Origin of the sequence: Methylobacterium sp. E-065, from assembly GCF_022829605.1 — a bacterium.
GTDB lineage: Bacteria > Pseudomonadota > Alphaproteobacteria > Rhizobiales > Beijerinckiaceae > Methylobacterium.
The window spans coordinates 1-52,372 of the sequence record NZ_JAKSYD010000118.1; the positions used below are offsets into that span (position 1 = coordinate 1).

General features: G+C 69.1%; 46 protein-coding genes and 1 pseudogene. 31 read left to right on the forward strand and 16 right to left on the reverse strand.

Annotation, left to right across the window (positions count from 1 at the left end):
- The 3 genes and pseudogenes from MKK84_RS35950 to MKK84_RS16290 all read right to left on the reverse strand — a co-directional run.
- Positions 1–137: autotransporter-associated beta strand repeat-containing protein (locus MKK84_RS35950; RefSeq protein WP_409566515.1), on the reverse strand; the 137-nt coding region annotated here is incomplete at its 3' end.
- Between the two features lie 64 nt (positions 138–201).
- A pseudogene (locus tag MKK84_RS16285) lies at positions 202–1,878 on the reverse strand (S8 family serine peptidase); the annotation flags it as partial.
- A 487-nt stretch (positions 1,879–2,365) separates the two neighbouring features.
- On the reverse strand, positions 2,366–2,536 hold the full coding sequence (locus MKK84_RS16290) for a hypothetical protein (protein WP_243921442.1): 171 nt from the start codon (positions 2,534–2,536) through the stop codon (positions 2,366–2,368).
- On the opposite strand from MKK84_RS16290, the gene MKK84_RS35710 reads away from it, so the two are divergent.
- The 6 genes from MKK84_RS35710 (at position 2,522) to MKK84_RS16320 (ending at position 9,058) form a co-directional block, all read left to right on the forward strand.
- Complete coding sequence (locus MKK84_RS35710; RefSeq protein ID WP_409566513.1) at positions 2,522–3,382, forward strand: helix-turn-helix domain-containing protein; 861 nt, start codon at positions 2,522–2,524, stop codon at positions 3,380–3,382. The genes MKK84_RS16290 and MKK84_RS35710 overlap by 15 nt on opposite strands.
- Before the next feature lie 326 nt (positions 3,383–3,708).
- Positions 3,709–4,950 (forward strand): metallophosphoesterase family protein, encoded by a 1,242-nt coding sequence (locus MKK84_RS16300; RefSeq protein WP_243921444.1) that lies wholly within the window; start codon positions 3,709–3,711, stop codon positions 4,948–4,950.
- Positions 4,951–5,017: 67 nt separating this feature from the next.
- The gene (locus MKK84_RS16305) at positions 5,018–6,286 is read left to right on the forward strand and encodes an arsenic transporter (protein WP_243921445.1); all 1,269 of its coding nucleotides are present in this window, start codon (positions 5,018–5,020) and stop codon (positions 6,284–6,286) included.
- A gap of 31 nt (positions 6,287–6,317) precedes the next feature.
- Positions 6,318–7,238, forward strand: a complete 921-nt coding sequence (locus MKK84_RS16310) for a DMT family transporter (RefSeq protein ID WP_243921447.1) — start codon at positions 6,318–6,320, stop codon at positions 7,236–7,238.
- Between the two features lie 9 nt (positions 7,239–7,247).
- The gene (locus MKK84_RS16315) at positions 7,248–8,645 is read left to right on the forward strand and encodes a TAXI family TRAP transporter solute-binding subunit (RefSeq protein ID WP_243921449.1); all 1,398 of its coding nucleotides are present in this window, start codon (positions 7,248–7,250) and stop codon (positions 8,643–8,645) included.
- 176 nt (positions 8,646–8,821) lie between these two features.
- Positions 8,822–9,058 (forward strand): hypothetical protein, encoded by a 237-nt coding sequence (locus tag MKK84_RS16320; RefSeq protein ID WP_243921451.1) that lies wholly within the window; start codon positions 8,822–8,824, stop codon positions 9,056–9,058.
- 77 nt (positions 9,059–9,135) lie between these two features.
- On the opposite strand, the gene MKK84_RS16325 is transcribed toward MKK84_RS16320, so the two are convergent.
- Positions 9,136–9,633 carry a peptide deformylase gene (locus MKK84_RS16325; protein WP_243921453.1) on the reverse strand — a complete coding sequence of 166 codons (498 nt, stop codon included), beginning with the start codon at positions 9,631–9,633 and terminating at the stop codon, positions 9,136–9,138.
- A gap of 200 nt (positions 9,634–9,833) precedes the next feature.
- Here MKK84_RS16325 and MKK84_RS16330 point away from each other — a divergent pair, with 200 nt between their 5' ends.
- A complete protein-coding gene (locus tag MKK84_RS16330; RefSeq protein ID WP_243921455.1) occupies positions 9,834–11,870 on the forward strand; it encodes a molybdopterin-dependent oxidoreductase in 2,037 nt (678 codons plus the stop codon).
- Positions 11,871–12,005: 135 nt separating this feature from the next.
- Here the strand turns inward: MKK84_RS16330 and MKK84_RS16335 are convergent, their stop codons facing one another.
- Complete coding sequence (locus tag MKK84_RS16335) at positions 12,006–13,577, reverse strand: ABC transporter substrate-binding protein (RefSeq protein WP_243921457.1); 1,572 nt, start codon at positions 13,575–13,577, stop codon at positions 12,006–12,008.
- A gap of 351 nt (positions 13,578–13,928) precedes the next feature.
- On the opposite strand from MKK84_RS16335, the gene MKK84_RS16340 reads away from it, so the two are divergent.
- Together MKK84_RS16340 and MKK84_RS16345 are read left to right on the forward strand one after the other, a co-directional pair.
- Complete coding sequence (locus MKK84_RS16340; RefSeq protein WP_243921459.1) at positions 13,929–14,168, forward strand: hypothetical protein; 240 nt, start codon at positions 13,929–13,931, stop codon at positions 14,166–14,168.
- A 270-nt stretch (positions 14,169–14,438) separates the two neighbouring features.
- Entirely contained in the window at positions 14,439–14,981 is a 543-nt protein-coding gene (locus tag MKK84_RS16345; RefSeq protein WP_243921461.1) for a hypothetical protein, read from the forward strand.
- A 138-nt stretch (positions 14,982–15,119) separates the two neighbouring features.
- Here MKK84_RS16345 and MKK84_RS16350 read toward each other — a convergent pair whose 3' ends face one another.
- On the reverse strand, positions 15,120–15,725 hold the full coding sequence (locus MKK84_RS16350; RefSeq protein WP_243921463.1) for a CYTH domain-containing protein: 606 nt from the start codon (positions 15,723–15,725) through the stop codon (positions 15,120–15,122).
- 166 nt (positions 15,726–15,891) lie between these two features.
- Between MKK84_RS16350 and MKK84_RS16355 the strand changes: the two genes are divergently transcribed.
- From MKK84_RS16355 to MKK84_RS16385, 7 genes are all read left to right on the forward strand, one after another.
- Complete coding sequence (locus tag MKK84_RS16355) at positions 15,892–16,296, forward strand: NUDIX hydrolase (protein ID WP_313899342.1); 405 nt, start codon at positions 15,892–15,894, stop codon at positions 16,294–16,296.
- Positions 16,297–16,397: 101 nt separating this feature from the next.
- Positions 16,398–18,872 carry an EAL domain-containing protein gene (locus tag MKK84_RS16360; protein ID WP_243921465.1) on the forward strand — a complete coding sequence of 825 codons (2,475 nt, stop codon included), beginning with the start codon at positions 16,398–16,400 and terminating at the stop codon, positions 18,870–18,872.
- A 132-nt stretch (positions 18,873–19,004) separates the two neighbouring features.
- Positions 19,005–19,202, forward strand: coding sequence for a hypothetical protein (locus MKK84_RS16365; protein ID WP_243921467.1), 198 nt, complete (start codon positions 19,005–19,007; stop codon positions 19,200–19,202).
- Positions 19,203–19,453: 251 nt separating this feature from the next.
- Positions 19,454–20,014: an aldehyde dehydrogenase iron-sulfur subunit PaoA gene (gene paoA / locus MKK84_RS16370; RefSeq protein ID WP_243921469.1), complete on the forward strand. Its 561-nt coding sequence runs from the start codon at positions 19,454–19,456 to the stop codon at positions 20,012–20,014.
- Positions 20,011–20,961 (forward strand): FAD binding domain-containing protein, encoded by a 951-nt coding sequence (locus MKK84_RS16375; RefSeq protein WP_243921471.1) that lies wholly within the window; start codon positions 20,011–20,013, stop codon positions 20,959–20,961. The genes paoA and MKK84_RS16375 overlap by 4 nt, the downstream gene beginning before the upstream one ends.
- 3 nt (positions 20,962–20,964) lie before the next feature.
- Positions 20,965–23,184 (forward strand): aldehyde oxidoreductase molybdenum-binding subunit PaoC, encoded by a 2,220-nt coding sequence (gene paoC / locus MKK84_RS16380; protein WP_243921473.1) that lies wholly within the window; start codon positions 20,965–20,967, stop codon positions 23,182–23,184.
- Positions 23,185–23,285: 101 nt separating this feature from the next.
- Positions 23,286–23,732 carry a response regulator gene (locus MKK84_RS16385; RefSeq protein WP_243921475.1) on the forward strand — a complete coding sequence of 149 codons (447 nt, stop codon included), beginning with the start codon at positions 23,286–23,288 and terminating at the stop codon, positions 23,730–23,732.
- 43 nt (positions 23,733–23,775) lie between these two features.
- Here the strand turns inward: MKK84_RS16385 and MKK84_RS16390 are convergent, their stop codons facing one another.
- Positions 23,776–23,988 (reverse strand): hypothetical protein, encoded by a 213-nt coding sequence (locus tag MKK84_RS16390; RefSeq protein WP_243921477.1) that lies wholly within the window; start codon positions 23,986–23,988, stop codon positions 23,776–23,778.
- A gap of 255 nt (positions 23,989–24,243) precedes the next feature.
- A complete protein-coding gene (locus tag MKK84_RS16395) occupies positions 24,244–24,900 on the reverse strand; it encodes a peptidase inhibitor family I36 protein (RefSeq protein WP_243921478.1) in 657 nt (218 codons plus the stop codon).
- 189 nt (positions 24,901–25,089) lie between these two features.
- Here MKK84_RS16395 and MKK84_RS16400 point away from each other — a divergent pair, with 189 nt between their 5' ends.
- From MKK84_RS16400 to MKK84_RS16420, 5 genes are all read left to right on the forward strand, one after another.
- Positions 25,090–25,248, forward strand: coding sequence for a hypothetical protein (locus MKK84_RS16400; protein ID WP_243921480.1), 159 nt, complete (start codon positions 25,090–25,092; stop codon positions 25,246–25,248).
- 208 nt (positions 25,249–25,456) lie between these two features.
- The gene (locus MKK84_RS16405) at positions 25,457–26,908 is read left to right on the forward strand and encodes a chromosome partitioning protein ParA (protein WP_243921482.1); all 1,452 of its coding nucleotides are present in this window, start codon (positions 25,457–25,459) and stop codon (positions 26,906–26,908) included.
- A 32-nt stretch (positions 26,909–26,940) separates the two neighbouring features.
- The gene (locus MKK84_RS16410; protein ID WP_243921484.1) at positions 26,941–27,438 is read left to right on the forward strand and encodes a hypothetical protein; all 498 of its coding nucleotides are present in this window, start codon (positions 26,941–26,943) and stop codon (positions 27,436–27,438) included.
- A 19-nt stretch (positions 27,439–27,457) separates the two neighbouring features.
- Complete coding sequence (locus MKK84_RS16415) at positions 27,458–27,919, forward strand: hypothetical protein (RefSeq protein ID WP_243921486.1); 462 nt, start codon at positions 27,458–27,460, stop codon at positions 27,917–27,919.
- A 55-nt stretch (positions 27,920–27,974) separates the two neighbouring features.
- Entirely contained in the window at positions 27,975–28,385 is a 411-nt protein-coding gene (locus MKK84_RS16420) for a response regulator (protein WP_243921488.1), read from the forward strand.
- Positions 28,386–28,548: 163 nt separating this feature from the next.
- On the opposite strand, the gene MKK84_RS16425 is transcribed toward MKK84_RS16420, so the two are convergent.
- Positions 28,549–30,711, reverse strand: coding sequence for a molybdopterin-dependent oxidoreductase (locus tag MKK84_RS16425; protein ID WP_243921490.1), 2,163 nt, complete (start codon positions 30,709–30,711; stop codon positions 28,549–28,551).
- Between the two features lie 386 nt (positions 30,712–31,097).
- On the opposite strand from MKK84_RS16425, the gene MKK84_RS16430 reads away from it, so the two are divergent.
- Entirely contained in the window at positions 31,098–32,432 is a 1,335-nt protein-coding gene (locus tag MKK84_RS16430; protein ID WP_243921491.1) for an LLM class flavin-dependent oxidoreductase, read from the forward strand.
- A 312-nt stretch (positions 32,433–32,744) separates the two neighbouring features.
- On the opposite strand, the gene MKK84_RS16435 is transcribed toward MKK84_RS16430, so the two are convergent.
- On the reverse strand, positions 32,745–33,782 hold the full coding sequence (locus tag MKK84_RS16435; RefSeq protein WP_243921493.1) for a class I SAM-dependent methyltransferase: 1,038 nt from the start codon (positions 33,780–33,782) through the stop codon (positions 32,745–32,747).
- A gap of 619 nt (positions 33,783–34,401) precedes the next feature.
- A complete protein-coding gene (locus MKK84_RS16440; protein ID WP_243921495.1) occupies positions 34,402–36,288 on the reverse strand; it encodes an ABC transporter ATP-binding protein in 1,887 nt (628 codons plus the stop codon).
- Between the two features lie 466 nt (positions 36,289–36,754).
- Between MKK84_RS16440 and MKK84_RS16445 the strand changes: the two genes are divergently transcribed.
- The 9 genes from MKK84_RS16445 (at position 36,755) to MKK84_RS16485 (ending at position 46,616) form a co-directional block, all read left to right on the forward strand.
- The gene (locus MKK84_RS16445) at positions 36,755–38,341 is read left to right on the forward strand and encodes an ABC transporter substrate-binding protein (RefSeq protein ID WP_243921498.1); all 1,587 of its coding nucleotides are present in this window, start codon (positions 36,755–36,757) and stop codon (positions 38,339–38,341) included.
- A 374-nt stretch (positions 38,342–38,715) separates the two neighbouring features.
- Positions 38,716–39,657 (forward strand): ABC transporter permease, encoded by a 942-nt coding sequence (locus MKK84_RS16450; protein WP_243921500.1) that lies wholly within the window; start codon positions 38,716–38,718, stop codon positions 39,655–39,657.
- Positions 39,654–40,628 (forward strand): ABC transporter permease, encoded by a 975-nt coding sequence (locus MKK84_RS16455; RefSeq protein WP_409566514.1) that lies wholly within the window; start codon positions 39,654–39,656, stop codon positions 40,626–40,628. Before MKK84_RS16450 ends, MKK84_RS16455 begins: the two co-directional genes overlap by 4 nt.
- Entirely contained in the window at positions 40,628–41,626 is a 999-nt protein-coding gene (locus tag MKK84_RS16460; protein WP_243921502.1) for an ABC transporter ATP-binding protein, read from the forward strand. The genes MKK84_RS16455 and MKK84_RS16460 overlap by 1 nt, the downstream gene beginning before the upstream one ends.
- Positions 41,623–42,639, forward strand: a complete 1,017-nt coding sequence (locus MKK84_RS16465; protein WP_243921504.1) for an ABC transporter ATP-binding protein — start codon at positions 41,623–41,625, stop codon at positions 42,637–42,639. Before MKK84_RS16460 ends, MKK84_RS16465 begins: the two co-directional genes overlap by 4 nt.
- A gap of 13 nt (positions 42,640–42,652) precedes the next feature.
- Positions 42,653–43,792, forward strand: coding sequence for an amidohydrolase/deacetylase family metallohydrolase (locus MKK84_RS16470; protein WP_243921506.1), 1,140 nt, complete (start codon positions 42,653–42,655; stop codon positions 43,790–43,792).
- Between the two features lie 139 nt (positions 43,793–43,931).
- Positions 43,932–44,702: an ABC transporter ATP-binding protein gene (locus MKK84_RS16475; protein ID WP_243921508.1), complete on the forward strand. Its 771-nt coding sequence runs from the start codon at positions 43,932–43,934 to the stop codon at positions 44,700–44,702.
- On the forward strand, positions 44,695–45,618 hold the full coding sequence (locus tag MKK84_RS16480) for an ABC transporter permease (protein ID WP_243921510.1): 924 nt from the start codon (positions 44,695–44,697) through the stop codon (positions 45,616–45,618). The genes MKK84_RS16475 and MKK84_RS16480 overlap by 8 nt, the downstream gene beginning before the upstream one ends.
- Before the next feature lie 548 nt (positions 45,619–46,166).
- The gene (locus MKK84_RS16485; protein ID WP_243921529.1) at positions 46,167–46,616 is read left to right on the forward strand and encodes a MucR family transcriptional regulator; all 450 of its coding nucleotides are present in this window, start codon (positions 46,167–46,169) and stop codon (positions 46,614–46,616) included.
- Here MKK84_RS16485 and MKK84_RS16490 read toward each other — a convergent pair.
- From MKK84_RS16490 to MKK84_RS16510, 5 genes are all read right to left on the reverse strand, one after another.
- Positions 46,589–46,939, reverse strand: coding sequence for a hypothetical protein (locus MKK84_RS16490; protein WP_243921512.1), 351 nt, complete (start codon positions 46,937–46,939; stop codon positions 46,589–46,591). The two genes, MKK84_RS16485 and MKK84_RS16490, sit on opposite strands and share 28 nt — an antisense overlap.
- A gap of 191 nt (positions 46,940–47,130) precedes the next feature.
- Complete coding sequence (locus MKK84_RS16495; protein WP_243921514.1) at positions 47,131–48,735, reverse strand: ABC transporter ATP-binding protein; 1,605 nt, start codon at positions 48,733–48,735, stop codon at positions 47,131–47,133.
- 3 nt (positions 48,736–48,738) lie between these two features.
- Positions 48,739–50,160 (reverse strand): M20 family metallopeptidase, encoded by a 1,422-nt coding sequence (locus MKK84_RS16500; RefSeq protein WP_243921516.1) that lies wholly within the window; start codon positions 50,158–50,160, stop codon positions 48,739–48,741.
- Positions 50,161–50,221: 61 nt separating this feature from the next.
- Complete coding sequence (locus MKK84_RS16505) at positions 50,222–51,157, reverse strand: ABC transporter permease (protein ID WP_243921518.1); 936 nt, start codon at positions 51,155–51,157, stop codon at positions 50,222–50,224.
- A 14-nt stretch (positions 51,158–51,171) separates the two neighbouring features.
- Positions 51,172–52,089 carry an ABC transporter permease gene (locus MKK84_RS16510; RefSeq protein WP_243921520.1) on the reverse strand — a complete coding sequence of 306 codons (918 nt, stop codon included), beginning with the start codon at positions 52,087–52,089 and terminating at the stop codon, positions 51,172–51,174.
- Positions 52,090–52,372: the final 283 nt, after the last annotated feature.

Sequence of the window (52,372 nt, forward strand, 5' to 3'; positions counted from 1 at the left end):
ACGGGCGAGGCCCAGAACCCGTCGAGCGAGAGTGTGCCGGCCTGGATCGTGGTCGGGCCCGAGAAGCGTCCGGGGCCGGTGAGCTTGAGCGTGCCGGATCCGGCCTTGGTCAGGCTGGTGGGTGCGGTGCTCTCCAGGACGACCGTCCGGACCGATCGACACCGGGGATACGAGGCGGCCGGTGGCCGTCAGCGCCAGCGTGCCGGCCTCCACCGTGGTACCGCCCGTAAGGGTGTTGGCCGCCGTCAGGACCGCCGTGCCCGAGCCGTCCTTGAGGAGGAAGCCCGGCTCGAACCCGTCCGCGATCACACCCGCGAAGGTCGAGGAGCCGATATCGATGCGCAGGCCGCCGTGGCCGTCGAGGGTGACCGGATGCGCGGTGGAGAAGCCGTCTGCCAGCACCCGCAGTCGTCCGCCGCCGCCGAGGGTGAGGCCGGTGCCGTCCGCGCCGAGGTTGCGGTCGCGCGACACGGCCAGGGTTCCGCCATAGACCTTGTTGCCGCCCGCGTAGGTGTTGTCGCCGGCGAGTTCGAGGGTGCCGGCGCCGACCTTGGTCAGGCCGCCGATCCCGGAGATGTCGTTGGCGAAGGTGCCGTAATAGGCTTGGCCGCTATAGGTGGTGTCGACCGTCCAGTTGCGGGTGAACTGCCCCGGGCCGTCGATCGCCTTGCCGAGGTTGAGCAGGCCCCAGCCGTAGGTCTGCCGGTCGCCCAGCGACGTCGCGGTCGTCAAGATCGTCTGGCCGATCTGCGGCGCCGTCAGAAACGGGAACGCTTGGCGCAGCACCGCGGCCGCACCCGCCACATGGGGCGCCGCCATCGAGGTCCCGGTGTATTTCACAAATCCGCCGTTCGGGATCGTCGACAGTATGTCGGTGCCCGGAGCGGAGATGCACCAGTCGGCCGCAGCGCCGCAATGGTTGCTGCTGTCCGCTACTGTGTTGTTTTTATCAACTTTGACGACGGCGATGACATAGCCCGTTACAGCCGAGAAATCCGCCTCGTCGTGCTCAAATCCAATTTTATCCTGCAGAAAATAGACGTTTTTTGCAGCGTGATCTGATCTTATATAGAGAATTAGGGATGAGCTGGATGCATTGCGCCATTTATAAAGATTTCACGGTACATGTTTATTGCCGGACGCGAAGACCTGAAGCGCATCCTGATCGGCGGCTGCCTTCATGGCATTATAGGCATCGACCATTGCTTCGTAACTGTAAGCCTGAAAGACATGGGGGTCCTTGAAGGAGTAGCCATAGCTTCCGTTCAGGACGCGGGCCCCATGGTTGGCCGCGTATCGGACCGCTCCTTCGACGTCTGTCCCGGTTGGCCGGCGTCCGTAGCGTTGATTGATGATTTCCGCGTCGGACGGTTCGTCTGGGATGAAGGGATTGCGCTCCGTCGTCATGATCGCGTTCAGCGACGAGATCTGGCTACCGACCGGCGATGCCCCGATCGTGCCCGACACGTGCGTGCCGTGGCTGTTGACATCGACCAGGATATGACTGTCCAGCAATCCGACCGGGGTCCAAAAATTCCGCGAGTCACTCAGGATGCGACCGGCGAATTTCGGGTGATTCGGATCGATGCCGCTGTCGACGACGGCCACTGGAACGTTGAGCCCGGTGAAGCCGCGCGCATAGGCGTCGGCGGCGTTGATGGCCCGGAGCCTCCAGTCGCCCGTGTAGGCCTCCCCCGCTTCGAAATCCGCTGCCGTCAGCGGACGGCCCGCGGAATCCAAGGTCGAGGGCGAGCGTTGCGGCCGCAGCCCGTCATCCTCCGCGGCGACCGGCCCCAGCGCCACCATCAGCGCCGTCAGCAAGCATCCGAACAGTAATCCCGCGCGCGACGGCCCACGACGCAGCGGTCCGGATGACATCAGTCCAAGATGATTGCACGCATCGCGGCCACGCTCCGCCTAGATCTGCCCAAAACCCATGCCTCTGCCCCCGAAACGTACACACAACGCACGTCCAGATGCCTAGCAGGGGCAAATTTCACACGCTGTCACTTGCTTGCGACAGGATTTGGCCGCGCATCGATTTGGGATTGCTATACCCGATTCTGAGACGGAATGCCCCATCCTGCCCGCAGATGGATCGTCGAGGACCGATCGGTGGGCGCGTGATCCGGCGATGCGCGAGCAAAATCACACGTCGCAGCACGCGCCGGCGTCGTACGACACACGGGCCGTTAGATTAATTCCAATGATAAAACCCGAATCAACAATGAAACAGATCAAAAATTCTACGTTGCGTCTCGTCTGATAATCCAGTTTGCGACAAATCATCGTTGTTTGAAACGAGAGATCCGTCAGGCTTAACAGAATGTCTTTCGTCGATACAGATCCGGGCCTTGCCGCAACCTCATCCGGTGGCGGTGTCCACGGCAGCGAAGTCGCCTGCCTGCGTTTCGAGCCGCCCTAGGATCCCGAGGCCCTCGGCCGGGCGTGGCAGGATCACCTCGCGCCGATCTTCGCCGTCAGCTTCCGGCCCGAGACCGACCTGACCGCCCCGATCGCGATGCGCAGCTATCACCTCGGCGACCTCCTGATCGGCGACGTGATCGCGCCGGCCCACACCCTCGTGCGGTCGTCAGAGATGATCAGCCAGCAGGGGCTGGACCATATCCTGCTGCAGTTCTACCGCCGGGGGCGCAGCCGCGTGGAGACCGCGTACGGCACCTGGCCCGTCTCCGAGATCCAGGCCATCGTGTTCGACCTCGCGCAGCCCGTGCGCATCGTCGCGGATGCGGTCGATGCCACCAACGTCCTGATCCCACGTCTTCTGCTGGAGCAGCAGAGCTGCCAGCCGGACGCCCTGCACGGCCGCCCCCTGGACCATGACGGCGACCCGTTCGGGCGCCTCGTTCACACCTTCGTGGCGAACGTCGCCGCCTGCGGCGACCTCTTCGATCGGCGCGAGGCCCAGTCGGCCTCGGCGGCGATCATCCAGCTCTGCGCGAGCTGGCTGCGGGGGCGGGGGGAGGGCCGCACGTCCCGGAACCCGGACGTCCGGATCCGGGTCCGCCGCCTCGTGGAGGCGGAACTCGGCAACCCGGAACTCACGCCGGGGCTGATCGCGACGCGGCTGGGCCTGTCGCGCTCGACGCTGTACCGGCTCTTCGCCCCGGACAGTGTCGTCGCGTATATCCGTGACCGGCGCCTGATGACCGCGATGCGGATGCTCGCGCGCGAGGACGGGTCGAGGCCCGTCCGGATCGGGCAGGTCGCCTACGCGGTCGGCTTCACCGACGAGCGGACGTTCCGGCGGGCGTTCAAGCGCCGGTTCGGCTTCGTGCCCAGCTCCGCACAGCGCCCCGCCGAGACCGGACCGCACGCGACCCCCGGGGCGGTGCTGCGCCACTGGATCGAGAGCCTCTGAGACGCTCCGCGGGCGGCTGTTTATCCACCCGGAGAGCGACTTGGGGAAGCGTTCGCCCAATCGGCCGCAATCGTCACACAGCGTGCGCATGTGTCCATCAAGCAGACACAGACCGTCCGATTTCACGACACTTTCCCGGATCTGTTCGGCAACCCGCCGTCGATCACGAAAAGTTAGGTTCCACCCGCCCCGGCCAGCAGCCCGCTCACGGAACTTGACCGGCTCCGGGGCGTCGGGCCGTTCGCAACACTGACGGCCGTCTTGCAGGGCCTGTCCGGAGGGCACGATTGTGGGCGGGACAGGTAGAGCGATCGGGCGGGCGCCTCATGCGTGAGACGCACGACGTGTTCGCCTTCGCGCATATCGGCGACCTCCACCTGCAGGGCGGGGGCGACCGGAACGTCGACGACTTGCGGGCGATCCTCGCCGAGATCGACGGCCTCCACGGGTACGGCCTCCTCGACTTCGCCTACCTGCCGGGCGACCTCGCCGAAGACGGGCTCGCGGCGCAGTACACGATCCTGATCAACGCCCTGGCGGCCCATCCGCGCCTGCCGGTCCGCCTGATCGCCGGGGATCACGACCGCCAGTACGGTACGATGACGGATTTCGACGCCCTGTTCGCGCAGGTGGCGGGCAGCGCGCGGGGCGGCGATCACCACGCGCAAGACCATCACTTGTCCAAGTTCGGACAGCCCGACCCCGTCAGGCAGTACTACTTCGCCGACACGATTGCCGGCGTGCGCTGCCTGTTCCTCGACATGATCAGCGCTGGCTATGGCCGGAAGGGGTTCGGGCTCGATTTCCGGCTCGGTCCCTACCAGCTCGCTTGGCTCCGGAACGAACTCGATTACGCCGACCGGAACGGCCTGCCCTGCGCGGTCTTCACCCACACCTATCCGGACGACCTCAACGGGCCGGGCGAGAAGGCTGCGCTGGCCGGCCTGATCCGCGGCCACAACGTCCGCCTCGTCGAGATGGGCCACACCCATTACAACGAACTCGCCCATGACGGGCGCACGCTCTACGCCTCGGCCCGCTCGGTCGGTCAGAACGAGGACGGCTCGGTGGGCTACGCGGTGGCGGCGATCGATGGCGCCGTGACGAGCTGGCGCTTCAAGCCCCTCGACCAAGCGCTCCCCGTCACGATGATCACGAGCCCCGCCGACCGGCGCCTCGCCACCGCGGCCCTCGGTCCCAGCGCCACGATCACGGTGCGTGCCCTCGTGCTGTCGAGCGCGCCGCAGGCGGCTTGGTGCTGCTGGGCGCGGGTCGATGACGGTCCGGCTTATCCGATGAGCCCGGCCAGCCCGCGTATCGTCGAGGCGCAGGTTCCGTGGCCGGTTGGGTCGCGCCGCCTGTCCGTCACGGTGACCAACGGGACTCTGAATCCATGCACCCTGGCGCCGAACACCGACACCGATTCGATCGAACCCGTCTCTTGTTGCTTCGTGCCGCCGCTGGCACCGGACCGACCCGGCAGCGACGCGTTCCGCACGCCGTTCTGGCCCGAGAAGGGCATCCGGGGCGACCAGCTCGGCCCCAACCGCAACGGCCGGGGCTGGTAGCCGGCCTCTACCGAAACGCTGCACACATCCCTTTCCCGACTCACCCGATACAGGACTACCGGAACCGATGGGCGCGCTGACGCTGACCCCCAATCTTGCCACCTGGGCGATCGCGGCCCTCGCGACTCTCGGCGTCATCCTGCGGCCGTTCTCATGGCCGGAGGCGATCTGGGCCGTGCTCGGCGCAGGCGCCCTGGTCGCCCTGGGGCTGCTCGCCCCCGCCACCGCCTGGGAGGGTGTGCTCAAGGGGACGGACGTCTACCTGTTCCTCGTCGGCATGATGCTGATGTCGGAGGTCGCCCGGAAGGAGGGCCTGTTCGACTGGCTGGCCTCGATCGCGGTCCGCGCCGCCAAGGGCTCGGCCACCCGGCTGTTCACCCTGGTCTATCTCGTCGGCACGGTCGTCACGGTGTTCCTGTCGAACGACGCCTGCGCGGTGGTGCTGACACCCGCCGTCTACGCGGCCACCAAGGCCGCCAAGGTCGAGAACCCGCTCCCCTACCTGTTCGTCTGCGCCTTCATCGCCAACGCGGCGAGCTTCGTGCTGCCGATCTCGAACCCGGCCAACCTCGTGGTCTTCGCCGATCACATGCCGCCGCTCATGCGGTGGCTTGCCCTGTTCGCGCTGCCCTCCCTGCTTGCCATCGTGACGACCTACGCGGTTTTGCGCCTGACCCAGGCCAAGACCCTCCGCGACCAGAGCGTGGCGACCGACGTCGAAGCCCAGCCGCTCTCCCGCACCGGCCTCGTGGCCGGCCTCGGCATCGTGGCGACCGGCGGCGTGCTGATCGCGGCTTCCGCGCTCGGCCTCGATCTCGGCTTGCCGACCTTCGTGGCGGGCCTGGCCACCACCGTGGTCGTGCTGCTGCTCAAGCGCGGTGGCCTCGTGGAGGTCGCCAAGGACGTGTCGTGGAGCGTGCTGCCGCTGGTGGCCGGCCTGTTCGTGCTGGTGGAGGCCCTGGAGAAGACCGGCGTGCTGGCCATGCTGGCGGACCTGCTCAAGGGCTACGCCCACGCCGCCCCGGAGGCCACTGCCTGGGGGGCGGGCGGCCTGATCGCGGTGCTGTGCAATCTCGTCAACAACCTGCCGGCCGGCCTGATCGCGGGGGCCGCCGTCCATGCCGCCCAGGTGCCCGAAAAGGTCGCGGGCGCCATCCTGATCGGCGTCGATCTGGGCCCGAACCTCTCGGTGACGGGTTCTCTGGCGACGATCCTCTGGCTCACCGCCATCCGCCGCGAGGGCCAGGATGTCGGCGCCTGGACCTTCCTGAAGCTCGGCCTGCTGGTGATGCCCTCGGCCCTCCTGCTGGCGCTCGCCGGCCTGCTCCTCGTCTGAATTCCCGCCCCGAGAACCCCAAGGTCCGCGCGTGACGGCTGCCCTCCTCTATCCCTTCATCCTGGTGGCCGGCGCGCTGCAGGCGCTCGGCAACGCCATGAACGCGCAGCTGCGGGGCAGGCTGGTCAACCCGTGGCTGGCCGCGACGGTGTCGTTCCTGCCGATCGTGTTCGTGTTCACGACCCTGTTCTTCACGATGCCGACGCCCCTGCCGAGCCTCGAGGGCTTGAGCCGGATGCCCTGGTACGCCCCGCTCGGCGGCGTGGCCGGCGCGGTGGCGGTGTTCGGCGGACTCGCCTTCATCGACAAGGTCGGCGCCGGGCCGTTCAACGGCCTGACGCTCACCGCCAACATCCTCACCTCGCTGGCGATGGACGCGTTCGGGCTGTTCGGCCTGCAGGCCTCGGGCTTCAAACCGCTCCCCTGGCTCGGCGGCCTGCTGATGGCGGTGGGCGTCACCTTCATCGCGCGCTCGGGCGGCAAGAAGGACAGCGGTGAGAAGGGCCCCGGCGGCAAGCTGCTCTACCCGTTCATCATCGTGGCCGGCGCCCTCATGGCGATCGGCGTGGTCTGGAATGCGCAGCTCCGGGGCGCCCTGGAGAATCCCTGGCTCGCCGCAACGGTCTCGTTCATCCCGGTCGTGTTCGTGTTCGCGCTGGTCTTCCTGCTGCGTCCGTCGCCGCTGCCGACCCGGGACGACCTCGCGGGGGTCCGCTGGTGGATGCCGCTCGCCGGCATCACCGGAGCGGTGGCGGTGTTCGCCGGGCTGCTGTTCGTCGACAAGGTCGGGGCCGGTGCCTTCAACGGCCTCTTGATCACCGCCAACCTGCTCACCTCGGTGGCGCTCGACCATTTCGGCTGGTTCGGCATGAAGCAGGTCAAGGCCGGCATGCCGCGCCTTGTCGGCGCCGCCGTGATGGTCGCCGGCATCGTGCTGATCTCGCTGTTCTGAGCGACCGGGATGTGGGCCTTCCCCGCCTGGCTGCTGCGCCGCGAGGTCCTGATCCTGGCGGGGGCCGTCCTGCTCGGCGCGGGCGGGACGGCGGCGTGGTACCTGCTTCAGGCGACGGTGCTCACCATCGCGGTCGCCCCCCGGGACGGCACCGAGCCCGGCCTGATCAAGGCCTATGCCGACGCGCTCGACGCCGCGCACGAAAACGTCCGATTGAAGATCCTGTCCTTCGACGACGTGCGCGAGAGCGCCGCCGCCTTGCAGGACGGGCGCGCCGACCTTGCGGTGGTTCGCCCCGACGTGCTGCTGCCGACCAACGGCCTGACCCTGGCGATCCTGCGCGATCAGGCGATGATCATCGCCTCGCCGGAGCAGGCCGGGATCAAGAGTTTTCCGAAGCTCGCCGGCAAGCGACTCGGCATCGCGGCCCACCGGGACGCCGACCTCTGGCTCCTGCGGAACATCCTCGGGTATTACGGCCTCACCCTGGAGGAAGCGGCCGGTCCCGCGCGGGATTCCGCGGTGCTGCTGGTCCCGGTCGATCAGGAGGCGGTGGCGGGGGCCTTCCGCGAGAAGCGGATCGATGCCTTCGTCAGCATCATCGCGCCCTCGGCGCCCAAGGCGCTCGCACTCGTGGGGGCCGTGCAGGGGCTCGCCCGCGGCGGCAAGGTCGAGTTCGTCGCCGTGGAGGACGACGACGCCGTGATCCAGCGCTTCCCGCGGCTCCAGGCGGTGACCATTCCGGGGGGCCTGTTCGCCGGCCGCCCGAAGCTGCCGGCCGACGACGTGAAGACGGTCGGCGCCTCCTACCGGCTGATGGCCCGGGCTTCCTTAAGCCGCGTGGTGGTGGCCGACGTGACCCAGCAGCTCTTCGAGAAGCGCACCGCCGCCGCCCAGGTCACGGACGCCGCCGAGTACGTCCAGGCTCCGGCCTACGACACCACGGTGGCGGCGACCAGCGCCCGCATCCCGATCCATCCCGGCGCCATCGACTATTACGAGCGCGACCAGCACGGCTTCATCGAGCGCTACGGTGACACGCTCTACCTGCTCGGCGCGCTGGCGGGCGGCCTCGTCTCGATGCTGGCTTGGATCCGCCAGCGCCTCGCCAGCCTACGCCGGGAGCGAATCGACGAGATCATCGATCGGCTCCTGGAGATCGCCGGGCAGGCCCGGGCCTTGCGCGATCCGGAGGCGATCGAGGCGCTGACCGTCGAGGTCGATGCGCTCGCCATGGATGTGGTCCGCTACACCCGGGAGCGGGAGCCCGACCCGCCGGTCCTGTCGGCGGCTTCGGTCGCCATCGACACGGCCCGGGCCACGATCGCGGATTGCCGGATCCGGGCCGACGAGGCCGGGGCCCGCATCGGTCGCTCCGTGCGGCTGCACGGTTCGGGCGGGACCTGAAGGCCGGGCGCGGCTATCGCCGGCAAGACGATTCGTACGTTTCCGGGCCTCATGCCAACGTATGAGAAGAAGGTGTTTGCGTTAGCTTCCGAGGAGAGAACAAGAGTCTCCGCGGGTGCGGAAATTCGAAAGACGCCTCCATTGCTGTCGGGTGGGTCCGAGGCAACATTCCCACCATGCGCACGCCGTCCGAAATCCAGCCGATAGCCTTTGATCCGTTCGGCGAACCCGTCGCGGACGGCGTCGCTCGCGCCTGTCCGGAGGTTGCGGGCGACCGGACCGCCCGGCGTGTCGGCGGTGCCGTGTTTTGGACGCTCGCCCTGGTGATCCTGGCCGGACGCATCTACGCCTACGACATGCCGGTGGTGCAGGATGTCGCGGCCCACGCGGTCCAGATGCTGGCCCTGCGCTGAGGGTGTTGGCCAGATTTCTGGTTTGCTGTGCTGCGCTCTGTTGTGCCGAACAGGTGTCCACTTCGGCAAAGAGCACGTTAACCTGATTTCGTCTTGCCGAATCGCTTGAGCAGACGCTCGCGCTTCAGGCGGGACAAGCGGTCGATCCAGAAGACGCCGTCGAGCTGATCGATCTCGTGCTGGACGACCGCAGCCTCGAAACCCTCCGCGATCTGCTCATGCTTCGTCCCCTCAAGGTCGCGATAGCCGAACCGTATGTCGGCCGGCCGGGTGATCCGTTCCCGCACCCCCGGCATGCTGACGCTGCCCTCCTCCTGGGTCGCCGTTTCCGGTGAGGCCCAGAGCACAACCGGATTCACGTAGACGCGCCGCTCCGTCTCCGGCGACATCCGGAACACCACGACCCGGGCGGGCACGCCGATATGCGGGGCGGTGAGGCCGATGGCGCTGACCTCCAGAAGCGTGTCCCAGACATCGGCCACGAGCGCCGACAGGTCCGGCCCGAACGCCTCGACCGGGGCGGCCGGATGCGAAAGGCGCGGATCCGGGAACAGGACGAGGGGGCGGGCCGGCATGGGCGGTTCACCTGGGACGGTATGGCTGCGGCCTTCCTGCATCGCGGCAGGGCTATAGGGCAATCCGGAGCCCGTGCGACCGGTGCCGTTGGTGCGGGGGAACCGGGAGACCACGCACCGATCTCCTCCAGATTCGCCAAGCCGCCTCAAAAACGCACGGGCCTTGCATCATTCCTGTCGGCGCCACGGGAGTTCATCGCTTGGTCCGGACCGTCTGCCCGCACGATTGCCCCTCCGCCTGCAGCCTCGATGTGCAGGTGGACGACGGACGCGTCGTTTCGGTCCGCGGGGGCGACAATCCCTACACGGCCGGTGTGATCTGCGCGAAGGTCAGCCGCTACGGCGAGCGCGTCCACCATCCGGATCGGCTCCTCCATCCGCTGGAGCGCGTCGGCCCGAAAGGTGGCGGACAATGGCGGCGGATCTCCTGGGACGCGGCGCTCGACCGTCTGACCACGGCCCTCGCCGAGGCGGCGGAACGCTACGGCCCGGAAGCCGTCTGGCCGTACAATTCGGGCGGCACCATGGGCCTCGTCCAGCGGGACGGGATCCACCGCCTGACCCACGCGATGGGCTATTCGCGGCGCAAGCGCACCATCTGCACGGCGATCGCCATCGCGGGCTGGAGCGCCGGGACCGGGCGGATCGCCGGGCCGGATCCCCGCGAGATGGCGCAATCGGACCTGATCGTCGTCTGGGGCGGCAATCCGGTGAGCACCCAGGTCAACGCGATGACCCATATCAGCCGCGCCCGGAAGGTCCGGGGCGCCAAGCTGGTGGTGATCGATCCCTACCGCACCGGCACCGCGGCGGCGGCCGACCTCCACCTCGCCCCCCGGCCGGGCACCGACGGGGCTCTGGCCTGCGCGGTGCTCCACGTCCTGTTCCGCGACGGTTATGCGGACCGGGCCTACCTCGCCGCCCATGCCGAGGATACGGCGGCGCTCGAGGCCCATCTGGCCGCGCGCACGCCCGAATGGGCGGCGGCGATCACCGGCCTGGATCCCGCCGCCATCGAGGCCTTCGCGGCGCTCTACGGCCGGACGCCGCGCAGCTACATCCGCTGCGGCTTCGGCTTCACCCGCAGCCGCAACGGCGCCGTGAACCTCCACGCGGTGACCTGCCTGCCGACCGTCACCGGTGCGTGGCAGCATGAAGGTGGCGGCGCGCTCTGGCAGCAGGCGGCGATCTTCAACTGGGACAAGACCCTGACGGAGGGGCTCGACGTCAAGGCGCCGGGCGTGCGCGAGCTCGACATGAGCCGGCTCGGCGCCATCCTGGCCGACGATGCCGACGCCCTGCAGGGCGGGCCGCCGGTGCGCGCCATGCTGATCCAGTCGGCCAACCCCGCCGTCTCGGCCCCTGATAGCGCCCGGGTGCGCGCCGGGCTGGCGAGACCGGACGTGTTCGTGGCCGTGCACGAGCAGTTCATGACCGAGACCGCGGCGCTGGCCGACCTCGTCCTGCCGGCCACCACCTTCCTGGAGCACGACGACATCTACGGGGCCGGCGGCCACAGCCACATCCAGGCGGGGCCGGCGATCCTGACGCCGCCGGGGGAGTGCCGCTCGAACCACACGCTGCTGTCGGCGCTCGCCGCCCGGCTCGGGGCGGACCACGCGGGCTTCCAGCTGAGCGCCCGCGAACTCGCCGACGCCACGCTGGCCCGCTCGGGCTGGGGCGGCCTCGACCGGCTCGATGCGGCGGGCTGGATCGATGCGCAGCCGGATTTCGCCGAGAGCCACTTCCTCACCGGATTCGGCCATCCAGGCGGGCGCTTCCGCTTCGCCCCCGACTGGGCGGCGCTCGGCCCCCGCGCGGCCGGGATGCCGGTCCTGCCCGATCACTGGCCGGTGGCCGAGCCCGCCGATGCGGATCACCCGTTCCGGATGATCGCACCACCGGCCCGCCAGTTCCTCAACACGACCTTCACCAACGTGCCCGAGTCGCTCCGCCGGGAGGGGCGGCCGACCTGCCTGCTTCATCCGGAGGACGGGGCGCGGCTCGGGATCGCCACGGGCGACGCCATCGAGATCGGGAATGTCCGTGGCCGGGTGCGGCTGCATGCCCGCCTCGCCGAGGGGCAGCAGCCGGGCGTCGTGGTGGTCGAGAGCCTGTGGCCGAGCGCGTCGTTCGGCGGTGGCAGCGGGATCAACACGCTGGTCGGATCCGCCCCGGCGGCGCCCAACGACGGCGCCGCCTTCCACGACACCGCCGTCTGGGTCCGGGCTGCCTGAGCCCCAGTCCTCGTTTCGAAAGGTCGAGACCTTTCGTGGGTCCAGGGCAGAGCCCTACAAAGCATCTCAGGGCTCTGCCCTGAGAACCCGCCAAAGGGCTGAAGCCCTCTGGAAACCCGGTTCTCGAATGGGCGCTCAGCCTTTCTTCACGTTCCAGAACACCGGCACGCCGTCGAGCACCCCCGTCAGGGTCGGCTTGTACGAGGTCTGGTTGAAGTATTGGCCGAGCGGCAGGTAGGGCAGATCGATGAAGGCCTGGCGCTGGAGATCAGCCGCGAGCGCCTTGCGGGCGGCGGTGTCGGGGGCGTCGAGCCATTGATCCCGCAGAGCCTCGATCCGCGCGCTGGTCGGCCAACCGATCGGCGCGGTCTGGCCGGTCCCCCGCAGGAAGGCACTGACGGCCGGGTTGGCCTGATCGAGCCCCGCCCAGAAGGTGCAGAAGGCGCTCCAGCCGCCCTGGGCGACCGGGTCCTTCTTGGCCCGCCGCTGCACCACCGAGCCCCAGTCCATGATCTGGTAATCGACGTTGAAGCCCGCGCGGGTGAGCATGTCGGCGGCGACATCGGCCATCGCCTTCAGGCTCGGGAAGTCGGAGGCGCCCATCAGCACGACCTTCTCGCCCTTGTATCCGGCCGCCGCCAGCGCCTTCTTGGCGCCTTCGTAGTCGCGCTTGGCTGTCAGGACGTCGAGCCCGACATCGCTCGCCATCGGCAGGCCGGGGCAGAAGAAGCCGGTCGGCACGTGGGTCAGCTTGGGGTCGGTGCCGGTCACAGCCTGCATGACGTCGGTCTGATCGACCACCTTCAGCAGCACCTGCCGGATCGCCGGGTTGTCGAAGGGCGGCTGAAGCTGGTTCATCCGCAGGCAGCCGATCAGGCCGGTCGGGTCGGCGATCCGCGTCGTCAGCTTGGAGAGCGTCGGCACGAGGTCGGCCGGCGGCTGCTCCCACCAATCCATCTCTCCGGTCTGCATGGCCGAAGCGGCGGTGGCCTGATCGGGGATGACGTTCCACTCGACCCGGTCCACGAACACGCGCTTGGGACCGGAGGTCCATTGCGGTTCCCCACCCTCGCGGGGGACATAGCCAGCAAATCGCTCGTAGACGACGCGGGCGCCGACCACGCGCTCGTCGGCCTTGAAGCGGAACGGCCCGCTGCCGACCATCTCGGTCACCTGGGTGAACGGGTCGGTCTTGGCGAGCCGCTCCGGCATGATGGCGCAGATCGCTGAGGCGACCTTGCCGAGCGCGTCCGGCAGCAGCGGGAAGGGCTTTTTCAGGCGGAACTGAATCGTCTTGTCATCCGGCGCGGAGAGTTCGTCCGTATAGGCCATGAGCGTCTGGCCCATGGCGTCGCGCTTGCCCCAGCGGGCGATGCTCGCCACGCAATCCCGGGCGAGCACCGGGCTGCCGTCGTGGAACATCAGCCCGGGCCGGAGGGTGAGCCGCCAGAGCGTGCCGTCGTTCTCCACCGTATGCCCGGCCACCATCTGGGGCTGGGCGCTGTAGCTGGCATCGGTGCCGTAGAGCGTGTCGAACACCGCAAGCCCGTGGTTCCGGGTGACGTAGGCGGTCGTCCAGATCGGATCGAGTACCGTCAGGTCGGCCTGCGGGATGAACTTGAGGACCCGCGCGGCCGTGCCCTGCGCCAACGCCGGGGCGGCCAGCGCCGCGCCCGACAGGGCCATGAAGGATCGTCTGTTGAGCATGCCAGCCTGTCCACCCGGTGAGGTCCACGGCAGCGTAGCATGCCCCGGGCCAGGAGAGGCAGGAACGGCCCGCAGGCTGTAACAGGCCGCCCGTCCCGCTGCGCAAACGGCGCCTCGCGCGGCGGGACGGGCGTCAGAAGCACTTTATTCGACCCGATATGAGCGCATGTTTCCGACGGCCGGTGGCATGGACAAGGTTTTGTCAACAGAAAGACTTTATTGACTTCCACACGGCCGGGGTGGTCGCGCGCGGCCAATCAGGACGTCCCTCGGGCGTGGATCCGGTCGGCGAGACACAGCCGCCGTGCCGGTCCGATGACCGGACAGGCTTCTCCAGGATCACGTCACGCCATGAATTTCACGGTCTCCGCGCGTGTCTCCGCGCGCCGGTTCGCCTATCAGCACGCATCCGTCCTCAACGCCCTGGACCAGGGCATGAGCTTGATCGCCGCCGGCATGGCCGACGTGACGATCACCGACGGGAACGGCCGGACCCGGTCGCCGGCGGCCCTCTATCAATCCCTGTTCGGCGGCAGCCGCGCCGGTGCGCCGCAGGGCGCGGCGGCCGCCGGGGTGCTGCAGGCCGCCTGATCAGACCAAGGGTCGTGCCCGATCGGGTTTCAATCCCGCACGGCCCTAAACCCGCGTTTTGGCGCACCCCCTTGCGCCGAACCGGTGTTCACTTCGGCGACGGGCGCTCTCATCCCGGCGTTCCATCGGGGTCGTCACGACTGACCTTGTGAACAAAGAAATTCGGCGGATACGGAATCGTGTTTCTGGACATTCCGTGAGATCAGGCATAACCTAAGAGTGTTCGCGCCGCCGACGTTTCGGTTCGAATGCTTCCAAGGATCGCTGTACATGAAGCGCCGTAGCGCGCGGCCATTTATGGTCGAAGTCAAGAACGCCCGGACCCCCCGCACTGCTCTGAGAGATGTCGAGCCGCAGGCGCGACCCGACAAGGTTCTCTGGCCGGAGCTGGTCCAGGCGGCAGAGCCGAAGCCGAGGCCGGTGCTGCCGGCCCTCGATGCGGCGCCAGCCCCGGGGCTGAAGGAGCCGGATGCCCCGGCCCGTCGCGTCCTGCCGAGCCTCGTGCCCATGTTCCAGAACACGGACGAGCCGGAGCCGGAGCCGGAGCCCGCGATCGAGCCGCGGCGGACGCGGACCCGCCGCGAGAAGGCCCCCGCGGTCACGCCGGCGGTCCGGACGTCCACGCCGGTCGAGACGCTGCCAGAGATCCGCGCCGCTGCGATCCAGCCCGAGGCTGGTCCGTCGAAGCCGCTCGCTGCGGATCCAGCCGGGCCCAAACGGGGCACGCCGCCGCGGCCCGCGGCCTGGCGTCGGACGAAGGAGCTCCGGCTCGGCGAACGCTGGAAGCGGCGGCTCCCGCCCTATCTCCGCTGAGACGAATGCGGGCCGTGCGACGGCCTTGGCCGTTCTTGCGGCGGCCGGCAGTCGACTCTCAGGATCGCATCACGCGCAACGGTGTTCGCCCTCGACAGGCGGCGGGTTCTCCCGGCGCCCGCGACCCATCACCCAAGTTCACGCCGCCGCCTGCAGGGGCATCGAACCGCCGGCCAAGCGCGAATTGCGGTATCGCGCATCATCCGTGACTTCGCACTCGACCCACGGCGGCAAGATCACCGGCTGATCCTCGCGCTCGAGTTCGATCTCCGCCAGGATCAGGCCCGCCAGCGCGCCGCCGAATACATCGACGTCCCAGACGGCTCCGGCATGCACGACCCGGAAGCGCGTCTTCTCCAGACGCCGGCTGGCCGGCACGCCCGCCAGCAGCGCCGCGCCGTCCGCCCGGGGGATCGCGAACTCGACCTCTTCGCGGGATGTGCCGCGCCGCGGGCTTTTCCACGTCACCAGCATAAGCTGGCCCGCTTGGCGGATGCGGATCGTGTTGGCGGCATCGGTGTAGAGATAGCCCTGAATCAGCGGCGTCCCCGACCGGCAGTGCGTCAGCACAGCCGGGCTCGCGATGAATTTGCGCTCGATTTCGACAGCCATGCTGCGACTCTGGGTCGTTGAACCCTGGAACTTTCGCCTACAAATCATCGCGCCGCAAGCACGCTGTCCGATCCTGAGGATCGCGTGACAAGCACGGCTCTTTGCGCATTGGAACGTGATGCAAAACCGCATTTATCAACTATGTAAAGGCGGTGGGAGATCAAAGATTGCAGAATCGCTACCGGAAAATTCATTCCTCATACCCGCGAGATCATCGCTGAAAACGGAATCAAAAAGCCCGAGTCTGAAGAAACGACTCCGGAAGGCGCGGGCCAAGCCGCTCAAGCAGGTTGCGGCGCTGCCGTTCCGGGTCGGCCCGGACGGCCGGATCGAGGTGCTGCTGATCACCTCGCGGGATACCGGGCGCTGGATCATCCCCAAGGGCTGGCCGATGATCGGCCGCAAGGCGCATCAGGCCGCCGCGCGTGAGGCGTTCGAGGAGGCCGGTCTGACCGGACAGATCGCGGCCGATCCGGTCGGCTGGTACCGCTACGAGAAGCGCCTCACCCAAGGGCGCGCGTTGCCCTGCAAGGTGCGCGTCTATCCGCTCCGGGTCGAGATCGAGCACCCACACTGGCCGGAGCAGGCGCAGCGGACACTCCGGTGGTTCGCGCCGGAGGATGCGGCACGCCTGGTCCACGAGGACGACCTTCGGCGTCTGCTCGCGGACTTCACCGCCGGACCTCGCCGCGGCCAAGTTTGAGGATCCGTGGCGCGAGTTGCATATTCCCGTAGCGGTGTGCAACTTCTGATTAGTATTCGATGCGTAACCTACCGGACAATACCGCCGGTTGGATTGCCTCGATGTACCGTGCCTTCACCTGCTTGACCGAAGAGCACACCGCCTGGGTGGTGGTCCTTGCCGCCAGCGTGTGCTGGATCACCTGCTTGGTCGCGCTGAAGCTCGAACAGCGGGTCCGGACCCGCACCAACGGCTCCGACCTGATCTGGCTCCTGGCGGCCGGATTCTCGATCGGCTCCGGGATTTGGAGCACGCATTTCATCGGCATGCTGGGCTACGATCCCGGCGTGGTCCTGGGCTACGAGCCACGGACCACATTGCTCTCGCTCGTCGTCGCCATCGCGGCCGCCTCGGCGGCGTTCCTGTTCGCGCGATCGGGCTCGTCCGCGGAACCTTCGACGCGGCCGTCGGCCTGGGCAGGCGCGGGTGCGGGCCTCGTCCTCGGCCTCGGCATCGCCTGCATGCACTTCCTCGGCATCGCGGGAGTGCGGCTGCCCGGGCATTTCACCTGGGACGGCGCGCTCGCCGGCACCGCCATCGTGGCGGGCGTGCTCCTGGCGGCGGCCGGCATGGCGGTCCATGTCCGCGGCACCGACGGTCTCACCCGGGCGGCGGCGGCCACGATCCTGACGCTGGCGATCGCGCTGCTTCACTTCCTGGCCATGGCGGCGATCCAGGTGGTGCCGGATCCGGCCCTGGCTGTCCCGCAGCTCGGCCTCGACCGCCGCGTGCTGGCCGGGGTGATCGCCGCCGTGATGGCGGTGATCCTGGGCTTCGGCGCCCTGACGCTGATGCTGGACCGCCTGCACAGCATGAACGTCGCGCTGGCCCGCCAGGGCCGCATGCTTCAGGAGAAGACCCGGCTGCTGGACGAAGCCCTCGACAGCATGGACCAGGGGCTCATCAAGGTCGATGCGGGCGGCATCGTGCGCGTGTGCAACGAGCGGGCGCTGGCGCTGCTCGATCTGCCGCGGGCGATGATGCAGGCCCAGCCGAGCTACCGGGCGGTCCTGCGCTATCAGGCCGGCCAGCGGGAGCGGAACCGCACCGACCGGGCCTTCCGCGCCTGGGTGGCGCGCAGCGAAGCGGGGCAGGCTCATGTTCACGAGCGCGCGCGCCCGAACGGCCGCGTGCTCGAAGTCCGCACCGTGCCCCTGGCGGATGGCGGTTTCGTGCGGACCTTCACCGACATCACCAAGCGCAAGGCCGCCGAGGCCGAGGTGGCGCGCCTCGCCCGCCACGACGTGCTCACCGGCCTGCCGAACCGGGCCCTGTTCCACGAGACCGTGGAGCGGAGTCTGGCCGACATCGCCCAGCATGCGGGTGATTGCGCGGTCCTGTACCTCGATCTCGACGGGTTCAAGGGCGTGAACGACAGCCTCGGCCATCAGGCCGGGGACGCGCTCCTGCGGCACATCGCGGGCGCCCTCGTGAGCGTTGCCGGGGCCGGGGCCGTGGCCCGCTTGGGGGGCGACGAGTTCGCCGTGCTGACCCCCGGCGGGTTCGCGGAGGCTGGTGCCCTGGCCGAGCGCCTCATCGCGCTGTTCGACCATCCGCTCTGCGTGGGTGAGCACCGGATCGGCGTCGGCCTCAGTGTCGGCATCGCGCTCGCCCCCGAGCACGGCATGGCGGCGGAGTGCCTGTACCGGCGCGCCGACCTCGCCCTCTACCGGGCCAAGGCCGAGGGGCGCGGCACGTTCCGCGTCTTCACGCCCGCCATGGACGAGGAGGCGGAGGCGCGCCGGGTGCTGGAGCGCGACCTGCGCCAAGCCATGGATGAGGACGGGCTCAGCCTCCACTACCAGCCGCAGGTGGACGGCCGGACCGGCGCGCTGATCGGGTTCGAGGCGCTTCTGCGTTGGGTCCACCCGGTGCGCGGCAACATCGCGCCGGACGTCTTCGTGCCGCTGGCCGAGGAGACCGGGCTGATCGTCGCGCTGGGCGAGTGGGTGCTGCGCGCGGCCTGCCGCGAGGCCGCGGGGTGGGCGCAGCCCCTGAAGGTCGCCGTCAACCTCTCACCGCGGCAGTTCCAGAGACCCGAACTGCCCGAGCGGGTCCTGGCCATCCTGGCGCAGACCGGTCTGGCGCCCGGCCGCCTGGAACTCGAGGTCACCGAAAGCATCATCATCAACGACATGGACCGGGCCGTGGGCATCCTCCGGCGCCTGAGGAACTACGGCATCCGGATCAGCATGGATGATTTCGGGACCGGCTACGCGTCGCTGGCCACCCTCCAGGCCTTCCCGTTCGACAAGCTCAAGATCGATCGCTCCTTCGTGGCCCAGATCGGCTCGGAGCCGCAGGCGGCCGTGATCGTGCGGGCCGTGCTCGGTCTCGGCCGCAGCCTGGGCATGGGGGTGGTGGCCGAGGGCGTCGAGACCGAGGCGCAGCGGGCGTTCCTCGCCGAGGAGGCCTGCGGCGAGATGCAGGGCTACCTGTTCGGCAAGCCGCGCCCGATCGCCGACTACGCCACGGAGCTCGAACCCACCGCCGACATGGCTGCCCGGGCCGCCCCCCGCCTCACGCGGGTTGGCTGACGCCGTCGCAGCGGGAACCGAGGCGGCATCCCGCCGTTGGTTCAGCAGATTGGATCGTTTCTAAGTTTTGAACGGTCTGCTGAAACGACGCCCGGACGGCCCTGCGGTCGCCGGTCCCACGGGAGCCTGATCATGAACGCCAAGTGTGAGACCTGCCGGTTCTTCGACGAGCACAAGGGCAACGGCGCCATCGCGCAGAACGATGCCGGCCTGTGCCGCTTCAACCCGCCCGTCAGCCAGCCTGCGCCCGAAGCGAAGGGGCTCTGGCCCGTGGTCGCCTCCGCGGATTGGTGCGGCCACTACACCCCCGAGATGACCGCGGCCGAGTAAGCGCTGCGCACGGATGGCGGATGGGGCCGGCCTTCGGGTCGGCCCTTTCCTTTGGCCACACGCCTTCGATGGCCGCGACGGATGGGCCCAGCTTTGTCCGAACCCCTGATCGTCGCGCGTCCGCCGCCTACCTTGGAGCCGATCCAGGGTGTTAACGTTGCCCTCAGGCACTCCGTTTCGCGACCGGCCGAGTCGGCCGGATCCCAGCGATGCACCGCCTGCACAGTTCGATCTGAACCGGAGAGATTTTGATGGTGGGAGCCACCGCCACGGCGGCCGCGACACGAACCGACGAGCCGGTCCTCGCCACAGTCACCTTCACGGTGAACGGGCAGCGCCGCGAACTCGAACTCGACACCCGCACCAGCCTGCTCGATGCCGCCCGCGAGCACCTGCACCTGACGGGCTCCAAGAAGGGCTGTGACCACGGCCAGTGCGGCGCCTGCACGATGATCGTCGATGGCCGGCGCATCAACGCCTGCCTGACGCTGGCAATCATGCATCAGGGCGCCGAGATCACCACGATCGAGGGCCTCGGCCAGCCGGACCACCTGCATCCGATGCAGGCCGCGTTCGTGAAGCATGACGGCTACCAGTGCGGCTACTGCACGCCGGGCCAGATCTGCTCGGGCGTCGCCGTCCTCGAAGAGATCAAGGCCGGCATCCCGAGCCATGTCACCGCCGACCTCGAGGCCACGCCCCAGGTCACCGAAGCCGAGATCCGCGAGCGCATGAGCGGCAACATCTGCCGCTGCGGCGCCTATTCCAACATCGTCGAGGCGATGACCGAGGTCGCGGGAGCGCGGGCATGAAGTCCTTCACGTACGAGCGTCCCAGCTCCCCCGCCGAGGCCGCCGCCGCGGTCGCCCGCACGCCGGAGGCGAAGTTCATCGCCGGCGGCACCAACCTCCTCGACCTGATGAAGCTGCAGATCGAGACCCCGCGCCACCTCGTGGACGTGAACGGGCTCGGCCTCGACACGGTGGAGCCGACAGACGAGGGCGGTCTGCGCATCGGCGCCCTGGTGCGCAACACAGATCTCGCCGCCCATCCGCGGGTGCGCACGGATTACGGCGTCCTCGCCCGCGCGCTTCTCGCCGGCGCCTCCGGCCAGTTGCGCAACAAGGCGACCACCGCCGGCAACCTGCTCCAGCGGACCCGCTGCCCGTACTTTTACGACACCGCGCAGGCCTGCAACAAACGCCAGCCCGGCTCCGGCTGCTCGGCACTGGACGGCGTGAGCCGCCAGCTCGCGGTGATCGGCGGCAGCGAGGCCTGCATCGCCACACATCCCGGCGACATGGCGGTGGCCATGCGGGTGCTCGACGCCACCGTCGAGACGATCGACGCCGCTGGCGCCGCGCGAAAAATCCCGATCGCCGAGTTCCACCGCCTGCCCGGCGACGAGCCGTCCCGCGACACGAACCTCGAGCCCGGGGAACTGATCACCGCGGTGACGCTGCCGAAGCCGGTTGTTGGGACGCACATCTACCGAAAGGTCCGCGACCGGGCGTCCTACGCCTACGCGCTGGTCTCGGTGGCGGCGATCCTGGGCAAGGACGGCAGCGGCCACGTCGCCTTCGGCGGCGTCGCCCACAAGCCCTGGCGGGTCGAGGCGGCCGAGGCCGACCTGCCGAAGGGCGCGAAGGCGGTGACAAGCCGAGTCTTCGCCGACGCCAAGCCGACCCACGAGAACGCCTACAAGCTGACGCTCGCCGAGCGGACACTCAGCGCAGCGCTCAACCAAGCGAGGGCCTGAACCATGAAGTTCGACACCCAAGCCGGCCCGAACCCGATCGACCGCCTTAAGGTCGTGGGCCACGCCACCGACCGGATCGACGGCAAGTACAAGACCACCGGTACCGCGCCCTACGCCTACGAGCGCCACGACGTGGCGCCGGACGCCGCCTATGGCTACGTGCTGGGCTCGTCCATCGCCAAGGGCCGGGTGCGAAGCATCGACACCGCGTCGGCCCGGCAGGCCCCCGGCGTGATCGCGATCGTCACCACCCTCGACACCCCCCGGGTCGAGCGCGGCGTGATGAACGTCGCCTACCTGTTCGGCGGCGACGTGATCCAGCACTACCATCAGGCCGTCGCGGTCGTGGTGGCCGAGACTTTCGAGCAGGCCCGGGCGGCGTCGTTCCTCGTGACGGTCGATTACGCCCCGGAAGCCGGCGTGTTCGATCTCGCGGCTGCCGCCAAGGATGCCGAGCCGGTCCCGGCCGACAGCGGCGAGGGCAGCGGTGGCAACGGCGAGGAGCGCGTCGGCGATTTCGAGGCGGCGTTCGCGCAGGCGCCGGTCACGCTCGACGCGTCCTACAAGACCGCCGACGAGAGCCACGCCATGATGGAGCCGCACGCCACGGTGGCGGCCTGGGACGGCGAGAAGGTCACGCTCTGGACGTCCAACCAGATGATCGGCTGGGGCCACGGCAGCCTCGCCAAGATGCTGAACCTGCCCAAGGACAAGGTCCGGCTCGACGCCCCCTATGTCGGCGGCGGCTTCGGCGGCAAGCTGTTCGTACGCGCCGACGCGGTGCTGGCGGCTTTGGCCGCGAAGGCCGCCGGGCGCCCTGTGAAGGTCGCGCTGACGCGCCCGCTGATCGCCAACAACACCACCCACCGGCCGGCCACGATCCAGCGGGTGCGGATCGGCGCCACGCAGGACGGCACCATCACGGCGATCGCGCACGAGAGCACCTCCGGCAACCTGCCGGATGGCGATCCCGAGACGGCGGTGAACCAGACCAAGTTCCTCTACGCGGGCAAGAACCGCCTGACCGCCATGAAGCTCGCCCGGCTCGACCTGCCGGAGGGCAACGCCATGCGGGCGCCCGGCGAGGCCCCGGGACTGGCGGTGCTCGAAGTTGCCATGGACGAGATGGCGGAGAAGCTCGGCCTCGACCCCGTGGAGTTCCGCATCCGCAACGACACACAGGTCGTCCCGACCAAGCCGGATCTGCGCTTCTCGCAGCGCGACCTCGTGGGCTGCCTCAAGCTCGGCGTGGAGCGGTTCGGGTGGGCCAAGCGCAACCCGAAGCCCGGCCAGGTGCGAGACGGGCAGTGGCTCGTCGGTCTCGGCATGGCGGCGGCGTTCCGCGACAACATGGTGATGAAGTCGGGCGCCCGGGTGCGGCTCGATGCCGGCGGCACGGTCACGGTCGAGACCGACATGACCGATATCGGCACCGGCAGCTACACGATCATCGCGCAGACGGCCGCCGAGATGATGGGCGTGCCCCTCAATCGTGTGGTGGTCCGCCTCGGCGATTCCGATTTCCCGGTCTCGTCGGGCTCGGGCGGCCAGTTCGGTGCCAATTCCTCGACCGCGGGCGTCTACGCGGCCTGCGTGAAGCTGCGGGAGTCGATCGCCCAAAAACTCGGGTTCAACGCCACCGACGCGGTGTTCGAGGACGGCGAGGTCCGCGCCGGCAACCGCGCCATCCCGCTGGCCCAGGCCGCGGCCGAGGGCGAGCTGGTCGCCGAGGATACGATCGAGTTCGGCGATTTCTCGAAGACGCAGCAGGTCTCGACCTTCGGCGCCCACTTCGTCGAAGTCGCGGTGGACGTCTACACCGCCGAGGTCCGGGTCCGGCGGATGCTGGCGGTCTGCGCAGCCGGGCGGATCCTCAACCCGAAATCGGCCCGCAGCCAGGTGATCGGCGGCATGGTCATGGGCACCGGCGCGGCTCTGATGGAGGAGCTGGCGGTCGATACCAAGCGCGGCTTCTTCGCCAACCACGATCTGGCTGGTTACGAGGTGCCGGTCCACGCCGACATCCCCCACCAGGAGGTGATCTTCCTCGACGAGACCGATCCGATGTCCTCGCCCATGAAGGCGAAGGGCGTGGGCGAACTCGGCATCTCGGGGATCGCCGCCGCGGTGGCCAACGCGATCTACAACGCCACTGGCATCCGCGTGCGGGATTATCCGATCACCCTCGACAAGCTGATCGACCGGATGCCGGACGCGGCCTGAACGGCCCGGGAGGGATGCCCCTCCCGGGCCGCCACGACAAAGTGACCGGGCCGGATCGAGCCCGGCCGCGTTGATGCGGCATCTGTCGCTTGGAGATCCTTATGGCGGACGCGTATGCGCCGCGGCCCGCGGTGCTGCTGGTCGAGGATGATCCCGTGCAGCTCATGGAGGCGGCCGCGGCTCTGCGGGAGGCCGGCTACGCGGTGGCCGAGGCATCCACCGTCGAGGCCGCGCAAGCGCATCTGGCAGCCCGGCCGGACCTCGTCGCCATGGTGGCGGATGTCGATCTCGCGGGCGCGCCTCTCACCGGCTTCACCCTCGCCAAGGCGGTGGCGGCGCGCTGGCCCGAACGCGCGATCCTGATCGTATCGGGGTTCGCCTGGCCGGCCGAGGGTGAGGTGCCGATGGGGGCGGGCTACCTGCGCAAGCCATTCACCGCGGATGGGCTCGCGACCGCCCTGCGGGCCGTGCTCACCGCACGCGGCCTGGACATTTCCGACACCGCGCCCGACCTCGGCACCATGGGAAGCGGGCAGGAGGCCCGCTGACGCCGGCCCCCTGATCGCGCCGGCCAACCGTGGCGGGCACCGGTCAGTCGGCGCGCTCGCTCGCCTTCGCAGCGCCGTCATCGGACAGGAGCCAGTCGGGCAGGACCGGGATGACTGCTCCGGCGATCGCGCCGGCGCTTTCCAGGGCCCGTCCCGCCTTCGCCTCGGGGCTCTCCGCCCGGACCTCCGCGAACAACTTGCGGGCCAAGCGATCGAGTTCCTCGTCCGAAAGCTGCTGCCCGTTCGGATCCGCCATCGGAGACCTCCTCGACTCATTCGCTTGTCCCGCGTCGCGGGCCACGTCGGAATAACCCGTCTGCGTCCGGGGTCGGAGTGGTTCAGGTCGCGGAATCACGCGTCGTGGTTAGCCGGCTGTAAGCGGGTTCGCGCGGACGCGGTCTCAGAGCGGAAGCGCCCGGACCCGGCGGGATACGCCGGCGATGATGGTCAACGTCGCGGGTCAGCTCCACGGGCATCGGTCACTGAGGACCGCCCGACGGATGCCCCCATCTCAGCCGGTGCGGCGGCCGCAGCGGATATAGGCGGACGTGCCCCAGGCGCTCGTCCAGGTCAGGCGGTCGCCCTCGACGACGAGGCGGACCTGGGAGGACCAGCGGCGGTCCCGGTCCCCGCATTCGGCCGCCATGGTCCAGGCATTGCCGGAACGGTGTGGGTCGCGGAACGTACAGAGGGTGTCGCCGGCCCTGGCGCGCTCGGGCGTGATCGTGGCCGGCAGGTAACCGTGCCGGCGCGACGGGGCGGCGCAGGCCTCCGCCGTCGGGCCCCAGGTCCCGACATAATCGGCGGCCGGACGAGGCGTCGCGGCTGGAACGGCCGGCTGGGCAGGCGTCATGGGGGCGTGTGCGGAGGCCGCCTCGACCACGGGAGCCGTCGCCGCAGGGACGGCGACGCTCGCCAAGGTGGTCGTCGGATCCTCCGGCCGGACCATTGCCAGCGCCCGGCGCGGCAGATCCTCCGGCGGGTCGAACAGCGGCTCCCCGACCGCCAGGGGCGCCGACATCCGGAACGGCATGTCCTCGGTCAAGTAGGCGGTGCAGTAGGCGAACAGGCCGACCCAGCCGACGGCGAGGAGAATCTGGGGTGTGTAGGAGCGCCGGCCCTCACGCAGAGGTTCGACAGGCGCCACCGCCAGAACGATCGCCGTCACCGAAAATCCTCCGCGCGCCGTCATCGCCGGGTCAGGGCCCGAAACACAGTTTTCGTCACCCATAAGCGACACCGGGCGCCCGCGATCGAGGATTTCTCAGTATCGGGCCAGGGACAGGTTTATTAACGTCCGGTAAATCGTTAACGATGCGTTAACGGTTGATCCAGGGCCGGCTCCGATGCGCGCGGCATGTCCGACGCCCCGTCGGCGCTGACCCGCTGGGCGTGGTGGAACGATCTTGCCCAGCCCCGGCCGGCGGCACTGGACGATGCGGCCCCTGCCTGCCGCCGGAAGTCCTCCGGACGTCAGAAAGCCGTGTCGCGCGTCGCTTCTAGTTTGATCCTGTGAACTGCCAAGTAGAGGGCAAAATATCGCTCGACAGTCTTATTGGATTAAGATTTAGTTAATTCGCCCGGATTGTGGGCGCGATCGAGCTCGTTTCATGGCGTGGACGTCGTTTCGTAACATGCTCTCCTCGTCCGAGGGGGGATCCGAGCCTCAGGGGTCGGCTCATGGATCGGCCCAGTCGGCTTCCCGGCCGGCAACCGAGCCCACGATGCCGCAGGCCCGGACGCGCCTGAACGCCGAGGCGCCGGCTCAGCGGGCTGCCCTGCCGGATCGGGCCCATTCCTCCCTCGACGCCATCGGCAAGCGCGACGAGATGCTGCGGCAGCGCATCGACGCCATGGTCGACCGATTGGAGGACATCCGCTCGCTGCAGGACGATTTCGTGTCGATCCTGGAGCCGATCGTCAGCATCAGCGACGAGCTTCCGCGGGCGAGCATGCGCATCGCCGAGCTGGAGACCTCGCTGGCCCAGGAGTTCCAGACCGGCAAGGCGGTCCGTCTGGAGGCCGCTGAACTCTCGGCCCGCATCTCGATCCTGACCAACGAGTATTCCGAGGCCTCTGCGCGGGTGGCCCGGGCCGAGGAGCAGCTCCACGCCCGCGACGCCGTCCTGGCCGCGCAGGCGATCGAGCTCCGGGACCGGGTGCTGGCCTTCGAGAATCTGGAGCGGCGCCTCGCCGCCGAGATCGAGCAGGGCAAGGCGCTGGTCGCCGAGGGCAAGGCGCTGCGGACGGAGGCCCAGGCCGCCGACAGCGCGCTGACGCGGACGGAGCACGATCTGCAGGCGGCGCGGGAGACCCTGGCGGCCCTTGAACAGGACAACCGGCGGCTGCGAAGCCAGAACGAGGATCAGATCCTGCGCCTCGACGAGCTCGAGTCCCGGTTCCGGACCGTCGAGGGCGCGGTCGAGTCCGAGCGGCAGAAGGCGCGGACGGCCGAGGGCCAGCTCGCGACCGAGGTCGCGAATCGCGCCCGCCTCGAAGCCCAGTTCGAGACCGACACGGCCGCCCTGCGCACCGAGCGCTCGGCGCTCGCCATGAAGCTGGAGGCCGCCGCCAACCGGGCGGACACGAACGAGCAGCTCCTGGGCCAAGCCCGGGCGCAGCTGCGCGAGCGCGACGAGGCCCACCGGCTCGCAGAGCGCAACTTCAAGGAGACCAACATCGCCCGCGTCACCGCGGAGCGGCGTCTGGATACCGTCCAGGAGGATCTCGCCCGGCAGACGGAGCGCTTCGTCGAGATGCAGCGCGCCCGCGGCGACCTCGATGCGCGCTGCGACATGCTGGCCAAGGCGCTCGCCGCCAAGGACGCCGCCCTGGAGCAGGCGGGGACCCGCAACGCCGCCCTGACCGAGCGGATCGAGCAGCTGACCCACCGCCAGGAGGCCGCCAGGATCGAGTTCGAGGCCACCAACCGGCGCCTTGCCGAGGATCTTCAGAACGAGCGCTCGGAGCGGGCCCTGGTGCAGGGCGCCCTCGACATCGCCCGCGAGACCCGGGCGACGCTCCAGAAGCAGTACGAGGCGCTCAAGCGCTCCGGCCGCGGCTGGCGCAAGCCGGACGGGATGGGCGAGGGCCTGCCGCACGAGCCGGCCCTGCCCGCCGAGCGCGGCGAGCCGAGCAACGTGCACCCGTTCGCATCTCCCGGCACGGCCGGCTGATCCGATGCTGACCTGTGAGGGGTTTTCCAACGATGAGCGATAGGGCTTCGATCGACACCGCCTACAACGGCAGCCCGAACGTGATGATGCGCGCGTGGCAGGCGAAGGCGGACGCGTCCCCCGAGAAGGTGGTCAGTTTCATGGGTCTCGAGAGCCGGAACGGGACCTTTGCCACGGCCGATAGCCCGAACGAGGGCGGCCCCACCGTCACCCGCGAATGGGCCTCGGCCGTCGACCTGATCCGCGAGGCCAGCGAGGCCATCCGGGTTGGGGAGGAGCGGGCGGCCGAGTTGGAGGCGCAGCTGGCCCAGGTCGTCGCCCAGGCCGATCTCGAGATCCGGCGCCTGGAGCAGGAGGTCGCCACGGGGGTGCAGAACCTGGCGCGGTCGGAGGAGCGGGTCCGGCTGGCCGAGGTGCGGGCCGCGGAGGCCGAGGAATGGCTCGTGCGTCTCCACGATGCGGCGATCGAGGCCTTCGGCAACCGTACCAGGCCCGCTCCCGTAACCAGCGTGCCCAACGAGACCGAGTAGCCTCGGTCCTCGTGCGACGATGGCGCAATCGACGACGATAGAGGCCACCGTGATCGCCGAGGCGATACCGCGGGCGCAGGATTCGCACGCGGCTTTCCGGGTCATCGATCCGCGCCTGACCCTCGCGCTGATCCGGCAGGCCGCGGATGAGATCCGCGGCTTCCAGGGGTGGCGCGCCGTCATTCAGCAGCGGGCGAGCGGGCTGTTCCGGCGGCTCTACGAGGAACGCACCGTCAAGGACGCGACGATCCAGGCGCTCGAAGCCGAGCTGTCGCAGATCAACCGGCGGAACACCGATCTGGAGCGCGCCCTCGCGGAGATCTCCTCCGACTACGAGCGCGTCGTCGTGCGCTGCATGGAGGCCGAGTTCCGCATCATGCAGGCCGAGCACAGGGCCTTCGTGGCCGAGCGGTCGGTGTTCCGGCTTGAGGATCTGCTCGACCGGGTCGGGGACCGTGCCGGGGTCATGGACGGGGACTGATCCCGGCCGCGCCCGCGCGCACGAACCTTTGACCTGGGTTAGGACTTATCGGGGGATGAGCGGATCAGCCCAGCCCCCGGCGCCCTATGCCCTCGTGGTCGACGACGACGGCTTCATCCGCATGGACGCGATGGACATCCTGTCGGAGGCCGGGTTCCGCACGTTCGAGGCCAGCGACGGCGATAAGGCGATAACGCTGCTCGGCCGGGAGCACGCCCAGATCGTGTTGCTGTTCACCGACGTGCAGATGCCGGGCTCGCGGGACGGTTTTGCGGTCGCGCGCGAGACCTCTGAGCGCTGGCCGCACATCGCCATCGTGGTGGCGTCCGGGCAACTGCAGCCGGGGCCGGGCGACATGCCGGAGGGGGCTCGCTTCATCGGCAAGCCGTTCACCGCCGACATGGTCCACGACCACCTGCGGGAAATGCTCCCCGACCGGCAGAAGCCGGAGCCGCTGCGCCAGTAGGGCAGGGGCCGGGCTGGGACTCTTTCCTCTCCCATTCGGGGAGGAGTTTGGGGATCGCAGATCCCGCGTGGGGCTGGTGCAGAAGGCACCGTCACACGTGATCCTGCACCACCCCCGGCCCCTCCCCACAAGGGGGAGGGAAAAGCGGCCCGTTCGCCGACCCTCAATTCGCCCGGGCGACCTCGACGAGATTGTCCGAGAAGGATGGGGCGTGGCCCATGTCGGTGAAGGCGCCGGACGAGATGCTGTTGACCGTCCCCTCGTTGAGCTGGCGCCAGTAGCCGAGCGTCGCCACCACGATGCCGGCCTTCACGTCGTCGGTGATCCGCGCGACGCCCTTGAAGGCGCCGCGGTCGTTGCCGACCTTGACCCGGTCGCCGTCCCGGATGCCGCGCGCGTCGGCATCGTGCTGGCTGATCATCACGAACTGCTCGCCCTGGCCCTTCTGCTTGTCCTCCATGTTGGCGTAGCAGGAGTTCAGGAAGTAGTGGCTCTTGGGCGAGACGATGTTGAGCGGGAAGCGCTTGGCCAGCTCCGGGTCGTTCGTGTGGGACTCGCGCGGGCCGAGGTAGTCGGGCAGCGGATCGAGCGCCTCGCCGGGCTGGAAGCCCTCGTACATCTGCCGGAACGGCGGCGCGACGAAGTTCGTGGCACCCTCGACCATGAACATGCACTTGCCGGTCGGCGTCGGGAAGTTGCCGTCCTTGTGCGGCGCGCGGTCGTCGGGCGTACCGACCTTCAGGCGGGCGAAGCCGTGCGCGCGCATATAGGCGAGGTCGATGCCCTCGCAGGCCGGGGCGGACCAATCGACGTAGTGCTCCAAGCACTCGCTATCGGTCCACGTGAAGTTCTCCTCTTCGAAGCCGAGCCGGGCGGCGAGCTGGCGGAAGATCTCGTTGTTGGGGATCGACTCGCCCGGCGCCTCGGCGCACTTGGTGTTGTAGGTCAGGTAGAGGTGACCCCAGGACAGGATCATGTCCTCCATCTCGGCGCCCATCGTGGCCGGCAGCAGGATGTCGGCGTAGGAGGCCGTGTCCGAGATGAAGTGCTCGGCCGAGACCATGAACAGGTCCTCGCGCATCAGCCCTTCGACGATCTTGTCGGTCTCGGGCGCCTGCGTGACCGGGTTCGAGTTCCAGCACATCATCGACATGATCGGCGGGTCGAGCTGCATCTCGCCGGTCAGCGCGCGACCGATCTGCAGGTTCGAGACGACGCGGGTGCCCTCCGGGATCAGGTCGGGCCGGCACATCACGTCGAACTTGTAGGGATGCTCCCAGACCCCGAACTGCGTGACGCCGCCGCCGACATGACGCCACGCGCCGGTGAGCGCCGGGATGCAGGTCACCGCCCGGATGGTCTGGCCGCCGCCGTAGTGCCGCTCCAGCGCCACGCCCATGCGGATCGCGGCGGGCTGGGCCGTGGCGAGTTCGCGGGCCAGCGTGCGGATGTCCTCGGCGGGGACCCCGGTGATCTCCGAGGCCCATTCGGGCGTGCGGGTGCTCGCCCGCTCCTTCAGCTCCGCGAAGCCGACCGTGTGGTTGTCGACATAGTCCCGATCGACGAGGCCCTGTTCGATGATCGAATTGATCAGCGCCATGGCGAGCGCGCCGTCGGTGCCGGGCTTCGGCGCGATGTGCCAGTCGGCCGCCTTGGCGGTGCGGGACGCGTAGGCGTCGATCACCACGACCTTGGCGCCCTTCTTCTGCGCGTCCTTCACGATTGCCCAGTGGTGCAGGTTCGTGCTGACCGAGTTGCAGGCCCAGATCACGATGTACTTGGAGTGGATGTAGCTGTCCGGGTCGAGGCCCGCGGTCGGGCCGACCGTGAGCAGCCACGCGGTGCAGGAGCCCTCGCCGCAGAACGTCCGCTCGGTCACCGTGGCGCCCATCCGGTTGAAGAAGGCGTCGCCGCCGTTCAGCCCGTGCACCAGCCCCTGGTTGCCGAGATAGCTGTAGGGCGCGATGGCCTCAGGCCCGTACTGGTCGATGATCGCCTTCCAGCGCGTGACGATGGTGTCCAGCGCCTCGTCCCAGGTGATCCGCTCGAACTGCTTCGACCCCTTCGGCCCGACCCGCTTCATCGGGTAGAGGAGCCGGTCCGGGTGATAGTGGCGCTTCTCGTAGTCCTTCAGCTTCACGCAGAGACCGCCGCGGGTCATCGGGTGATCCGGGTTGCCGCGCACCCCCTGGAGCTGGCCGTCCTTGACGTCGAACAGCATCGAGCACGTGTCCGGACAGTCGTGCGGGCAGCCCCCGAAGAAGGTCTCGGTCAGGCTCTCGGCCTCGGCCACGATCAGGGAGTCCGGCTTGACGATCTCGTTCATGATTCCTCCGCGCACGAGCGTCCAGCCTTCTTGTCGTGCGGGGGCGGCTCAATGCGGATTTATGATGCATTGAATTCCGAACAATTCCAAATCACGTCTCGTTAAAGCTCCTGAGTAGCGCTACCGTGCTGCATAGCCGGCGCTATTCATGCTCGGTGATCGCCCGCCCGGCCATGGGCGAAGGCCGGGTGACGGGATCGATCGTCACCGCGCGTGCGTCTCCCGCCGCGGCCCCGTGGCGTCGCGAACCGCCGCCTGGGGCCCCATCTGGAGAAGACGCTTCTCAATCGCGGGCCCGGATCCGGGCGGCGGTTGCATCCCGCCCACCGGCCTGATTCACATCGGCGGACTCACGTTCCGCCCGCACCGCCACGAGTCCATCGGTCATGCGACACGACACGCTGCGCCTCGGCGCCTTCTTCTACGCCACCGGGCATCATATCGCCGGCTGGCGCCATCCCTCCAGCGAGGCGGATGGCGGCCTCGTCCTCGAGCGCTACGTCGGCTGGGCGCAGAAGGCCGAGGCCGCGAAGTTCGACCTCGTGTTCCTTGAAGACGGGACCGGCATCCGCGACGGCAACCTGCGCTCCAGCGAGCGGACGGCGCGCTCGACCCATTTCGAGCCGGTGACGCTGCTCTCCGCGCTGGCGGCGGTGACGAGCCGGATCGGGCTGGTGGCGACCACCTCGACGAGCTTCAACGAGCCCTACAACGTCGCCCGCCGGTTCGCCTCTCTGGACCATCTCAGCGGCGGCCGCGCCGGCTGGAACCTCGTGACCTCGACCACGGACGCGGAGGCCGCCAATTTCGGCGCCGACCGGATCGCGCGGCACGGCGACCGCTACGAGCGCGCGGAGGAGTTCGTCGACGTCGTCCTCGGCCTGTGGAACACCTGGGACGACGAGGCCGTGGTCATCGACAAGGCATCCGGCCAGTTCTCGAAGCCGGACGGTTTTCGACCCCTCAACCATCACGGCACGCATTTCGAGGTGCGGGGCCCGCTCAACATCTCGCGCACGCCCCAAGGCCAGCCGGTGCTGGTGCAGGCCGGCGCGTCGGGCCCCGGCAAGGATCTCGCGGCGCGCACCGCCGAGATCGTGTTCACCGCCAACCAGACGCTGGACGAGGCGACAGAATTCTATGGCGACCTGAAGGACCGGATGGGCCGCTTCGGACGTGAGCGCGACGATCTGAAGGTCATGCCGGGCCTGTTCCCCGTCGTGGGACGCAGCGAGGCGGAGGCACGGGCGAAGTTCGAGGCGCTCCAGGACCTGATCGACCCCGTGGTCGGTCTTGCGCTCTTGGAGCGGATGATCGGCGGCTTCGACCTCTCCGGCTACGATCCGGACGGGCCGGTGCCGGAACTGCCTGAGGCCAACGGCGCCAAGTCGCGCCAGCAATTGATGTTCGACCTCGCCCGCCGGGAGGGGCTGACCCTACGCCAGCTCTATCTGCGGATCGCGGGCGCGCGCGGCCACTCGCAGATCGTCGGGACGCCCGCCCAGATCGTGGACGAGATGGAGGAGCGCTTCCAAAAGCAGGGCGCGGACGGCTTCAACATCATGCCGGCGACCCTGCCCGGGGGGCTCGACGACTTCATCGAACTGGTGCTTCCGGAACTCCGCCGCCGCGGCCTGGTCCGCACGGAGTACGAGGGCCGGACCCTGCGCGGCCATCTCGGCACGCGGCCGCCGGCCGGTCAGCCGCTGCGTCAGGGGTGATCGAGCCTGCGGTTCTCGGCGGGAACGCGCGCCGGCCCGGCTTCTCTCCCTCCGCCGCGGATCCCCGGCGTGCGGGGCGCCGGCGACAGGTATATCGAGCCGAACTTGCCGGCCCCGATCAAGCCCACCCGAACGGGCCGCTCTCTCCGGCGCGCTCCGCTGCAGCTTGGCGGATAGGGACATGGCGGACCCTCGCCGGCCTTTCTGCGGTCGATCGGGATCGGGGTCCCGTGCCCGTCGCGTTTGGCCTCGGTTGCTGGCCGGGATTACCAGTTGCGGCCGTCCCCGCCTACGCGACGGCGTGTGCCGCGCTCAATCCGCCCCCGCCGTCATCGTCATCAGCCTTGACCGGTGGACGACCGTGCCCTCGTCCTGCTGGCGGACGGGCCAGGGGAGGTCGAGGGGCGGCCGAGTCGGCTTCAGGGGTTTGGCGCCGGGGATGTCGGAGTTGGCTGCGGCGATCATCGTCGCAAGGGCATCGGGACCTTCGAGCCATGCGGACGGCGCTAGGGCCTGAGGAGCCTGATCGAAGTGCGTCGCGAACGCGATGTCGCCGCCCGGCCGCGTGACGCGGCTGGCCTCGGCGACGAGGCGCGCGGGGTCCGGTACGCAGTCGAGCCCGTTCAGCGCGACGACGAGGCGGAACGTGTTCGCGGCGAACGGGAGGGCCCGGGCATCGGCGATCCAGAAATCCACCCGTTCGGCCTCGGGCGGGAAGTGGTAGGTTTCCCGACGCTCATAGGCGTCGCCGCCGTGCCGGAGCGGGTAGCGCAGCAGGCCCCGATCGAGGATGCCCCGGCCAATCCGCAGCAGGGGCCAGTTCAGGTCCACGCCGAGCACCGGCACGTCGTAGGCGGCCGCCAGATCGAAGCTGGTTCGGCCGGCGGTGCAGCCGATATCGAGCCTCGGGCCGCGCCCAACGCCAAGGTGCCGCAGGGCTTCCGCCAGGCAATGCCGGGCGCGGCCGGGCGGCGGCTCCGCACCGTCCGGCTCGCTTGCGAACAGGTCGCCGTAATGATCGTGGGCGTATCGCGATTGCTGCGCGCGGCTGATGTTGTGGGCCGCGTCCGGCCCGAGCGCCGCACTGATCACCGCCTCGACCGCCGCATCCTCGACATCGCTCGCCAGGACGAGCGGAAGATTCACCGCGAGCCAGCCGCGGACGTCCGGGACCAGGATCGGAACGCCCGCAATGATCGGGAAGCGCTCACCGCACTCCGGATCGAGGCAGCGCAGGACCCCGGACACGACCGCGTTGCTCGTCGCCTGCGCGCCCGGCTCCAGAACCAGCGCGGTGCGGCGGCAGGCCGGGCAGATCGGCTTCAGGGCGTCGAAGTGCAGGCGGCGCATCGGGTCAACCGCCGATCATCGCGGCGGCGCGCTGCCGAGGCGGGGGCACCAAGGCGGGTGCGCTCAGGTTGCGCCAGCGCACGCCACCGGCTCTCCGCAGCACATCAATCGCCATCATTCAGTCGGATCCTGCAATCATTTTAGACCTTCATAAGCCATATCCCACTTTATGGCCAGCTTTCATGGTTTATGGGGGCCGGTTTCGAGAATGGATTGAAAGATATTTTCGCAAAATAAGGATCTTGAAAGCTTCTTTATCTTCCAAAAAAATCGCTCATCGAATATGAGCCAGCGCATAAAATACTTTATTTTTGAACGACAAGCTGTTCCTGCAGAAATTTTCCTGGCGCGCGGTTTGACAGCGGTTGGTTGTTTCGCGAACGCTCAGGTTTCTTCACTGATGCAGTGTCGCGGTTGGCTCCCCCGCAGGCCACGGCTCGTAGGGGGCCCCGCCGTCGGTTGAGCGGCCCTGCAAAGCTGCTGCAGCGCTCGCTGGTCGGCGTTCGGCCGTTTCGCGTGGACGGCGCGCGTGCGACGCGATCCGCAGAAGTGCAGGCTTCGGCGCAGCCAACGGGGTCGGGTGCGGAGCCCGCGCCGTGCCGTCAGGTTATCGCTGCCCTCAGGCGGCTGCCGCCCCGGGCTTGGCGTCGGCCTCCGCGGGGCCCCAATCGGCATCCCAATCCTGCACGCTGTGGCCGGGTGAGACCTCCCGATACAGCCGCTCCGGCGGCTCGTAGTCCGGGGCGCGGATCGGGCTGCGGATCTCGTCGTCCGGCAGGGCGTGCCGCGCCCGGCGCCGGGCCGGATCGGGGACCGGGACGGCCGCCAGCAGCTTCTTGGTGTAGGGGTGCTGCGGGTTCCTGAACACGGCGTCCCGCGGGCCGATCTCGACGATCTCGCCGAGATACATCACCGCTACCCGGTGGCTCACCCGTTCCACCACCGCCATGTCGTGCGAGATGAACAGGTAGGCGAGGCCGAACTCGGCCTGCAGGTCGAGCATCAGATTCACGACCTGCGCCTTGACCGAGACGTCGAGGGCCGAGACCGCCTCGTCGGCGACGATCAGCCGGGGGTTCAGCGCCAGCGCCCGGGCGATGGCGATGCGCTGGCGCTGGCCGCCGGAGAACTCGTGCGGGAAGCGCCGCGCCATGTCGGGGGCGAGCCCGACCCGGGCGAGCAGATCCTCGGCGCGGCGCAGGGCGTCCGTGCGGGAGGCGAGGCGGTTGATCAGCAGCGGCTCGGCCACCGCGGCGCCGACGCTCATGCGCGGGTCGAGGCTGGCGAACGGATCCTGGAAGATCATCTGCATCCGGCGACGGCGGGTGCGCAGGGCGCCGGCGTCGAGACCCGTGATGTCCTCGCCGTCGAGCACGACCGAGCCCGACAGGGGCTCGACGAGCCGCAGGATCGAGCGGCCGGTGGTGGACTTGCCGCAGCCGGATTCGCCGACCAGCGCCAGGGTCTCGCCCGCCGCGAGACTGAACGAGACCCGCTCCACCGCATGGACGCGGCCGGTCACGCGGCCGAACAGGCCGGAGCGGATCTCGAACCGGGTGGTCAGGTCGCGCACCTCCAGAAGCGGGCGCTCGGCGGCTCTGGCGGTGTCGGGCGAGGGATCGGGCAAGGAGTTCGGATCGTCGGCAGGCGCCGCGGCGAGGCCGGTGGCGCGGTCGATGATGGGGAAGCGCATGGGCCGGGAGCGGCCCGCCATGGCGCCGAGCCGCGGGACGGCGGCGAGCAGCGCCCGCGTATAGGGCTCGGCGGGCTCGGAAAAGATCCGCGCGGTTGGGCCGTCCTCGACGGCTTGGCCTTTGTACATCACCACCGTCCGGTCAGCGATCTCGGCCACGACGCCCATGTCGTGGGTGATGAACAGGACCGACATCCCCTCCTGATCCTGGAGACTCTTGATGAGGTCGAGGATCTGAGCCTGGATGGTCACGTCGAGGGCGGTGGTCGGCTCGTCGGCGATCAGGAGCTTGGGCCGGCAGGCCAGCGCCATGGCGATCATCACCCGCTGGCGCATGCCGCCGGAGAAGCGGTGCGGGTATTCGTGCAGCCGCGCGCGGGCCGCCGGGATCCGCACCGTGTCGAGGAGCCGGAGGGCCTCCGCCTCGGCGGCGGCGCGTGACAGGCCCCGGTGCCGGATCAGCGCCTCGGCGATCTGGAAGCCGATGGTCAGCACCGGATTCAGGGAGGTCATCGGCTCTTGGAAGATCATGGCGATGGAATCGCCGCGCACCCGCCGCATCTCGGACTCGGGGGCGGCCAGGAGGTCCCGGCCTTCGAAGCGCACGCTGCCGCCGATGCGGCTCGCGTCCTGGGGCAGGAGCCGTAGGACCGACAGGGCGCTGACGCTCTTGCCCGAACCGGATTCGCCGACGAGCGCCACGGTCTCGCGGGGGCCGACATCGAAGGAGACGCCGTGCACCACCTCCCGCCAGCGCCCGTCCGAGCGGAAGGAGACCGTGAGGTCGCGGACGGAGAGGATCGGATCCGTCATGGCCTGTCTCCCGGGGATTTCATGAAAGCGTAGGGCGTCGCGCCCCGTAGGCGAGGGGAGGGGGCGCTGCCCGCGTGTCGTAAGCACAAGACGGTCCACCTACGGTTGTCCGTCCCCAGCTTGCGGGAGAAGCGGCTTCTACTCCCGTCTCAGGTCGCGCGCCCGCATCGTCGCGCCGTCCAGAGGCCACATCGCGGAGGGGCGATCAATCCGCCTTCCTGAATACAAAACGCAAAATCGGATCGCTGGCGCAGGGTTTGCGAGACACCGCCCGTGACCGCGATGACCGTACTGCCCGTCCACCTGTGGAGCCTGCCTGCCGCCAAGCTGGCGGTCGCGTTGGTGCGCGTCCCGTCCCCGTTGTCACACCGGGCCATTGCGCCCCTGCCTAAGAATTGTTCAAACTCGCCCACAAGGCGTGGGCCGGCGACGCGTGCCTGAGATCCGCACCGCCAGGGAGATCACGATGGACCGCAGGACCTTCCTCAAGGGTTCGGCCGCGCTCGGGCTGGCCGCGCCGCAGGTCGCGATGCCGGCGCTCGCCCAGGGCGCCAAGGTGCTGCGCTTCGTACCGCAGGCGAACCTCGCGAATTTCGATCCGATCTGGGGCACCCAGTACGTGGTGCGCAACGCCGGCACCCTCGTGTGGGACATGCTCTACGGCGTCGACGACCAGCTGAAGCCGCAGCGCCAGATGGTCGAGTCCGAGGAGGTCTCGGGCGATCACCTGACCTGGACGTTCCGGCTGCGCCCCGGCCTGATGTGGCACGACGGCGAACCCGTCCTGTCCAAGGACGTGGTGGCGAGCCTCACCCGCTGGATGGCCCGCGACCCGATCGGCCTGATGATCCGCGGCGTCCAGGACGAGCTGGCGGCCACCGACGACCGAACCTTCCGCTGGCGCCTCAAGAAGCCGTTTCCGAAACTCCTTTACGCGCTCGGCAAGACCAACGCCCCGATGGCGCTGATCATGCCGGAGCGGATCGCCAAGACCGACCCGTTCACGCAGATCACCGAGTATGTCGGCTCGGGCCCGATGAAGTTCGTGCGCAACGAGTGGGTTCCGGGCGCCCGGGCGGTGTTCGAGAAATACGCCGGCTACAAGCCCCGCGAGGAGCCGAATTCCTGGCTGGCCGGCGGCAAGCGCATTCTCGTCGACCGGGTCGAGTGGGTGATCATGCCGGACGCCGCCACCGCCTCGGCGGCCCTGCAGAACGGCGAGGTCGATTGGTGGGAGAACCCGATCTCCGACCTCGTGCCGCTGCTGCGCAAGAACGCCAACCTCGCCGTCGATATCGCCGACCCGCTGGGCAATGTCGGGTCGTTCCGGATGAACCACCTGTATCCGCCCTTCGACAATCCGAAGATCCGGCAGGCGGTCCTGACCGCCATGAACCAGGAGGATTACATGCGGGCGATCGTCGGCGACGACGACAGCCTGTGGAAGAAACTCCCCGGCTTCTTCACCCCGGGCACAGCGCTCTACAGCGAGGCGGGCGGGGAGAATGTCGGCAAGGGCGACATCGCGCTGGGCCGCAAGATGCTCAAGGAGGCCGGCTACAAGGGCGAGCCCGTCACCTGCGTGGTGGCGCAGGACCAGCCGATCACCAAGGCGCAGGGCGACATCACCGCCGACCTGTTGAAGCAGATGGGCTTCAACGTCGATTTCGTCGCCACCGACTGGGGCACCACCGGCACCCGGCGCGCCTCCAAGGCGCCGCCGTCGCAGGGTGGCTGGAACATGTTCCACACCTGGCATGCGGGCGCCGACACCATCAACCCGGCGGGCTACCCGGCGGTGCGCGCCAACGGCGACAAGGCGTGGTTCGGCTGGCCGAACGTCCCGCCCGTGGAGGCGGGGATCACCGAGTGGTTCGACGCCGCCGATCCCGCCTCCGAGAAGGCCGCGATCGACAAGGTCAACGCCGCCGCCTGCGAGGGCGTGGTCTACGTCCCGACCGGGTTCTTCCTTGGCTACCAGGCATGGCGGAAGAGCGTCTCGGGCATCGTGAAGGGGCCGATCCCGTTCACCTGGGGGGTGTCGAAGGCGTGATGGTGCAGGACCTCGCCAAATCGGGTTGCCCGATCCGTCCGGTTTCTCGTGTGGGCTACCAGCTTCGGACATTGCGCCCGGCAACGCGGCTGCAGGATGAGGCGCGTGTCCCCTCTCCCGAGCGGGAGAGGGGCAGGGTGAGGGATGAGAACTCTCAGGAAGAGGCGCGACCGATACACGCCGCAAGGCTGTGCTCGATCCTAAACGTTCTCGTCTCTCACCCCAACCCTCTCCCGCACGGGAGAGGGGGCCTGTCGCGATCGGCCGCTAGCGTCGGCACCCGACTCAGACATGTGAACGCCATCACCCGCAGAGGGGAGACGGGGATGCGTCCAGCCCTTCAGTCCCTCCGGCCAGCACGATAGCGAGGACCCATGCTCGGCTATATCGGCAGGCGCATCCTGGCCACCATCCCGGTCATGGCGGTGGTCGGGCTGTTCGTGTTCAGCCTCCTCTACTTCGCCGATGGCGATCCGGCCGCGATCATCGCGGGCGATCAGGCGAGCCCCGAGGATGTCGCCCGCATCCGCGCCTCGCTCGGCCTCGACCGGCCCTTCCTGGTGCGGTTCGGGGAATGGTCCTGGCAGATCCTGCACGGGGATCTCGGCACCTCGATCTTCACCAACCTGCCGGTCACCACGATGATCGGCCAGCGGGTACAGCCCACCGTCTCGCTGATGCTGGTCACCCTGGTCTTCGCCATCGCGGTGGCGGTGCCGCTCGGCGTCGTCGCCGCCTGGAAGGCCGGCAGCCTGATCGACCGCCTCGTCATGGGGCTCGCCGTGATGGGCTTCTCGGTGCCGGTCTTCGTGGTCGGCTACATCCTGGCCTACGTCTTCGCCCTCGAACTCGGCTGGCTGCCCGTGCAGGGCTACACGCCGATCGAGCAGGGGCTCTGGCCGTGGCTGTCGAACCTGATCCTGCCCGCGGTGACGCTCGGCCTCGTCTACATCGCGCTGATCGCCCGGGTGACCCGGGCCACCATGCTCGACGTGCTGAGCCAGGATTACGTGCGCACCGCCCGGGCCAAGGGTCTGTCGCAGGGCCCGGTCCTGTTCATCCACGCCCTCAAGAACGCCGCGGTGCCGATCGTTACCGTCATCGGCATCGGCATCGCCCTGCTGATCGGCGGCGCGGTGGTGACCGAGACGGTGTTCGCGATCCCCGGCCTCGGGCGGCTCACGGTCGATGCGATCCTGCGACGCGACTACCCGGTCATCCAGGGCGTCGTGCTGCTGTTCAGCTTCGTCTACGTGCTGGTGAACCTCGCCATCGACCTCTTCTACACCGTGCTCGACCCGAGGATCCGCTATTGACCGCGACCGTCGCGCCCTTCCCCGATCGCGCCCCGCAGGCGGGTGCTCCGCCCGGCGGCACGCTCTCAAAGGCCTCGCCGCCGCCGGGCCTCGCTATCGCGGCGCCGCTGCCGGACGTGATCCCGGTGCGCAAGCGCCGGGGCCCGGTCTGGACCTATATCCGCCGCAACCCGACCATCGTGGCCGGCGGCCTGCTGTTGCTGATCGTGTTCCTGATGGCGGCGCTGGCACCGTGGCTCGGCACCGTCGATCCGACCGCCCTGGCGCCGGCCAAGCGGACCCGGATGCCCTCCGCGCAGTACTGGTTCGGCACCGACATGCTCGGCCGCGACGTCTACTCGCGGGTGGTCTACGGGGCTCGGGTCTCGCTGCTGGTCGGCTTCTCGGTGGCGTTCCTCGCCTCGATCGCGGGGCTCGCGGTCGGGCTCGTCTCCGGCATGGTGCGCTGGCTCGACGGGATCGTCATGCGGGTCGTCGACGGCATGATGTCGATTCCGCCGATCCTGCTCGCCATCGCGCTGATGGCGCTGACCCGCGGCTCGGTCCAGAACGTCATTGTGGCGATCACCATCGCGGAGATCCCGCGCGTCGCCCGCCTCGTGCGCGGCGTGGTGCTGTCCCTGCGCGAGCAGCCCTATGTCGAGGCGGCGGTGACCACGGGCACGCGGATGCCGGCGATCATCTGGCGCCATATCCTGCCCAACACGCTCGCGCCCATGACCGTGCAGGCGACCTACATCTGCGCCTCCGCGATGATCACCGAGGCGATCCTGTCGTTCATCGGCGCGGGCGTACCGCCCTCGACGCCCTCCTGGGGCAACATCATGGCCGAGGGCCGGGCGCTCTGGCAGGTGAAGTTCTACATCATCCTGTTCCCGGCGATCTTCCTGTCCACCACCGTTCTGGCGGTGAACCTCGTCGGCGACGGCCTGCGCGACGCCCTTGATCCCCGCATGGCGAAAGACGTCTGATGAGCGGCGCACCCCTCCTGTCGATCGAGAACCTGCAGGTTCATTTCCGCACCCCCGACGGGGTCAACCGGGCGGTGGACGGGGTCTCGTTCGCGATCGGGTCTGGCGAGACCCTGGCGATCGTGGGCGAATCCGGCTGCGGCAAGTCGGTGACCTCCATGTCGATCTTGCGGCTCCTGCCCGAGCCCCCGGCCCGCATCGCCGGTGCCATCAAGTTCGAAGGACAGAACCTCCTCGATCTGCCGGACCGCGCCATGCGCAAGATCCGCGGCAACGACATCAGCGTGATCTTCCAGGAGCCGATGACCTCGTTGAACCCGGTCCTGACGGTCGGCCGCCAGATCGGCGAGACCCTGCGCCTGCACCAGGGCTTGAGCCGGCGCGAGGCCGAGGAGCGGGCCGTGGAGATGCTGACGCTGGTCGGCATCCCCGAGCCGCGGCGCCGGGTACGGGAATATCCGCACCAGCTCTCCGGCGGCATGCGCCAGCGGGTGATGATCGCCATCGCGCTCGCCTGCTCGCCGAAACTCCTGATCGCCGACGAGCCGACCACGGCGCTGGACGTGACCATCCAGGCCCAGATCCTCGACCTGATGCGCGACCTGAAGGCCCGGGTCGGCGCCGCCATCATGCTGATCACCCACGATCTCGGCGTGGTGGCCGAAGTCGCCGACCGGGTGGTGGTGATGTATGCCGGCCGCAAGGTCGAGGAGGCGCCGGTCCGCGAGCTGTTCCGGGCGCCGCGCCATCCCTACACCCGCGGCCTGATGGGGGCGGTGCCGAAGCTCGGCGCGGTCGAGCACGGGGCCGACGCACGGCTCGCCGAGATCCCCGGCATGGTGCCGAGCCTCAAGGGGCGGATCGAGGGCTGCGTCTTCGCCGGCCGCTGCCCGGACGTGACCGACCTGTGCCGCACCTATGCCCCCGCCCTGGAGCCGAAGGCCCCAGGCCATCTCGCCGCCTGCCACTACGCGCCGAAGGACGCCCTCGCGGCATGAGCGCCACGCACGCACCCGTCGGTCGCACCCTGCTGGAGGTCAACGACCTCAAGAAGCACTTCGCCCTCGGCGGCGGCCTGTTCGGCCAGTCCAAGCGCGTGCTGAAGGCGGTGGACGGCCTGTCCTTCACGGTCGCCCGCGGCGAGACCCTCTCGCTCGTCGGCGAATCCGGCTGCGGCAAGTCCACCGTCGCCAAGGCGCTGATGCGCCTCTACGCCCCCACCGCCGGCCAGGTGGTGCTGGACGGGCGGCGCATCGACGACCTCTCGCCCGGGACGCTGCGGCCCCTGCGGCGGCACATCCAGATGGTGTTCCAGGATCCGTTCTCGTCGCTGAACCCGCGGATGCGGGTGCGGGCGATCCTGGCCGAGCCGATCCACAATTTCGGCCTCGCCCGGAACAAGGCCGACCTGGAGAGCCGGCTGGCCAGCCTGATGGAGCGGGTCGGCCTGCCGCGGGAGGCGCTGGGGCGCTTTCCCCACGAGTTCTCGGGCGGCCAGCGCCAGCGCATCGGCATCGCCCGGGCGCTCGCCGCCGAGCCGGACCTGATCATCTGCGACGAGGCTGTCTCGGCGCTCGACGTTTCCGTGAAGGCGCAGATCGTCAACCTGCTGCGCGACCTGCAGCGCGAACTCGACCTCGCGATGCTGTTCATCTCGCACGACCTCGCGATCGTCGAGCACATGACCCACCGGGTGGCGGTGATGTATCTCGGCAGGATCGTCGAGATCGGCCCGCGCCGCGACATCTTCCTGGCCCCGAAGCACCCCTACACCCAGGCCCTGCTCTCGGCGGTGCCGATCCCGGAGCCCGGGGCCGGGCGCACCCGGATCGTACTCAAGGGCGACGTGCCGAGCCCGATCGACCCGCCGTCGGGCTGCCGCTTCCACACCCGCTGCCCGCACGCCTTCGACCGCTGCCGGACCGAGGTGCCCGGGCTCGATGCCGTGGGCGCCGGCCATTTCGCCGCCTGCCACCTCAACGACAAGGCCGTGCCTGCCCAGGCAGCCTGACCCGGAGCCAGACGTGCAGCACGACCTTATCCTGAAGGGCGCACGGGTCATCGACCCGTCGCAGAACCATGACGGCCTCTGCGATGTCGCCTTCGCGGGTGGCCGGGTCTCGGGCTTCGGCCGCGACCTCCCGGCCGGTCCGGGCACGCAGGTGCGCGACATGGCCGGTGCGATCGTGACGCCCGGCCTGATCGACCTCCACACCCATGTCTATTGGGGCGGTACCTCGATCGGCATCGACGCCGACGAATTCTGCCGGACCTCCGGGGTCACCACGTCGGTCGATACCGGCAGCGCCGGGCCCGGCAACTTCGCCGGCTTCCGCAAGCACGTCATCGACCGCTCGGAGGCGCGGATCCTCGCCTACCTGCACGTCTCCTTCGCGGGCATCTACGCGTTCTCGAAGACCATCATGGTCGGTGAGAGCCAGGATCCGCGCCTCATGGCGCCCCGCGAGGCCGTCGAGGTCGCCGAGGCCAACCGGGACGTGATCATCGGCATCAAGGTCCGGGTCGGGCGCAATTCCTCGGGCGACCAGGGCACCGCGCCGCTCGGCATCGCGCTTCAGGTGGCGGAGGAAACCGGGCTGCCGCTGATGGCCCATATCGACGAGCCGCCGCCGAGCTACGAGGAGGTGCTGGCCATGCTCCGCCCCGGAGACGTGCTGACCCACGCCTTCCGGCCGTTCCCCAATTCCCCGGTGACCGCCCAAGGCGCCGTGAAGCCCGCCTTGCGCGAGGCCCGCGCCCGGGGCGTGCTGTTCGACATCGGCCACGGCAAGGGCTCGTTCGCGTTCAAGACGGCGCGGGCCATGATGGCGGGCGGCTTCCTGCCCGATACGATCTCGTCGGACGTGCACCAGCTCTGCATCGACGGGCCGGCCTTCGATCAGGTCACCACCATGTCCAAGATGCTCTGCCTCGGCATGAGCCTCACCGACGTGATCGCCGCCTCCACGGTGAACGCCGCCGTGGCGGTGAAGCGGATGGAGTACGGCACCCTGAAGGTCGGCGCGCTCGGCGATGCCACCGTGCTGGCAGTCCGGGACGGTGCATTCGACTACGTCGACACACGCGGCGAGCACATGACCGGCGCGCAGCGGATCACCGCCGAGGGCGTCGTGCTCAAGGGCCGGTGGTGGCATCCGGCGTAACTAGGATATCGGTCCTGTTACATACAAAATAACGGCCTTTACAGCCTCTTCGGCGCACCGATACACTTTCCCGTGAGGGCCAGGCCATCGTGGAGCCCTCAGCGAAACGCGCACCAAGCCGCGGCGCCCGGGAGGATGGATGGATACGGATCGACCTCTTCTGGAGGTGGACGGGGTCACGCTTCGGTACAAGACGCGGGACCATCTGGTAACGGCGACCTACCGGGTGAGCTTCCGGGTGTTTCCCGGGGACCGGTTCGTGCTGCTGGGCCCTTCGGGTTGCGGGAAGTCGACGCTGCTGAAGGCCGTGGGCGGCTACATGGCCCCCACCGAGGGCGAGATCCGCCTCAAGGGCCGGCCGGTCACCCAGCCCGGGCCCGACCGGATGATGGTGTTCCAGGAATTCGACCAGCTCCTACCCTGGAAGACGGTGCGCCAGAACGTCGTGTTCGCACTCGAAGCCTCCGGCCGGCTGACCGGCAAGGCCGCGCGCGAGCGGGCGGACCTGTACATCGACAAGGTCAACCTGACCCGCTTCGCCGACAGCTACCCGCACACGCTGTCGGGCGGCATGAAGCAGCGCGTGGCCATCGCCCGCGGCATGGCGATGGAGCCCGACATCCTGCTCATGGACGAGCCGTTCGCGGCGCTCGACGCGCTCACGCGCCGGCGCATGCAGGACGAGCTTCTGGCCCTGTGGGAGGGCACGCGCTTCACCGTGCTGTTCGTGACCCACTCGATCCCGGAAGCGATCAAGATCGGCGCGCGCATCCTGCTGCTGTCGCCCCACCCGGGCGAGGTCAAGGCCGAGCTCAACAGCGCCGACACCCCCGAGGCGGCGTTGCGCCTGGAGAATCGCATCCAGCAGATGCTGTTTTCCGAGGCGATTCCGGAGGCCGAGAATGTCTAGCGCCCTCGCCGACCCGCCGGCTGCTGCCCCGCCGCCCGTCCACCGGGCGCCCTCGGCACGGCCCGAGATCGTCCACACGCTCGGGCCGGCCCGGGACGGGACGGCTGCGCCGGTGGTGGAGAAGCCGCTGTCGATCCTCGAGCGGCTCTACAACCAGGGCTGGCTGCGCAAGCTGATGATCCTGGCCGTGCTGGCGGGAATCTGGGAGGTCTATGGCCGCTACCTCGACAACGACCTCCTGTTCCCGACCTTCTCGGCCACCGTCGAAGCCTTCTTCCGAGGCATCATGGATGGCACGTTGCCGGCCCGCGCCTGGTCGTCGCTGCAGGTGCTGCTGATGGGCTACGCCGCCGGGGTCGCGCTGGCGAGCGTGCTGACGGGGCTCGCCATCGCCACGCGGGTGGGCACGGATGTGCTGGAGACGCTGACCGCCATGTTCAACCCGCTGCCGGCGATCGCGCTGCTGCCGCTGGCGCTGATCTGGTTCGGCCTCGGCAATGGCAGCCTGATCTTCGTGCTGGTGCATTCGGTGACCTGGGCGATCGCGCTCAACACCCATTCGGGCTTCCTGTCGGTAAGCCGGACGCTGACGATGGTGGGGCGCAATTACGGGCTCTCGGGCCCGCGGCTGATCGGCAAGATCCTGATCCCGGCGGCGTTCCCGGCCATCCTGACGGGCCTGAAGGTGGGCTGGGCCTTCGCGTGGCGCACGCTGATCGCGGCCGAGCTGGTCTTCGGCGTGTCCTCGGGCTCGGGAGGGCTGGGGTGGTTCATCTTCGAGAACAAGAACATGCTCGACATCCCCAACGTGTTCGCCGGGCTGCTGACCGTGATCCTGATCGGCTTGGTGGTCGAGAACCTGATCTTCCAGACCATCGAAGCCCGCACCATCCGGCGCTGGGGCATGCAGGCCTGAGCATGCACGCCTGAGATAAACCGGTCCCGGCAGAAGGCGTTCCGCCGGAGCGGCTTCCGCACTGCGACGCAGGCCCGGCGTGTCGCACCGGGTCTCGGCCTGCGCGTGCGACTGTGCGGGCCGCAGCGGCGATGCTGCCGCGCCCGAGCTTTCCCAGGAGCAGATCCGCGCGTCATCGCGCGGTGCGATCCCCGGCCGATCCCACCACCGCGCGAAGTCCGATCGACTGCGCCGCTCGAACGACCGTGATTCGCTATCCACACTTCAGACATCCGTCGCGGTCCGAAATGGTCTCATCCCGTAAAAAATGATCCGCGCACAGGCCGAGACGATATTGGGCGTCAGTGACGAACGATGATGCTATAAGTAGCCTCGATTTGTGGTTGAACCGGTTGAGAATAACCTTATTAGGGGCTGGATATCTGCCAGGATGAATTAAAATTCTTTCTCATCGGCAAGATCTTGGTCAAGACCGTCTTGACACAAGCATGGGTTTTGCTTTTGGAACCTACGACGCCACCCTTGAAAGCTTTGATCGGACCCGCGCTGTGCCCGAAAGAAATCCAGAGTCCGCCCTCGAGCGCGTCAAGCTCGCTGCCGAAATCGTTGCGGCTTATGTCTCGAACAATCCCGTCCCGCCGACCGCACTGCCCGAGCTGATGGCGGGCGTGCATGCGGCGCTGAACAATCTCGGCGGCCCGCGCACCGTTGAGGCCGCGCAGCCGGTCGAGCAGCCGACGCCTGCGCAGATCCGCAAGTCGGTCCAGCAGGACGGTATCACCAGCTTCATCGACGGGCGGTCCTACAAGACCCTGAAGCGCCATCTCACCGCCCACGGCTTGACGCCCGAGCAGTACCGGGAGCGCTACGGCCTGCCGGAGGATTACCCGATGACGGCTCCTGGCTATGCCGCTCAGCGCTCAGCGCTCGCGAAGGCGATCGGCCTCGGTGTCCCCGGCGGCCGGGTCGATCAGCGCCGGACGGGTACGAACGGCTGATCGGTGTCCCGCCGCGCTACGGTCTGTCGATCCGCTCTGCTCCGGAACGGCAGCACCTGCGCGGTCATCGGATCGGACCGGAACCACCGACCGAGATCGGGGCGTGCGGGCCGACCGAAGGTATCGGCCCAACTCAGCTTGATGACTTCACCCGGCGTCACCGGGTCCGCGGGCTCCGCATCGGACTGTGCCACCTTGCGTTGACCCGCGCCGATCCAGCGCGTGACCCGTTTGTCGGCCCCGCGGCGCAACGCGGGCGGCACTTCCGGCAGGGCGCGCTTGGCGGATCGCCGGATATCGTCGGGCTGGTCTGAAATGGACACGCTGAAAGAATCCCGGCCGCATTCGAAGTGCGAGCGTGGACGGATAGCGGGTTCGGCCGAGGATCCGCCGGGGGCGCTCGACCCTCGACACGACGCCATCCTACCGAAAGGCCTGATTCCCGACAGGGCAACGCTGTCCAAAAAACTTGTCTCAGCGTCCCAGATGGGCCCGATTTTGGCCTGAGAGGCGCTCAGGACACGTGTGTGCCCGGGACAGCCGCCAGCAGGCTGCGCGTATAAGCGTGCTCCGGCGCCGCGAACAGCTCGGCGGTGCCGCGCATCTCCACGATGGCGCCCCGATGCATCACGGCGATCCGGTCGCAGATCGTGGCCGCCACCCGCAGGTCGTGGGTGATGAATAGCATCGCAAGCGACAGGCGCTGCTTCAGGTCCTCCAGCAGGTCCAGCACCTGCCGCTGGACCGAGACGTCGAGCGCCGAGACCGCCTCGTCGGCCACCAGCACGTCCGGCTCCATGGCGAGCGCCCGGGCGATGCCGATGCGCTGGCGCTGCCCGCCCGAGAAGGCGTTCGGGTAGCGGGCGGCGGCCTTGGGATCGAGGCCGACGAGGTCGAGGAGGCTGCGCGCCCGCTCCCGCGCCTCCGCGGCCGGGACCCCGTGGGCGATCGGGCCCGCCGTGATGATCTGTTCCACGGTGCGGCGCGGGTTCAGGGACGCGAACGGATCCTGAAAGATCATCTGGATGCGAGTGCGCTTGTCGCGCAATTCGGCCTTCCCGAGGGCTGTGTAGTCGAGGTCGCCGAGCCGGACTGTGCCGCCGTCGGGCTCGATCAGCCGGATGGCGAGTCGCGCCGTGGTCGACTTGCCGGAGCCGGACTCGCCGACGATGCCGAGAGTCTCACCGCGGCGGACATCGAAGGAGACCTCTTTGACCGCCGCCACGATTCGCGGCTTGCCGAACAGGCCGGAGCGTCCCGCATAGGTCTTGGACAGGCCGCTCACCGTAAGGGCGACCGGGGCCGCCGCCAGGGGTGGGCGCGCCGGCGGCGTGAGGCTGGGGACTGCGGCGAGCAACGCCTTGGTGTAGGGCGCCTGCGGATTGCGCAGCACGGCCTCGGCGGTGCCGGATTCCACCAGCCGCCCGCGCTGGAGCACCGCCACGTGGTCGGCGATCTCCGCCACCACGCCGAAATCGTGGGTGATGAACAGGACGCTCATCCCACGCTTCTGCTGCAGGTCGCGGATCAGCCGGAGGATCTGGGCCTGGGTGGTGACGTCCAGCGCCGTGGTCGGCTCGTCGGCGACCAGCACAGACGGCTCCAGCGCCAGAGCCATGGCGATCATCGCCCGCTGCCGCTGGCCGCCGGAGAGCTGGTGCGGGTAGGCCCGCACCGCCTCCTGGGGGTTCGGCAGCCCGACCTCGGTGGCGAGCGCCTCCACCCGGGCCCAGCGCTCGCTGCGGGTGAGCAGGTTGTGGGCTTCGAACATCTCGGCGATCTGGTCGCCGATCCGCATCACCGGGTTCAGCGCCGTCATCGGCTCCTGGAACACCATGGCGATGCGCCGGCCCCGCAGGGCGCGCCACGCGGGCTCGTCGAGGGTCAGGAGATCCCGGCCCTCGAACAGGATCGACCCGGCCGTCGGTTTCAGCGCCCGCGGCAGGAGGCCGGTCAGCGCGTAGGCGCTCATCGACTTGCCGGAGCCCGATTCCCCGACCACGCACAGGATTTTCCCGGCTTCCAGGTCGAGGTTCAAGCCCTCGACCGCGTGCGGGCGGTCGGCGCCCTTGGGGAGCGCGATCGTCAGATCGCGGATGCGAACGACCGACTCGCTCATGATTCAGGCCCTCGCGGTGCGGCGGCGGAGGATGTCGGGTCCGGCCTCGGCCAGATCCCAGAACAGACCGGCCATGATCGCCAGGCCCTCCCGGGTGCCGGAGGCGAGCATGTGCTCGTCCGGACCGTGCTGGCGGCAGGCCGGGTAGGAATGCGGCACCCACAGGGTCGGCAGCCCCAGAATCTCCGAGAAGGCGTCGTTCGGCAGTGAGCCGCCGAGGTTCGGCAGCAGCGCCGGTTTTTTGCCGGAACTGGCCTCGATCGACTCCAGGGCCCACTCGACCCAGGGGTCTTCCACGGGCAACCGTGTCGCCTGAAACACCTCTGCGGCGCGGGCCGGCCTGACCTCGATCATCGGGAAGCCGTGCGCGTCGAGATGGGTGCGCACGTTCTGGATGAGATTCTGCCAGTCGGTGCCGACCACGAAGCGCAGCTGCAGGGTCGCCTTGGCGTGGGGCGGCACGGCGTTGAGCGGCCCGTCCGGATCGCCGGTCTTGAAGGCCAGCACCTCCAGCGTGTTCCAGGCGAAGACCCGCTCGGCCGGCGTCAGGCTCGGCTCGCCCCAGTCGGTGTCGATCGTGGGCGCGGTCGGGTCCTCGCCGACGCGGATGTCGGCGAGCGCCGCGCGCACGCCCTCGGGGATTGGCGGCGGCCGCAGGGCGTCCACCAGGATGCTGCCGCGGGCATCGACCATCGAGGCGATTGCCGAGGCCAGCACGGTGCCGGGGTTGCGCAGCAGCCCGCCCCAATTGCCGGAATGGTGCGGGCCTTCCCGCAGATCGAGGTTCAGCTCGAAATTGTAGGCGCCGCGGGAGCCCAGGAAGAGGGTCGGGCGCTCGCCGTTGAGCCGCGGTCCGTCCGAGGCGATCAGCACGTCGGAACGCAGCGCCTCGGCCTGCGCGCGGCAGAACGGCCGCAGACCCGGGGAGCCGGATTCCTCGCCCATCTCGATCAGCAGCTTCACGTTGAAGCCCAGATGCCCTTCGCGGGCCGCGATCACCTGCTCCAGCGCCGCGAGGTTGATGACGTGCTGGCCCTTGTTGTCGGCGGTGCCGCGGCCGTACCAGCGGTCGCCCTCGACCACGATCTCCCAGGGGCCGAGGCCCTCCCGCCACTGCTCAGGGTAGCCCCGCACCGTGTCGCCGTGGCCGTAGATCAGCACGGTCGGCAGATCCGCGCCCTCGTGCCGCTCGGCGACCAGGAACGGCCCGTGCACGCCATCCGGGTTGTCGAAGACTTTTGGGGCTGCGAAGCCGAGGCGGGCGACAAGCGGCGTGATGAAGGCGTCGAGATAGGCGCGGAGCGCTGCTTCCTGGCCGGGGGCCTGGCTCTCGGTGGGCATCGCCACCGCCTCCCGCAGGCGTGCGAGGAACGCGCCCGAGTCGAAGCTGTCAGTGGCGCGCGCGATGGCGGCGTCTCGCGTCATGGTGTGTTTCCCGTGAAACATTCTGGTGCCGTGCCGCCCGGATCCTCGCCGGAGGGCATCGTCAGTGGCGCGCCTCGGGCGCCGTGATGTCGCGCAGGCCATCCCCCAGGAGGTTGATCGCCAGCACGAGGAGGAGGAGCGCCACGCCCGGAATGGTGATCACCCAGGGCTGGAAGAACATGTACTGCTTGCCCTCGGCGATCATCAGGCCCCAAGAGGGCAGGGGCGGCTGCACGCCGAGGCCGAGGAACGACAGGGCGGCCTCCAGCAGGATCGCGTGGGCCATCTCCAGGGTCGCCACGACGATCAACGCGTTCATGATGTTGGGCAGGATTTCCTGGCCGATGATGCGCAGGTCCGAGAGCCCGACAGCCCGCGCCGCGCTGACGAAATCCTGGTTGCGGATCTGCTGGGTGGCGGCGCGCGTCACCACGGCGAAGCGGTCCCAGAGCAGGAAGCCCAGCACCAGCACCACCACCTTCAGGGAGCCGCCAACAAGGGCCGCCATGGCGAGCGCCACCAGCACCACCGGCATGGCGAGCCGGGTGGTCACGATGTAGCTCACCACCGAATCGACCCAGCCGCCGAAATAACCGGCGCAGAGCCCCAGCACCGTGCCGATGAACCCGGAGATCAACGCCGCCGAGAGGCCGATCAGCAGGGAGATCTGGCCGCCGTAGAGCAGGCGGCTGAGATAATCGCGGCCGAGCTTGTCGGTGCCGAGCACGTGGTCCCAGGTGCCCTTGGCCAGCCAGATCGGCGGGATCAGGCGGCGGGACACGTCCTGCGCGTAGGGGTCGTGCGGGGCGACGAGCGGCGCGGCCAAAGCTGCCAGCACGATCAGCCCGAGGATCCCGGCCCCGATCAGGAAGCCGGTGTGGCGCAGGCCCCGCCGCAGGATCAACCGGGTGGGGGAGGGTACCGGCGCCAGGGCGATCGGCACGTCCGGGGGCAGGGCCGGGGCGGCGAGCGCCGCCGTATCGGGGGGGAGGCTCATGGCGGGCTCCATCCTCACGCTTGGCGCAGGCGCGGATCGAGGAAGGCGTTCAGCAGGTCGGCGGCGAGCGTCAGGCCGATGTAGATCATGGCCAGAACCAGCACGATCGCCTGGACGACGGGGAAGTCGTTGCGGGCGATGGATTCCCAGGCGAGCTGCCCGAGGCCCTGGAGCGAGAACACCGCCTCGATCACGATCGAGCCGCCGAGCATGAAGCCGAACTGCACCGCCGACAGGGCGATCACCGGGATGACGGCATTGCGCAGGGCGTGGCGCACCAGAATCTTCCGGGGCGGCAGTCCCTTGGCGCGGGCGGTGCGGACATAGTCGGAGGCCAGCACCTCCAGCATGCCGTTGCGGGTCAGTCGCATCACCGCCGGCATCGCGTAATAGCCGAGCGCCACCGCGGGCAGGACGAAGTTCTGCCAACCGGCGTTGCCCGAGACCGGCAGCCAGCGGAGATTCACGGAAAAGATCAGGATCAGCGTCAGGCCGAACCAGAAGCTCGGCATCGCCTGACCGAGCACCGAGACGGCGAGCGCCGTCCGGTCGATCCAAGTGTCTCGCTTGACGGCGGCGACGACGCCCAGCGGGATCGCCACGAACAGCGCCACGGCGAGCGCGATGAAGCCGAGATACAGGGTGATCGGCAGGCGGGCGGCCAGCAGGTCGATCACGCTCTCGCGGAAGTAGAAGGAGTTGCCGAAGTCGAGATGCAGCGCCCGCCAGCCCCAGGTGAGGAACTGGGTGAGCATCGGCTGGTCCAGCCCGTAATCCTGGCGGATCTGGGCGATCTGCGGGCCGGTGGCCTCGGGTCCGGCGATCGCGGTGGCGAGGTCACCCGAGAGGTGGAGGAGCAGGAAGCTCGCCACCGAGACCGTGAACGCCACCGCCAGGGCGACCAGGATGCGCCGGACCGTGAACGCCAGCATGGCTCAGGCTCCTTTCTGGAGATCGGCGACGGATCGGTTGGTGGTGGCGGGATCCGGACGGATCGCGGGTCCCCTCTCCCGTTCGGGAGAGGGACAGGGTGAGGGATGAGAACTTTCCGGAGAGGTCGCACCCCTCACCCCAACCCTCTCCCGCACGGGAGAGGGGGCCGGTCGCGCAGCGGCGGCCATCACCGTCACTTCCACGACGCCGCATAGAAGCGCGCCACCTCGTCGGGCTGCGCGGTGAAGGTGAGGTCCGACGTGAAGGCGTAGTTGGTCGAGT

Excerpts from the sequence above, each read along its gene's own strand:
- MKK84_RS35710 (WP_409566513.1), top strand. The coding sequence starts at position 2,522 with ATGCGCAGCTATCACCTCGGCGACCTCCTGATCGGCGACGTGATCGCG.
- MKK84_RS16300 (WP_243921444.1), top strand. The coding sequence starts at position 3,709 with ATGCGTGAGACGCACGACGTGTTCGCCTTCGCGCATATCGGCGACCTC.
- MKK84_RS16305 (WP_243921445.1), top strand. The coding sequence starts at position 5,018 with ATGGGCGCGCTGACGCTGACCCCCAATCTTGCCACCTGGGCGATCGCG.
- MKK84_RS16315 (WP_243921449.1), top strand. The coding sequence starts at position 7,248 with ATGTGGGCCTTCCCCGCCTGGCTGCTGCGCCGCGAGGTCCTGATCCTG.
- MKK84_RS16320 (WP_243921451.1), top strand. The coding sequence starts at position 8,822 with ATGCGCACGCCGTCCGAAATCCAGCCGATAGCCTTTGATCCGTTCGGC.
- MKK84_RS16325 (WP_243921453.1), bottom strand. The coding sequence starts at position 9,633 with ATGCCGGCCCGCCCCCTCGTCCTGTTCCCGGATCCGCGCCTTTCGCAT.
- MKK84_RS16335 (WP_243921457.1), bottom strand. The coding sequence starts at position 13,577 with ATGCTCAACAGACGATCCTTCATGGCCCTGTCGGGCGCGGCGCTGGCC.
- MKK84_RS16340 (WP_243921459.1), top strand. The coding sequence starts at position 13,929 with ATGAATTTCACGGTCTCCGCGCGTGTCTCCGCGCGCCGGTTCGCCTAT.
- MKK84_RS16345 (WP_243921461.1), top strand. The coding sequence starts at position 14,439 with ATGAAGCGCCGTAGCGCGCGGCCATTTATGGTCGAAGTCAAGAACGCC.
- MKK84_RS16350 (WP_243921463.1), bottom strand. The coding sequence starts at position 15,725 with ATGCGGTTTTGCATCACGTTCCAATGCGCAAAGAGCCGTGCTTGTCAC.
- MKK84_RS16360 (WP_243921465.1), top strand. The coding sequence starts at position 16,398 with ATGTACCGTGCCTTCACCTGCTTGACCGAAGAGCACACCGCCTGGGTG.
- MKK84_RS16365 (WP_243921467.1), top strand. The coding sequence starts at position 19,005 with ATGAACGCCAAGTGTGAGACCTGCCGGTTCTTCGACGAGCACAAGGGC.
- paoA (WP_243921469.1), top strand. The coding sequence starts at position 19,454 with ATGGTGGGAGCCACCGCCACGGCGGCCGCGACACGAACCGACGAGCCG.
- MKK84_RS16375 (WP_243921471.1), top strand. The coding sequence starts at position 20,011 with ATGAAGTCCTTCACGTACGAGCGTCCCAGCTCCCCCGCCGAGGCCGCC.
- paoC (WP_243921473.1), top strand. The coding sequence starts at position 20,965 with ATGAAGTTCGACACCCAAGCCGGCCCGAACCCGATCGACCGCCTTAAG.
- MKK84_RS16385 (WP_243921475.1), top strand. The coding sequence starts at position 23,286 with ATGGCGGACGCGTATGCGCCGCGGCCCGCGGTGCTGCTGGTCGAGGAT.
- MKK84_RS16390 (WP_243921477.1), bottom strand. The coding sequence starts at position 23,988 with ATGGCGGATCCGAACGGGCAGCAGCTTTCGGACGAGGAACTCGATCGC.
- MKK84_RS16400 (WP_243921480.1), top strand. The coding sequence starts at position 25,090 with ATGTCCGACGCCCCGTCGGCGCTGACCCGCTGGGCGTGGTGGAACGAT.
- MKK84_RS16405 (WP_243921482.1), top strand. The coding sequence starts at position 25,457 with ATGCCGCAGGCCCGGACGCGCCTGAACGCCGAGGCGCCGGCTCAGCGG.
- MKK84_RS16410 (WP_243921484.1), top strand. The coding sequence starts at position 26,941 with ATGAGCGATAGGGCTTCGATCGACACCGCCTACAACGGCAGCCCGAAC.
- MKK84_RS16415 (WP_243921486.1), top strand. The coding sequence starts at position 27,458 with ATGGCGCAATCGACGACGATAGAGGCCACCGTGATCGCCGAGGCGATA.
- MKK84_RS16420 (WP_243921488.1), top strand. The coding sequence starts at position 27,975 with ATGAGCGGATCAGCCCAGCCCCCGGCGCCCTATGCCCTCGTGGTCGAC.
- MKK84_RS16425 (WP_243921490.1), bottom strand. The coding sequence starts at position 30,711 with ATGAACGAGATCGTCAAGCCGGACTCCCTGATCGTGGCCGAGGCCGAG.
- MKK84_RS16430 (WP_243921491.1), top strand. The coding sequence starts at position 31,098 with ATGCGACACGACACGCTGCGCCTCGGCGCCTTCTTCTACGCCACCGGG.
- MKK84_RS16435 (WP_243921493.1), bottom strand. The coding sequence starts at position 33,782 with ATGCGCCGCCTGCACTTCGACGCCCTGAAGCCGATCTGCCCGGCCTGC.
- MKK84_RS16440 (WP_243921495.1), bottom strand. The coding sequence starts at position 36,288 with ATGACGGATCCGATCCTCTCCGTCCGCGACCTCACGGTCTCCTTCCGC.
- MKK84_RS16445 (WP_243921498.1), top strand. The coding sequence starts at position 36,755 with ATGGACCGCAGGACCTTCCTCAAGGGTTCGGCCGCGCTCGGGCTGGCC.
- MKK84_RS16450 (WP_243921500.1), top strand. The coding sequence starts at position 38,716 with ATGCTCGGCTATATCGGCAGGCGCATCCTGGCCACCATCCCGGTCATG.
- MKK84_RS16460 (WP_243921502.1), top strand. The coding sequence starts at position 40,628 with ATGAGCGGCGCACCCCTCCTGTCGATCGAGAACCTGCAGGTTCATTTC.
- MKK84_RS16465 (WP_243921504.1), top strand. The coding sequence starts at position 41,623 with ATGAGCGCCACGCACGCACCCGTCGGTCGCACCCTGCTGGAGGTCAAC.
- MKK84_RS16475 (WP_243921508.1), top strand. The coding sequence starts at position 43,932 with ATGGATACGGATCGACCTCTTCTGGAGGTGGACGGGGTCACGCTTCGG.
- MKK84_RS16480 (WP_243921510.1), top strand. The coding sequence starts at position 44,695 with ATGTCTAGCGCCCTCGCCGACCCGCCGGCTGCTGCCCCGCCGCCCGTC.
- MKK84_RS16495 (WP_243921514.1), bottom strand. The coding sequence starts at position 48,735 with ATGAGCGAGTCGGTCGTTCGCATCCGCGATCTGACGATCGCGCTCCCC.
- MKK84_RS16500 (WP_243921516.1), bottom strand. The coding sequence starts at position 50,160 with ATGACGCGAGACGCCGCCATCGCGCGCGCCACTGACAGCTTCGACTCG.
- MKK84_RS16505 (WP_243921518.1), bottom strand. The coding sequence starts at position 51,157 with ATGAGCCTCCCCCCCGATACGGCGGCGCTCGCCGCCCCGGCCCTGCCC.
- MKK84_RS16510 (WP_243921520.1), bottom strand. The coding sequence starts at position 52,089 with ATGCTGGCGTTCACGGTCCGGCGCATCCTGGTCGCCCTGGCGGTGGCG.